At 36.4% G+C, this 57,671-nt stretch carries 49 protein-coding genes (2 of these 49 cut by a window edge); 24 read left to right on the top strand and 25 right to left on the bottom strand.

Translation table 11 applies throughout. From position 1 onward, the window contains the following. The 3 genes from C8D70_RS10335 to C8D70_RS10325 all read left to right on the top strand — a co-directional run. Positions 1–1,069, top strand: partial view of an ABC1 kinase family protein gene (locus C8D70_RS10335; RefSeq protein ID WP_110367259.1) — the 3' portion only. 581 nt of this gene lie to the left of the window's left edge; only the last 1,069 of its 1,650 coding nucleotides appear in the window; its start codon lies beyond the left edge, outside the window; the stop codon is at positions 1,067–1,069. A gap of 88 nt (positions 1,070–1,157) precedes the next feature. Then, positions 1,158–1,667 (top strand): hypothetical protein, encoded by a 510-nt coding sequence (locus C8D70_RS10330; protein WP_110367258.1) that lies wholly within the window; start codon positions 1,158–1,160, stop codon positions 1,665–1,667. A 154-nt stretch (positions 1,668–1,821) separates the two neighbouring features. Next, complete coding sequence (locus C8D70_RS10325) at positions 1,822–3,174, top strand: DEAD/DEAH box helicase (protein WP_076594266.1); 1,353 nt, start codon at positions 1,822–1,824, stop codon at positions 3,172–3,174. Between the two features lie 76 nt (positions 3,175–3,250). Here the strand turns inward: C8D70_RS10325 and C8D70_RS10320 are convergent, their stop codons facing one another. From C8D70_RS10320 to C8D70_RS10300, 5 genes are all read right to left on the bottom strand, one after another. Next, positions 3,251–3,907 (bottom strand): GDSL-type esterase/lipase family protein, encoded by a 657-nt coding sequence (locus C8D70_RS10320; protein ID WP_076594267.1) that lies wholly within the window; start codon positions 3,905–3,907, stop codon positions 3,251–3,253. Positions 3,908–3,973: 66 nt separating this feature from the next. Beyond that, complete coding sequence (locus tag C8D70_RS10315; protein WP_110367257.1) at positions 3,974–4,435, bottom strand: lipocalin family protein; 462 nt, start codon at positions 4,433–4,435, stop codon at positions 3,974–3,976. Positions 4,436–4,727: 292 nt separating this feature from the next. Then, complete coding sequence (locus C8D70_RS10310; protein ID WP_110367256.1) at positions 4,728–5,891, bottom strand: iron-containing alcohol dehydrogenase; 1,164 nt, start codon at positions 5,889–5,891, stop codon at positions 4,728–4,730. A gap of 228 nt (positions 5,892–6,119) precedes the next feature. Continuing rightward, positions 6,120–6,725, bottom strand: a complete 606-nt coding sequence (locus C8D70_RS10305) for a hypothetical protein (RefSeq protein WP_110367255.1) — start codon at positions 6,723–6,725, stop codon at positions 6,120–6,122. A 37-nt stretch (positions 6,726–6,762) separates the two neighbouring features. Then, positions 6,763–7,167, bottom strand: a complete 405-nt coding sequence (locus C8D70_RS10300; RefSeq protein WP_076594271.1) for a hypothetical protein — start codon at positions 7,165–7,167, stop codon at positions 6,763–6,765. A 110-nt stretch (positions 7,168–7,277) separates the two neighbouring features. Between C8D70_RS10300 and C8D70_RS10295 the strand changes: the two genes are divergently transcribed. Continuing rightward, a complete protein-coding gene (locus C8D70_RS10295; protein ID WP_110367254.1) occupies positions 7,278–9,812 on the top strand; it encodes a phosphoenolpyruvate carboxylase in 2,535 nt (844 codons plus the stop codon). A 209-nt stretch (positions 9,813–10,021) separates the two neighbouring features. Here the strand turns inward: C8D70_RS10295 and C8D70_RS10290 are convergent, their stop codons facing one another. Continuing rightward, a complete protein-coding gene (locus C8D70_RS10290) occupies positions 10,022–11,623 on the bottom strand; it encodes a S8/S53 family peptidase (protein WP_110367253.1) in 1,602 nt (533 codons plus the stop codon). An 89-nt stretch (positions 11,624–11,712) separates the two neighbouring features. Here C8D70_RS10290 and C8D70_RS10285 point away from each other — a divergent pair, with 89 nt between their 5' ends. The 8 genes from C8D70_RS10285 (at position 11,713) to C8D70_RS10250 (ending at position 19,304) form a co-directional block, all read left to right on the top strand. Next, complete coding sequence (locus C8D70_RS10285) at positions 11,713–12,837, top strand: DegT/DnrJ/EryC1/StrS family aminotransferase (RefSeq protein WP_110367252.1); 1,125 nt, start codon at positions 11,713–11,715, stop codon at positions 12,835–12,837. Beyond that, the gene (locus C8D70_RS10280; protein ID WP_110367251.1) at positions 12,838–13,356 is read left to right on the top strand and encodes a hypothetical protein; all 519 of its coding nucleotides are present in this window, start codon (positions 12,838–12,840) and stop codon (positions 13,354–13,356) included. Between the two features lie 9 nt (positions 13,357–13,365). Then, positions 13,366–14,388 carry a UDP-glucose 4-epimerase GalE gene (galE, locus tag C8D70_RS10275; protein WP_110367250.1) on the top strand — a complete coding sequence of 341 codons (1,023 nt, stop codon included), beginning with the start codon at positions 13,366–13,368 and terminating at the stop codon, positions 14,386–14,388. 144 nt (positions 14,389–14,532) lie between these two features. Beyond that, complete coding sequence (locus C8D70_RS10270) at positions 14,533–14,985, top strand: adenylyltransferase/cytidyltransferase family protein (protein ID WP_076594277.1); 453 nt, start codon at positions 14,533–14,535, stop codon at positions 14,983–14,985. Between the two features lie 200 nt (positions 14,986–15,185). Beyond that, positions 15,186–15,461, top strand: coding sequence for a hypothetical protein (locus C8D70_RS10265; RefSeq protein ID WP_110367249.1), 276 nt, complete (start codon positions 15,186–15,188; stop codon positions 15,459–15,461). Between the two features lie 23 nt (positions 15,462–15,484). Beyond that, positions 15,485–15,775, top strand: a complete 291-nt coding sequence (locus tag C8D70_RS10260) for a hypothetical protein (RefSeq protein WP_110367248.1) — start codon at positions 15,485–15,487, stop codon at positions 15,773–15,775. Between the two features lie 79 nt (positions 15,776–15,854). Beyond that, positions 15,855–16,634 carry a GLPGLI family protein gene (locus C8D70_RS10255; RefSeq protein WP_110367247.1) on the top strand — a complete coding sequence of 260 codons (780 nt, stop codon included), beginning with the start codon at positions 15,855–15,857 and terminating at the stop codon, positions 16,632–16,634. Positions 16,635–16,667: 33 nt separating this feature from the next. After that, positions 16,668–19,304 (top strand): TonB-dependent receptor, encoded by a 2,637-nt coding sequence (locus C8D70_RS10250; RefSeq protein WP_083688748.1) that lies wholly within the window; start codon positions 16,668–16,670, stop codon positions 19,302–19,304. A gap of 133 nt (positions 19,305–19,437) precedes the next feature. On the opposite strand, the gene C8D70_RS10245 is transcribed toward C8D70_RS10250, so the two are convergent. From C8D70_RS10245 to pnuC, 5 genes are all read right to left on the bottom strand, one after another. Continuing rightward, a complete protein-coding gene (locus C8D70_RS10245; RefSeq protein WP_076594282.1) occupies positions 19,438–22,047 on the bottom strand; it encodes a TonB-dependent receptor in 2,610 nt (869 codons plus the stop codon). 134 nt (positions 22,048–22,181) lie between these two features. After that, a complete protein-coding gene (gene mltG / locus C8D70_RS10240; protein ID WP_110367246.1) occupies positions 22,182–23,207 on the bottom strand; it encodes an endolytic transglycosylase MltG in 1,026 nt (341 codons plus the stop codon). A 33-nt stretch (positions 23,208–23,240) separates the two neighbouring features. Further along, positions 23,241–24,008 carry a diaminopimelate epimerase gene (gene dapF / locus C8D70_RS10235; RefSeq protein WP_076594284.1) on the bottom strand — a complete coding sequence of 256 codons (768 nt, stop codon included), beginning with the start codon at positions 24,006–24,008 and terminating at the stop codon, positions 23,241–23,243. 88 nt (positions 24,009–24,096) lie between these two features. Then, a complete protein-coding gene (locus C8D70_RS10230) occupies positions 24,097–24,753 on the bottom strand; it encodes a hypothetical protein (protein ID WP_076594285.1) in 657 nt (218 codons plus the stop codon). Between the two features lie 4 nt (positions 24,754–24,757). Then, a complete protein-coding gene (gene pnuC, locus C8D70_RS10225) occupies positions 24,758–25,429 on the bottom strand; it encodes a nicotinamide riboside transporter PnuC (RefSeq protein WP_110367245.1) in 672 nt (223 codons plus the stop codon). A 164-nt stretch (positions 25,430–25,593) separates the two neighbouring features. Between pnuC and C8D70_RS10220 the strand changes: the two genes are divergently transcribed. The 4 genes from C8D70_RS10220 to hemN all read left to right on the top strand — a co-directional run bounded on the left by C8D70_RS10220 (position 25,594) and on the right by hemN (position 30,541). After that, a complete protein-coding gene (locus tag C8D70_RS10220) occupies positions 25,594–27,111 on the top strand; it encodes an amino acid permease (protein WP_110367244.1) in 1,518 nt (505 codons plus the stop codon). Positions 27,112–27,156: 45 nt separating this feature from the next. Further along, positions 27,157–28,170 (top strand): WD40/YVTN/BNR-like repeat-containing protein, encoded by a 1,014-nt coding sequence (locus C8D70_RS10215; RefSeq protein WP_110367243.1) that lies wholly within the window; start codon positions 27,157–27,159, stop codon positions 28,168–28,170. A 132-nt stretch (positions 28,171–28,302) separates the two neighbouring features. Further along, on the top strand, positions 28,303–28,944 hold the full coding sequence (locus C8D70_RS10210) for a hypothetical protein (RefSeq protein ID WP_146212875.1): 642 nt from the start codon (positions 28,303–28,305) through the stop codon (positions 28,942–28,944). 238 nt (positions 28,945–29,182) lie between these two features. Further along, positions 29,183–30,541: an oxygen-independent coproporphyrinogen III oxidase gene (gene hemN, locus C8D70_RS10205; RefSeq protein ID WP_110367241.1), complete on the top strand. Its 1,359-nt coding sequence runs from the start codon at positions 29,183–29,185 to the stop codon at positions 30,539–30,541. Between the two features lie 97 nt (positions 30,542–30,638). On the opposite strand, the gene C8D70_RS10200 is transcribed toward hemN, so the two are convergent. Continuing rightward, a complete protein-coding gene (locus C8D70_RS10200; protein ID WP_110367240.1) occupies positions 30,639–32,006 on the bottom strand; it encodes a PQQ-dependent sugar dehydrogenase in 1,368 nt (455 codons plus the stop codon). A 216-nt stretch (positions 32,007–32,222) separates the two neighbouring features. Between C8D70_RS10200 and secD the strand changes: the two genes are divergently transcribed. From secD to C8D70_RS10185, 3 genes are all read left to right on the top strand, one after another. Continuing rightward, positions 32,223–35,132, top strand: coding sequence for a protein translocase subunit SecD (gene secD / locus C8D70_RS10195; protein ID WP_110367239.1), 2,910 nt, complete (start codon positions 32,223–32,225; stop codon positions 35,130–35,132). A gap of 175 nt (positions 35,133–35,307) precedes the next feature. Further along, entirely contained in the window at positions 35,308–36,567 is a 1,260-nt protein-coding gene (locus tag C8D70_RS10190; RefSeq protein WP_110367238.1) for a TCR/Tet family MFS transporter, read from the top strand. A gap of 106 nt (positions 36,568–36,673) precedes the next feature. Further along, a complete protein-coding gene (locus C8D70_RS10185; RefSeq protein WP_110367237.1) occupies positions 36,674–37,477 on the top strand; it encodes an arylamine N-acetyltransferase family protein in 804 nt (267 codons plus the stop codon). A gap of 72 nt (positions 37,478–37,549) precedes the next feature. Here C8D70_RS10185 and C8D70_RS10180 read toward each other — a convergent pair whose 3' ends face one another. Beyond that, entirely contained in the window at positions 37,550–38,497 is a 948-nt protein-coding gene (locus C8D70_RS10180; protein ID WP_110367236.1) for a hypothetical protein, read from the bottom strand. A gap of 303 nt (positions 38,498–38,800) precedes the next feature. On the opposite strand from C8D70_RS10180, the gene C8D70_RS10175 reads away from it, so the two are divergent. The 4 genes from C8D70_RS10175 (at position 38,801) to C8D70_RS10160 (ending at position 41,042) form a co-directional block, all read left to right on the top strand. Next, complete coding sequence (locus C8D70_RS10175; RefSeq protein ID WP_034696279.1) at positions 38,801–39,142, top strand: twin-arginine translocase TatA/TatE family subunit; 342 nt, start codon at positions 38,801–38,803, stop codon at positions 39,140–39,142. Positions 39,143–39,144: 2 nt separating this feature from the next. Next, positions 39,145–39,711 (top strand): phosphatase PAP2 family protein, encoded by a 567-nt coding sequence (locus C8D70_RS10170; protein WP_076594296.1) that lies wholly within the window; start codon positions 39,145–39,147, stop codon positions 39,709–39,711. After that, positions 39,708–40,520, top strand: a complete 813-nt coding sequence (locus tag C8D70_RS10165; RefSeq protein ID WP_110367235.1) for a tetratricopeptide repeat protein — start codon at positions 39,708–39,710, stop codon at positions 40,518–40,520. Before C8D70_RS10170 ends, C8D70_RS10165 begins: the two co-directional genes overlap by 4 nt. Before the next feature lie 69 nt (positions 40,521–40,589). After that, the gene (locus tag C8D70_RS10160) at positions 40,590–41,042 is read left to right on the top strand and encodes a tRNA (cytidine(34)-2'-O)-methyltransferase (protein ID WP_076594298.1); all 453 of its coding nucleotides are present in this window, start codon (positions 40,590–40,592) and stop codon (positions 41,040–41,042) included. Between the two features lie 146 nt (positions 41,043–41,188). On the opposite strand, the gene C8D70_RS10155 is transcribed toward C8D70_RS10160, so the two are convergent. After that, a complete protein-coding gene (locus C8D70_RS10155) occupies positions 41,189–41,662 on the bottom strand; it encodes a 23S rRNA (pseudouridine(1915)-N(3))-methyltransferase RlmH (RefSeq protein WP_110367234.1) in 474 nt (157 codons plus the stop codon). Positions 41,663–42,082: 420 nt separating this feature from the next. Between C8D70_RS10155 and C8D70_RS10150 the strand changes: the two genes are divergently transcribed. After that, positions 42,083–43,096, top strand: coding sequence for a YihY/virulence factor BrkB family protein (locus tag C8D70_RS10150; protein WP_110367233.1), 1,014 nt, complete (start codon positions 42,083–42,085; stop codon positions 43,094–43,096). Here C8D70_RS10150 and nhaA read toward each other — a convergent pair. From nhaA to C8D70_RS10095, 11 genes are all read right to left on the bottom strand, one after another. Then, positions 43,093–44,271, bottom strand: a complete 1,179-nt coding sequence (gene nhaA / locus C8D70_RS10145; protein ID WP_076594301.1) for a Na+/H+ antiporter NhaA — start codon at positions 44,269–44,271, stop codon at positions 43,093–43,095. The genes C8D70_RS10150 and nhaA overlap by 4 nt on opposite strands. Positions 44,272–44,273: 2 nt before the next feature. After that, positions 44,274–46,484, bottom strand: a complete 2,211-nt coding sequence (locus C8D70_RS10140) for a RelA/SpoT family protein (protein WP_110367232.1) — start codon at positions 46,482–46,484, stop codon at positions 44,274–44,276. 110 nt (positions 46,485–46,594) lie between these two features. Beyond that, the gene (locus C8D70_RS10135) at positions 46,595–46,960 is read right to left on the bottom strand and encodes a hypothetical protein (RefSeq protein ID WP_076594303.1); all 366 of its coding nucleotides are present in this window, start codon (positions 46,958–46,960) and stop codon (positions 46,595–46,597) included. A gap of 214 nt (positions 46,961–47,174) precedes the next feature. Continuing rightward, positions 47,175–49,082 (bottom strand): acetate--CoA ligase, encoded by a 1,908-nt coding sequence (acs, locus tag C8D70_RS10130; protein ID WP_076594304.1) that lies wholly within the window; start codon positions 49,080–49,082, stop codon positions 47,175–47,177. A 61-nt stretch (positions 49,083–49,143) separates the two neighbouring features. Next, a complete protein-coding gene (locus C8D70_RS10125; protein WP_110367231.1) occupies positions 49,144–51,030 on the bottom strand; it encodes an AMP-binding protein in 1,887 nt (628 codons plus the stop codon). Between the two features lie 99 nt (positions 51,031–51,129). Next, a complete protein-coding gene (locus C8D70_RS10120) occupies positions 51,130–51,489 on the bottom strand; it encodes a response regulator transcription factor (protein WP_110367230.1) in 360 nt (119 codons plus the stop codon). A gap of 9 nt (positions 51,490–51,498) precedes the next feature. After that, positions 51,499–54,201, bottom strand: coding sequence for a sensor histidine kinase (locus C8D70_RS10115; protein ID WP_181416123.1), 2,703 nt, complete (start codon positions 54,199–54,201; stop codon positions 51,499–51,501). After that, positions 54,194–54,388 carry a hypothetical protein gene (locus tag C8D70_RS10110; RefSeq protein ID WP_062670711.1) on the bottom strand — a complete coding sequence of 65 codons (195 nt, stop codon included), beginning with the start codon at positions 54,386–54,388 and terminating at the stop codon, positions 54,194–54,196. Before C8D70_RS10110 ends, C8D70_RS10115 begins: the two co-directional genes overlap by 8 nt. Positions 54,389–54,451: 63 nt before the next feature. Further along, positions 54,452–54,679, bottom strand: coding sequence for a DUF6814 family protein (locus C8D70_RS10105; protein WP_034696261.1), 228 nt, complete (start codon positions 54,677–54,679; stop codon positions 54,452–54,454). Between the two features lie 43 nt (positions 54,680–54,722). Further along, positions 54,723–56,303, bottom strand: coding sequence for an MFS transporter (locus tag C8D70_RS10100; RefSeq protein WP_110367228.1), 1,581 nt, complete (start codon positions 56,301–56,303; stop codon positions 54,723–54,725). Positions 56,304–56,567: 264 nt separating this feature from the next. Continuing rightward, positions 56,568–57,671, bottom strand: the 3' portion of a protein-coding gene (locus C8D70_RS10095; protein WP_110367227.1) for a porin. Its footprint extends 276 nt past the window's final position; only the last 1,104 of its 1,380 coding nucleotides appear in the window; its start codon lies beyond the right edge, outside the window; its stop codon occupies positions 56,568–56,570.

Raw genomic sequence — 57,671 nt, 5'->3', positions numbered from 1 at the left:
AAGGTCTTTGCTGGAAGAAGTTTCCCTGATCAACGAAAAGAACAATATCCTGCAGTTCCGTGTGAATTTTAAGAACAATAAAGAAACTTATGTTCCTAAAGTATACGAAGAGTTTTCCAACAACAATATTCTCTGTATGGAATTTATTGATGGGATCAAAGTAACCGATACATCTGCCCTGGTGGAAAATGATATCGATCCTGTAAAGGTTTCAGAAACAGGATTAAGACTTTTTGTATCACAGATTTTAGACTATGGATTTTTTCATGCTGATCCTCATGCCGGAAATATTTTAGTGAGAAAAGACGGTAAAATTGTTTTCATTGATTTTGGAGCAATTGGGAAAATTCTGCCTAATGATAAAGAAATTCTTGAAAATCTTATCATAAGCTTCGTCGCCAAAAACTCTCATAAAATAGTCCGTTCTCTCAAAAAAATGGCCATAAGCTATGAAATACCTGATGAAAGGCGTTTTGAAAATGATGTGGAAGAAATTCTGAATTTTGTTCACAGTTCATCATTACAGGATATCAATGTACAGCTAATCATCAACAAGATGAAGGATATTCTAAAAGATAACAGGCTCTATATGCCGGATTATTTTTATCTTTTATTCAAAGGAATCAGCCTGATAGAAGGGGTGGGAAGGAGTATTAATCCAGATCTTGATATTGTTAAAAGTCTTCATCCTTACACCAAAAAGATTTTCACCAGGAAAATAAGTCCTAAGAACCTGTTAAAGACAGGGATGGACAGGATGATGAATTTCACGGATAATGTAGATGAAATACCCAAAGAACTTCGTTCCGTTCTTCAAAAACTGGATGATAATAAATTCACCGTTTCCAGCGAAATCAAAAATATAGAGAAGACCAACCAGCTCATCAAATCCAGTGTGGTGAATCTTATACTAGCCATGGTTTTAGGGGCAAATATCATAGCCACTGCTATCGTTTTTTCTTCGGAATCAGGACCCAGAATAGGGGAACTTTCGGTAGTAGCAGTTTTAGGCTTTATCTTTTCAATCCTTTTGGTCGTAATCATCCTGCTGAGGGTAACCAGAAAATAAACGTAATTTAAAAACCAATTATCCACCCAAAAATCCCTTCTCTTACTCAACACTCTGTTAGACCTGCAACCCGTAATTTCAGCCAACAATGAAAACGCTTATTATACCAGTAATCGCCTTATTCAGTTCTTATAGTTTCGCTCAGCAAACAAATGAAGAGAAACTTCAGGGAGATTTTGATGGCAGCGGAACAAAAGAATACGCTTACACAAAAGTCAGCGAATGTGGTGAGGAATGTGAAGGAAAGTGTGAAACCACCATTTATTTCAGTGATAAAAACATAAAGCCTATAAAGATCATACCCGCAAACCAGGGAAGTCTGTATAATCTGGGAGATCTTAATGGCGATGGGAAAGATGAGATTGGCTTTTATCCGAATTGGTGTACCAGCTGCTGGCATCCGTTTTATGTGTATACTTTGGATAAAACTGACTGGAAGCCATTATTGCCTCCTATCTCAACCCATTGTAATCAGTGGGAAGAAGAGCAATTTCCTATCAGAAAAGATCCGAAAAAGAAAGGGTATGTTATCGTTACTTCCAGCAAATGGATAGATGATGATATTAAAATAATCAGTGAAAGTGTAAAGGTAAATTAGCATGTTAACTTCTTGCTGGTGGTTCTTTGTTGCTGAAAATATCAATGCATTTGGCAGCGATTTTCTATATTCAGATAGCTACTCCCTAAAACCTGCTGTCTAATATCTGCCACCTCTAATTTTCAACTTCTAATTAAATACCTATCTTTGCAAAATGGAAAAACTCACTTTTGCGGATTTTGACCTTCCGGTTAAAATTCTCGATGTTTTAGCGGATCTGGAATTATTTGAACCTACTCCAATTCAGGAGAAGAGCTTAAAGCCTATACTTTCGGGAAGAGATGTAATGGGAATTGCGCAGACAGGAACCGGGAAAACATTAGCTTATCTTTTACCCGTTCTGAAAACCTGGAAATACAGCAAGACAGGAAACCCAACTGTTTTGGTGCTTGTTCCTACAAGAGAACTGGTGGTGCAGGTAACAGAAATTCTTGAAAAACTGACAGAAAATATCACTGCAAGAGTAATCGGAATATACGGAGGAAAGAATATCAATACCCAAAAACTATTGTTCAACGATGGCTGCGATATTCTGGTAGGAACACCGGGAAGAGTAATGGATCTTTCTATAGACAACGCTATTTCTCTGAAAGAAGTTCAGAAGCTGATCATTGATGAGTTTGATGAGATGCTTAACCTGGGTTTCAGACCACAGCTTACTCACATTTTTGAAATGATGAAAGAGAAGAGACAGAATATTCTTTTCTCTGCAACCATGACGGAAGCGGTAGATGAAATGCTGGATGTGTATTTTGCCAGTCCAATTGAAATTTCGTTGGCTAAATCCGGAACGCCACTGGAGAAAATAGAGCAGATTGGTTACAAAGTTGAAAACTTTAATACTAAAATCAATTTACTTGAACATTTACTGAAGACTAATACTGATATGTCCAAAGTATTGATTTTTAATAATAATAAGAGACATGCCGATTTGCTCTTTACTAAAATTGATGAGCTTTTCCCTGAACAGTTTGATGTGATCCACTCGAATAAATCACAAAACTACAGACTAAAAGCAATGAAAAGGTTTGAAAATGAAGAGATCAGAGGTTTGATTACGACGGATGTAATGGCAAGAGGTCTTGATATTTCAAATATTACTCATGTAATCAATTTTGAAACGCCCGATATTCCGGAACAATATATCCACAGAATCGGTAGAACGGGTAGAGCAGATAAAGAAGGAACAGCTTTGGTTTTTGTAACGAAAAAAGAAGAACCTTTACTTCTGGATATTGAGCTTTTGATGGATAAGGCATTGAAATTTAATGAATTTCCTGAGGAAGTTAAGATCAATCCTAAAAAGATCGCCGCTGAAGAAGAGCAGATCGTTATGAAAAATCCTGCACAGGTAAAACTGAATGATGGCGGTGGAGCATTCCATGAGAAAAAGGCTAAAAATACCAAAGAAAACTGGGGTGGACCTTCCAAAAGAAAAGCACCTAAGAAATTTGGAGCCAACAGGGCTCAGCAGAAAGCAAAATCTAAATCGAAAAGAAAGAAATAAAATAAAAACGATTCCTGATACGGGAATCGTTTTTTATTTTAAAGCAAGTCCTCATCCTGAAAATCCAGCTTATTTTTTATTTCAGATAAGGAGTGATCACCTTAGCCCAGATGTTATATCCTTCCGGCTTAAAGTGAAGCATATCTTCCACAAAAATATCTTTTCTTACGTTTCCGTCAGCATCTTCCATTGCTTTTGTAACATCAATGAATTCAGCATTGGGTTCTTTTTTCATAAAGGCAGCGATCTTTTTGTTGGCTATTTTTATTTGAGGCCAGATCACTTCTCTGCTTGGCGAATATTTGATCGAGATATAATCTATTTCAATATCAGGAAATCTCTCACGTATTTTTCTGTAAAAGCTTTTGAATCGGTTAACGACCACTTTGGCTTTTAGCTGGTGATTATCTGCAAAATCATTTTCGCCACAGTAAATAATGATCTGTTTGGGCTGATAAGGAGCTAAAAGGTCATTCGCAAAATCATTAAGATCCGTAAGTCTTGATCCTCCAAACCCTCTGTTGATAATAGTTTTACCCGGGAAATAATCTGCTACATCCGTCCATTTTGTGAATGATGAGCTTCCCAGAAAAAGGATAGCATCCTTTTGAGGCGGATTTTGCTGGTCAAGCTTTTTAAACTCCTGGATGTCTTGCCAGAACATGGGTTTTTTCTCCTGAGAAAAGGCAATAGCAAAGTACAGCAATAGAAATGCTGATAGAATCTTCTTCATTATATTCAGTTTTAAATTTAACTATAAAAGTAATAAAAAAACTCCCGATTAGCGGGAGTTTATAATTTATCTTTCGTAGGTAATATAAGGAATGTCGGGAATTTTATCTCCGTCCATATCAAATAGTCCTGATTGCTGAGCCATTTTTAAATTTTTGCTTGTCAATACATCTATTCTGTAATTTACCGTACCTTCATCACTAAGTTTAATTCCAATAACTTTTGAGTCAGCATCATAAGTGTATCTTCCCTCACTTTTCTGATCCATTTGACAGTCTGCACCTGTTCCTGTATACGCTGTATAGCTCACATAATAATCTGTTCTGAAGAAAAGAGTATTTTTGGTTGCACATCCGGTGTTTGGATACATTTGAAGCACTGTTTTATTATCTTTTCCGGAAATAATTTCTCTTTTAACTTCCTTCCAGTCTCCCTTCATGATCTCCATATCGTAAGCTTCAAGATTGTCATCTTTACAAGAAGTAAGCGCCAGGGCAGAAAAGGCAAATAAAAGTAGCTGTTTTTTCATTTTCACAAATTTAAGAATATGCTAAAATATAAATAAATTTGAAATATCTGTAATGAAATAACGGATTTTTAAACAAATGTTTGTAAATTAAATAATTTTGAGAATGAAATCAGTATTTTCAAGCAGATAAGTTGCTTTAAAAAATAAAAAATTGATTTAAAGACAAAAGATATTGTCCCTCTATCTAACATCAAAAGAAGCGGACAAAAGCCCGCTTCCTATACAATTAAAAGCCACTCCGGCTTCAGTCAGAATGTAAAATACTAAACCTTAAACCTTAAACTTTAAATTCCTAGTAGCTCATTTCTACAATCTTATACGCGTCCTGCGGAGTCAGTTTTTTATATTCTCCAAGGCCAAGCCAGTTTCTATCCGTAAAAGCTTTTTCAACTTTTTCAGCAGTTCCTTTAAAGTCCTCCGTATATTCGGAAAGTCTGGTTTTGATGTGAAGACTGTGGAAGAATTCTTCCAGTTTTTTAATTCCCAGTTCAGCTTTCTCTTCTACAGTTCCTTCTTTGATTCCCCAGACTCTTTCAGCGTACTGAGCCAGTTTTCCTTTTTTATCTTCGAAATTATAACGGTAATGGGATGGAGCAATAATTGCCAGGGTTCTTGCATGATCAATACCGAAATATGCTGTCAGCTCGTGGCCCATCGCATGTACTGCCCAGTCTGTAATCACTCCTTTCTGGATCAGTCCGTTCAAAGCCATTGTACAGCACCACATAAAGTTTCCGGCAGCATCGTAGTTGAAATCATCAGCCAGTACTTTAGGAGCGGTTTCCTGTAGACTGATCAGAATGCTTTCAGCAATTCTTTCCTGAAGGTCAGCAGAAGAAGGAGCCGTCATATATTGCTCTAAAACGTGAGTATAGGCGTCCGTAATTCCGTTCACGATTTGATTTTTCGGAATAGATCTGATCACTTCCGGATCCAGTACAGAAAACTGCGGGAAAAGCCCGGGTCCTCCTGAAGATAATTTCTCATTGGTTTCTCTTCTGGAAATAACGTAACCTGAATTCATTTCCGAACCTGTTGCAGGCAGTGTTAAAATACTTCCGAAAGGCATTCCCTGTCCTTCAAATGTTCTTACCGACTTTCTCAGGATCTCCCACGGTTCACCATCATAATTGGCTGCTGCAGAAAGAAATTTTGTGCCGTCAATTACAGATCCGCCCCCTACAGCAAGAAGGTAAGTGATGTTTTTTTCTTTCATAAAGCTTAGGGCATTGATCAGAATTTCATATTCAGGATTGGCAGGAACTCCACCAAATTCATATAAATCATGGTCTTTCAACGCCTCTTTTACCTGATCGTAAACACCATTGTTTTTGATGCTTCCACCGCCGTAAATCATTAATATTCTCGCGTCTTTGGGGATTTCTTTGGAGATTTTAGCGATTTCGCCTTTTCCAAAAAGTATTTTTGTAGGATTTTTAAACTCGAAATTAAGCATTATTCTAAATTTATTTTAAGTCAAATTTACGGAATGAAAAAAGAAAAGTGAGTTAATAAAATTTTAAAATTGCTATCATTCAGTTTTATGAAAGCTATTGAGGCAAGCAGCCCTTTTGTTTTTAGATGATAACTTTTCAAATCCAAAATAGATGAGTTCTAAGAATAAAGTATCTTCCCTTAATTCCCTTTATCAGCCTAAAAAGCTTACTATTTTCCAAAAAAGCGGTTACAGAGAAGTACAGTTTTCATCTTTCGCATATACTCCATTCCTTTTCGCTTCCAGCTTTCCGGTTCTTCTGTTGATTCTAACTAAAAAAGATTCTTTCACAGACGGACAGCCCTTAGACTGCATAAGATACATAGAAACATGATGGTTGTCTATTTTATAAGCTCCGGTAAAACGGTTGCTTGTATCTACCGAATAACCATACGTTTTGGCCAGTAAAATCGCTTCAGGAAGATTATCAACAGTTCCTATAAAATCTCTCAGCTGCTGTTCACTGGAAAAATAAACAGACTTTTCATTTTTACACGCAAGAATGTATGAAAAACAATTGTTCCCGATGCATTTCTGGAAAAAACCTCTTTCAGGAACAGGTTCATTGATCGTCATAAAATCAGGAGCCTGGCTTTCATAGATAACTGCTTTTTCATAATCCATATCATTGCTGAGAACGCGCCAGTAAGCATAATCTTTATCAGGAACTATGAAAGGATAGAGGTATTCTGCGGTATCAAGGATATCAGGAATTTTTTTATAATCATCGGGAACCTTGATCTGGCTGTAAAGCAGATTAGAGAGAATCAGGGAAAATGCGATGATTACTTTCATAGAGAATGTGTTGTCTGTACAAATTTAAGAAAGAGAATTATTCCAATACAATTTTATAATATCCTTTTTCAGCAGTTACATCAATATCTATACCTGTAAACGTTAATTTATTGATTTGATAGCCATCACACCCTCCGTTAAATTCCGATGATTGGATAGAAAAATCCAGGTCTTTAATATTAGAAAAGAATTTATACTTTTTTGTTCCATTATAGGCACCTACGTTTTCTAAAAGGATTCTATTATCGGATGTTTTGGATAATTGCACACTGGCATTATTTTCATCCTGAATAGAATAAGTTGTTAATGTTCCATTGGTGATAAGATTTTCATTATTGGAATTGACGAACTCAAAAATGATGGGTAATGGTGCATTGTAACAATCTTTTTCACAAGAGATGAATAGAAGGGTAATGAGTAAGAAAGTCAATATTTTTTTCATGGATTACAGATGATGTATAGAGTAAATTTACTATTATTTTTTTGCATTTTGCCCTCAATTTTTGTCATTTGTCAATTAAATTAATTTCAAAATCGCTTACATTTGTTACTATGATACATGACCAACGCGCAGAAAAATTCAGGCAGATTGTGGAAAATAAGTTCCAGATCTACAATTCATTATTTATGAGCCTGCCTTATGATAAAATGACGAACATCGGAATGCTCCTTCCGTTTCTCTATGAAGAAAGCAGAACCGGCTATGAAGCAGGAAAAACTCCTGAAAATATCGTCGAAGAATTTTTTAAAAACCATACCGATCTTCAGAACGAAGAGCAGAAACTTGAACTGCTTTTCAAGATCATCCAGTATATAGAAAGACAGGTTGTTTTGTTCGATAGTATTGAGGATGCTGCATTTCCCAACCTTCATTCTGAAAGTGATAACGGTACGGTAACCAATCTCTTTGAACGTTCTTTTCAGGATCATAAAATTGAAAAAGTACGCGAGAAATTGAAAGATTTCAGCGTTAAGGTTGTATTTACTGCGCATCCTACTCAGTTTTATCCAAGTTCGGTACAGAGAATTATTCAGGATTTGAGAGGGGCTATTACCCATGATTCGGTGACTCAGATTGATACGCTTCTGCAGCAGCTGGGGAAAACTCCTTTTGTCAACAAAGAAAAACCGACTCCAATAGATGAGGCGCTGAGTATTATTTCTTATCTGAGATATGTATATTATGATACCATTGGCGAACTGTTTACGAAGATCAAAAAGACTTTCGGGAACGGTCATTTTCACCTTCATGAAGATATTATCCAGCTTGGTTTCTGGCCGGGAGGTGACAGAGACGGAAATCCTTTTGTAACAGCAGAGGTAACGAAAAGAGTAGCGGAAGAACTTCGTTCTGCTATTCTGAAATCATACTACAGCCACTTAAAATTTATCAGAAGAAGATTGAGTTTCAGAGGCGTTTCCGAAGTGTTAACCCAATTAAGCGAAGAGCTGTATGCTGCCATTTTTGATGGAAAAGACATTAAAGCAGAAGATATTTTAAAGAAAGCAGCCGAAGCAGAAAAAATACTGATCAACGAACATAACTCTTTGTTTTTAGATCTTTTGATTAATTTCAGAGACCGTGTGATGATCTTCGGTACTCACTTTGCAACCTTGGATATCCGTCAGGACAGCAGAATTCACCAGAAAGTTATTGATGAGGTGTATGCAAAAGTATATGGAAATGAAGAGGCTGATTACGAGAAGAAATTCAATAAGCTGATTCAGATTTCTGAAAAAATAAATGCAGATGATTTCGAAGACATTGTAAAAGATACTTTGTTAACGGTTTCTCAGGTTTCAGAAATTCAGGATCTGAATGGATTACGAGGCATGAACCGCTATATTATTTCCAATTCTGATGCCGTAAAAGACGTGATGAACGTATATGCCTTCTTTAAAATCTGCGGTTATAAAGATGAAGAGATCAATATGGATATTGTTCCGCTTTTTGAAACCATGGAAGGGCTTGCCAATGCAGAAAATGTAATGAATGAGCTGTATCATAATCCAGTCTACAAAAAGCATCTTGAGAAAAGAGGAAACCAGCAGACGATTATGCTTGGATTCTCAGATGGAACCAAAGACGGAGGATATTTAAAAGCCAACTGGGAAATCTATAAAGCCAAAGAAGTACTCACAAAACTTTCGGAACAGAATAATATTAAAGTTGTTTTCTTTGATGGCAGGGGAGGCCCGCCGGCAAGAGGAGGTGGAAAAACCCACGATTTCTATGCTTCCCAGGGAAAAACGATTGCCAATAATAAGATTGAATTAACCATTCAGGGGCAGACGATTACCAGTATTTTCGGAAACAAGGAGCAGGCAAAATACAACTTTGAACAGCTTCTGACAGCAGGTGTTGAAAATGATGTATTTAAAAATTCAAAAAAAGAACTTACAGAAAAGGAAAGAGCTTTGATTATAGAGCTTGCAGATATCAGCTATAAAAAATATTCGGATCTGAAAGCGCATCCCATGTTTGTGCCTTACCTTCAGGAAATGAGTACGCTTGAATATTACGGAAAAACGAATATCGGAAGCCGCCCTTCAAAAAGAGGAAACGGAAGCGAGCTTAAATTTGAAGATCTGAGAGCCATCCCGTTTGTAGGCTCATGGTCACAATTAAAACAGAATGTCCCGGGATTTTTCGGTTTTGGATATGCGATGCAAAAGATGAAAGAGCAGGGCAGATTTGAAGAGGTAAGAGAACTGTACAAAGGTTCGGATTTCTTTAAAACTTTAGTTTTGAACTCCATGATGAGTATGAACAAGTCTTACTTCCCATTGACTTATTATATTAAAAATAACCCGAAATTTGGAGCATTCTGGAATATTCTTTTCGATGAATACGAGCTTTCCAGAGATATTATGTTGGAGCTGACAGGATTTAAAATGCTTCAGGAAGAAGATCCTTTATCCAGAAAATCTGTGAAGATCCGTGAGAAGATTGTGCTTCCGCTGTTAAGTATCCAGCAGTATGCTTTGATGAAAATTCAGAAAGGAGAAGGGAACAAAGAAGCTTACGAAAAGCTGGTGACGCGTTCATTATTCGGAAATATTAATGCCAGTAGGAATTCTGCATAAGTTATTACGAAAGTAATAGGATATCAATAGGAATGGGTTATAATCCTGAGCGTAGTCGAAGGATGCCCATTCTTTTTTTATTAACCAATCCTCCGGCTTCAGCCAAAACATAGGATATGCAGTTTGAGAAAAAATAGTTTTCACACATTCAACAGATCAAATAGAATATAGAATCTGTTCAATCTGTTGGATGTGCAGGAGACAAATAATTATTCCTTTAAGAATTTTTCGTAGAAAACCTTATCCTTCGTCTGAATTTTCAGATAATAAGTCCCTTTGGGGAAATCTTCCACTTTTATTGATTTTTGATTACTACTTTTTCTGATTAATCTTCCCAGATTATCATATATTTCCAGGGACTGAACTTCTTGTTCTGATGCTACATTAAGAATGTTTTTTGCAGGATTCGGAAAGATAGAATACGTTTCTTTTTTTACAATTTCAGATGTATTCAGAACAAGATTGTATAAGCTTCCGAAATTAAGGATTCCAAATCCCATCTGATCGGAATGTGCAGGGTAAAGTGATGCCGTCTGTCTCAGCTTTGTTCTCATCTGTTCCCTGTTCATCGCTGGAAACGCCTGGATAAGACATGCAACACCGCCGGCAGCAATAGGAGTCGCAATTGAAGTTCCATTCACAATTAAGGTAGCATTATCATAAACGGTTGTCGTACCGGTTCCCTGAGTACTTCCGTCCGGCTTTACCACTCCGAGAGCATTAGGCCCGAAAGAAGAAAACCCTGAAGCATTTCCGGCAGAATCTACAGATCCGATAGAAAATACTTTAGCATTATCAGCGGGTGTCATAAGGTAATGCCACGGCTGTTGTCCCGAGTTACCGGCAGCGGCAAGAACAAAAATACCTTTTTCAGCAGCAATGCCTGCTCCGCGGGCAATAAAGGAGGTATTGCCATCCATATTGGCATACGTATAATTGTAACGGCTTTCGTCAAAAATATTGTAACCCAATGATGAAGTAATGATTTCAACTCCTTTTCTGTCTGCTTCCTCAGCCGCCTCAATCCAGTATAGCTCTTCTTCGGGAATCTCTACGGTAGCATTTTCACTGCGGTAAAGGTAAAAATCAGCATCAGGTGCAGCTCCTGCAAAAACGTCTTGAAGATATCCGCCAATAACACCTAACACAACGGAACCATGAGTACTGAGAGCCGTATTATAAATATCTGCGGTTTTGGTAACAAAATCATAAGAAGCTTTGATATGATTATTCGTCCATAATCTTGTAAAGGCAGCTCCTGTATTCACAGTTGGGAATCCTGCATCAATTACCGCTATGGAAACTCCTGTTCCCGTATAACCTGCCAGATGAAGCGGCCGGATATTCACCTGGTCTATTTGTCCTGCCCCTGATCCATAATTGAAGTTGGTAAGTGTTTTATTGATACTGGCATCGTCTTTCCATTTTCCTGATGATGTTTTCACGGTAGTAGAAGTGTTTCTGGCAAAACTTTCAACAGAGGAAACATAAGATTGGGCCTGTAATAACGTTTTTTGCGCCGGAGTGGCATTTACAGCTGCTCCATTAAGCCATTTTGAGTAATCCTTAACAACAAATCCCAAATTTTGAAGATTCTGAAGGTAAGACTGTTCAATAGGAGCATCCTGATCATTAAGCGGTATTCCCAGCATTGTACGTCTGTTGAGTGATTTCTGGCTGAGCTCTGACAGCGGATTGGCATAAAAAGCAGCTTTATTAGGCTTATCCGTAAAGTAAACAAAAACAAGCTCCGTTTGTGCAGAAACGGTTAGGTAACCTGTTAGGAAACAAAAGAGTAAAAGTTTTTTCATAAAATTTATTTGTATAAAGATAAAAACAAAATCAATAAAATTTTTGATAGGATTTTAAATTCCTTATTTTTACAGAAATATTTTAGTATATGAAAAAAATTCAGATGGTTGATTTGCAAAGTCAGTATTACAAAATAAAGAATGATGTAGACAATGCAGTTTTGAATGTAATGGATTCTGCGGCATTTATTAACGGTCCTGAAGTAAAGTCTTTCCAGAATGAATTGGAGTCTTATCTAGACGTAAAACATGTGATTCCGTGTGCCAATGGTACAGATGCATTACAGATTGCCCTGATGGGGTTGGATCTGAAAGAAGGAGACGAAATTATCACGGCTGATTTTACTTTTGCTGCAACAGTGGAGGTAATTCATCTGCTTAAATTAAAGTCTGTACTGGTAGATGTAGATTATGATACATTCACAATTTCTACTGAACAGATTAAAAAAGCAATTACGCCCAGAACAAAAGCGATTATTCCGGTACATATTTTCGGACAGTGTGCCAATATGGAAGAAATTTTAAAAATTGCTGAAGAGCACAATTTATATGTTATTGAAGATAATGCCCAGGCAATCGGTTCAGAATATACATTTTCCGATGGAACGGTAAAACAGGCAGGAACAATGTCTACTGTGGGAACCACTTCTTTCTTCCCTTCAAAAAACCTGGGATGCTACGGAGACGGAGGGGCTATTTTTACCAATAATGATGAATTAGCTCACCGTTTAAGAGGAATTGTAAACCACGGAATGTACGAGAGATATTACCATGATGAGGTGGGGGTAAACTCACGTTTGGACAGTATTCAGGCAGCGGTTTTAAGAAAGAAACTTCCTCATTTGGATTCTTATAACGAAGCAAGAAGAAGAGCTGCAGATTTTTATGATGAAGCATTTGGAGGAAATCCAAACATCCTGACTCCCAAAAGAGCCGAGAACTCTACTCATGTATTCCACCAGTATACATTAAGAATTCTGAATGGAAAACGTAATGAGCTTCAGAAGTTTTTATCGGAAAAAGATATTCCTGCAATGATTTACTATCCTGTGGCGTTGAGAAAACAAAAAGCATACTTCCAGGAAAGTGATGCTGCAGATTTTGTGAATACTGATAAGCTTTTGGATCAGGTAATTTCTTTACCGATGCATACAGAATTAGACGAAGAGCAGCTGAAATATATTACGGATGCAGTCCTTGAGTTTATGAAATAAATGAATAAGGCTTTTTTTTCATTAGCATTTATTATCAGCGAGCTTATTTTTGCTCAAAGTGGAAATAGGTTTGCTATTAATGATCTGTTAATTAAGTTTCCTAAAGAGGTTGAACTTCGCAATCTGAATAAGGTTTCCGGACAATATCTTTTTGTGGATAAAGAAAAAAATAATATTCAGGTTTCAGTAAGAAATGCATCTAAAATGGATTTTTATAATCCTGAACTGAATAAAGCACAGCTTTTGGAGGCTTTTTACAAATGGGATTTTGATTACTGGAAAAGCAATTCTGTGGGAGCTGAAGTTAAGGAAATTTCTAAAGATCCAGATAAACATGAGATTCTTTGGGAAGTGACTGTTAAGGAAGGAAAAACAATATTTTTATTCGGGATAATAGAAAACAAACTTATTTCTGTTTCAATAAACAATAATAATATTTCGGACGAGGAAAATATAAATTTTGTAACGAAAGTTTATAGACAAATCTCAAGGTATAATGATAAGAAACACAAAGATTAAAAAATAAAAATGGCAATACTTGTTACCGGCGGCCTTGGATATATTGGTTCTCACACTGTTGTAGAACTTCTTAATAACGGCTTTGAAGTGGTTATTATAGACGATTTATCCAATACGGAAAGGTTTATTTTAAAAAACATTGAGGAAATTACTGGTAAGAAACCTGTTTTTTATCCTTTCGATTTAAGAAGAAAAGAACTTCTTACTCAGGTTTTTGATGCGCACCACATTGATGGTTGTATCAATTTTGCTGCCTCTAAAGCGGTAGGAGAAAGCCAGATCATTCCTGTAGACTATTATGAGAATAATTTGTTTTCTTTGATTAATATTCTTCAGGAATTTAAAACAAGAAAGATCTCCAATTTTATTTTCAGCTCATCGTGTACCGTGTACGGACAGGCAGATGTAATGCCGATAGATGAAAATACTCCGTTGAAAACGCCTGAAAGTGTATACGGGAAAACAAAACAAATGGGAGAACAGATCCTGATTGATTTTGCAAAAGCCTATCACAGTAAAATATCGCTATTAAGGTATTTTAATCCAATCGGGGCACATCCATCCGGAAAGCTGGGAGAATTGCCTATAGGAATTCCTAATAATTTAGTACCTTATGTGATGCAAACAGCATCAGGAATAAGAGAAAAATTAAATATTTGGGGAGATGATTACCCTACAGAGGACGGAACTGCCGTTCGTGATTATATCTATGTTGTTGACCTTGCAAAAGCACACGTTGCAGCACTAAAGAAACTCATTGATGATCCTTCATCGGATGCTGTGATAGATATCTACAATCTGGGAACAGGAAAGGGTTCATCTGTACTGGAAGTGGTAAAAGCATTTGAAAAAGCCAATAATGTAGAAGTGCCTTATCAGATATGTGCCAGAAGAGAGGGAGATATTACTATTGCGTATGCTAATCCAGATAAAGCCGGAAAAGAGCTCCACTGGAAGTCTGAAACCTCGCTTGAAGAAGCTCTAAGAACAGTTTGGGAATGGCAGAAATATCTGAAAACCAGAAATTCATAGACTTAAGTGTTGAGAAATACTGACGTCACATGAAATAATAATTTAAACGATCATAAAACAAATTACAAACATCTTCCTTGAAAATTAAGTGTTTTATCTTTTTAAGAAACATGTATTTCAGCGAAGCTTTAATTTAACATTAATATGAAGACACAGAGAATAGGTATTACATTTTCGTCATTTGACTTATTGCATGCAGGTCACATCAAAATGCTTGAAGAAGCTAAAACCGTGTGTGACTATTTAATTGTTGGACTTCAAATCGATCCGTCTCACGATCGTCCAAACAAAAATAAGCCAAGCCAGACTATTGTTGAAAGATATATTCAACTGAAAGCAGTGAATGCTGTGGATGAGATTATTCCTTATTACACAGAAGAAGACCTTTTGGATATTCTTAAATCATTTGTGATTGATGTAAGAATTATTGGAGATGATTATATGGACAGAGACTTTACAGGTAAAAAATACTGTGAGGAAAAAGGAATTGAGATCTTTTACAACAAAAGAGACCATCGGTTTTCCACCAGTGACCTGAGAAGGAGAATCTACGAAGCTGAAAAAGAAAAAGATGCCAAAGCAGAACCTGTAAAATAGAAAAAAATAAAATCTTTATTCAATGTAATGAAGATTTTTTTTATTCATATTGGTCTTTTAAAACGCTGAAAATCAGAATTAAATACTATTAGATTGTTAGTGCGTGATACTTAACATAATAAAAAAAAAGGTATTTTACTTTTTTATTTGATAATTTTTTACTCTTTTTGAGCGTTAATTAATTAAAAACTAAAAAAACCATGAAAAAAACAATTTTAACCATGTTATGTATGACATTGGGGACAGGTTTAGCTTTTGCAGGTACTAATCAACCAGCCAAAAAAGTAAAAAAAACAAATAAAAAAGCTACTTGTACTGTAAGTTGTAGCGTTACCGTTAGCAATAGCAACGGATCAAGTATAACTTACACTATGTCAGCAGGAAATCTTTTCACTAGTTGTGGAGCAGCCCAACAGAAATGTAGCACGAAAATGAAAGCTACTTTTGGTATGGAACCAACTGGATATGAACTTTAATTAAAATCTAATATTGTACATATATGAAAAAGATTATTTTAGCTACTATGATTATGATTACTGGATTAGCTAGCGCTAAAAATACTCCTAAAGAACCGGCTTCATCTCCTAAAAAGATTACAAATTCAATTTCGGCAAAAGAAAAAGCTTCTCTTTGTACTGTATCATGTTCTACATCTGTTCAGATAGGAATGAATACTCTTACTATAACATCTTCTGCCGGAAGTATTTTTACAAGCTGCGAAACTGCTTCTCAGAATTGCACAAAAAAATTAATGAGAAAGGTTTTGGATCTTTCAATGGCTACTGAATAAAAATTAATAAGCCAATTTTTGGTATGTAACATAACAAGTTGTTTTTATTTCAAAACAACTTGTTTTTAATTTAAAAGGAATGAACAAAAATAAATTATTTATTTTGGTATTTGTACTTTGCTTTAGTATACTTAGTTCTCAGACATTTACAGGAATATATATATTCAAAATTAATTCAAAAGTGCCTACCCAGACATATAATAGTATTCTTAGCTCCCAAAATAAAACCTGGTTTGTAGAAACAAAGCAAGAGTTGTTAATTGATACTTCAGAAACGAAAAAAACATCTAGTGAGAGTGGATTAACTGTGGAACATATTTCTGATGATTATAAAAATATTATAATGCCTTCTCCTCCAGAATATTATAAAGATTCACAAACGGATAATATGCTTTCCCGAAATTTTTATTTAACAAAAGCATGTTATATTAAAGAAAATCTGGATCAGTTTACATGGAAGATATCAGATGAGATAGTAATTTATAATGGGAAAAAATATAACGAGGCAACAACAGAATTTCGGGGAAAAACCTGGATTGTTTATTTTGATCCTAAAGTTTCATTCAATATTGCTCCATGGAAGTTTTATGGATTGCCTGGTGTAGTAGTATATGCAAAAACTACGGATAATTTATATACTTTTGAACTAAAGGAATATAAAATAGTAGAGAAAAATACATCTATTAATAACCCATTTGAAAAAGAAAAATTAATAACTTGGGATCAGTATAAAGAAAATTATAAAGAATATCTGAAGAGGTTGATAAAAAAATGGAGTGCAGACAGTGAAGATGGGAATGGAGGATCTATTAAAATGGATAATACAATAGAAGATTTAGGTTTTACTGAAATAAAATAAAATTGTATGATTATACATTTTTTTGAGAAAATAATGAATAAAGGAACACCGGGCATGTTCCTTGTTTTTTTATTGTTTTCTCAATGCTTTTTTTCTCAGACTATTTCTGGTATTGTTACTTCTGAGGCGGGGGATAAAATATCTTTTGTCAATATTCTCATTAAAGAAAATGCAGATGATGAAAGAATAAATCAATTCACTCAAACTAAAAACGGAGTATATAATCTTGTTCTCAATAAGAAGTATAAAAAGATTTATATAGTTGCAAATGCTGCTAATTTTGAAACATCAGTTCAGGAAGTAGAATTAGATAATAAAGAAAAAATTTCTCTTGATTTTGTTTTAAAGAACGAAAAAATAAAGACAATACAGGAAGTCATCATTAATCAAAAAAAAGAATCATTTGAGATAAAAGAAGATACTGTGGTATACGACGTTTCCAGATACAAGGATCCGTCTGACAAAAAGGTTCAGGATGTATTAAAAAAAATGCCTGGAATCACGGTAAATGAAAAAACCGGAGAAATAAAATATAAAGGGAAGTCAGTAGAAACTGTAAAGCTGGAAGGAGATGATTTGTTTGGAACTAATTATACTGTTGGAACAAAAAATATTAATGTTGACATTGTTGAGAAAGTTGAGGCAATAGAAAATTATTCTGAAAACCCTTTATTAAAGGGAATAGAATCTTCTGATAAAGTTGCCTTAAATTTAAAAATCAAAAAAGGAAAGATTGATTTTTCTGGAAATATAGATTGGGCAAGTGGATTTGATTCTGATGTAAAACAGGTGAGTTCTATCAACTCAACTTTATTACAGGTTGCAAAAGGGTATAAGTCTTTTTTAAATCTTTCTTATAATAATATCGGAGTTAATCAATCTCCCTACGATTATTTTTCCAATAACCTTTCTATAGATCAACAGAAAAACTCAGATTATTCTGCGGCAAAAATCATTAATGATAATTCATTTTCAAGTTTTCTAGAAGATACAAGAGCTAACCGCAATAATGCTTTTTTTAGCAGTTATAATTTGATATTTAGGGCATTTAAGAAGAATAGTACAAGGATAAACCTTTCATATTTGAAAGATAAACTCATGCAGGATATCTATAATGAGAGTCATATTATAGATGATAATTTAAATCTTTCAGATACCTATAATACAATAAAGAAACCTGAATTATTTAGGATAGAAATTGATAGTAAAACAAATACAACCAAAAAATCTCTTTTAGAATATAAATTATCAGCATCTAATGAGAGTAACCAACAATATAGCTCGGTTCTACAAAATGGTGACAGGAATTTTGAAACCAATTTATTAACCAAAAACACTTTTTTAAAACAAAACTTACAATTTACATATAAGCTAAATGATAAGTCTGCTTTTCAATTCAGTACTACTTATGCTTGGAATGATATTCCTCAAAATATGTTCTCATTTCCTTATTTAAATATTGATAATGATACATCATTTAATACCCAATTGAGTAATTTTAAAAAATCAGTATTGGATTTTCAGTTAACTTATTTGGCTAAATATAAAAATATCAAGTATTTCTTTTCCTTTGGGAATAACAATGAAACCAATACCTTTAATTCGGAAGTAATGGGTTTAAACAATTCGAAAAAAAATAATTATAGCAATTTATTGAATAATAAAAAAGCTTCCACATATCTTTCAGGGCAAGCTAATTTCAATATATCAAGATTATATATACAGCCTTCTTTTAATTTATACTATCAGAGACAAAGTTTAAACAATATAAACCTTGAAAATAAAACTGTTGTATTTGAACCTAAACTTTATTTGAAATATAAAATTAATGATGTAGCTTTCATAAATAGCATTGTAGATTATCGGCAGAAGCCTTTTTCAGAAGATAAGCTATTTATAAATCCTGTCTTTATTAGTAATAGAAATATAATAAGTAATGTACCTTCTTTAAGCTTTCAAAAGACTTTTAACGGCAGGGTAAGTTATGTTATCAATGATTTGTATAAGCAATTAAATTTTAACTTTGGATTGTATTATACAAGTGATAAAGGGAATTATTTTTCAGATATAACAATTTCACCTTATATCACTCACTATACCTATTTTTATTCTCCTAAAGTAAGATCTACTTATGGTGCTGACTTTATGTATGATAAATATTTTTCATTCCTGGATAGTGTATTAAAGCTAAGTTCAAATCTCACATTTTCAAATTATGAAAACATCCTAAATAATTCTGAAACCAGAAAAATAAACAATGTTACTCAGACATATGATTTTTCTTGGAAAACAGTTTTTGATTTTAAAATTAATTTTGAGAATAAATTTACTTACAATATAAACAGTACTCAGGTAGAAAATCAAGAAAAAAATACTTTGAGGTCATTTAATAATAGTTTTAGGATTATTGCCAGGCCGTTTAGTAAATTTTCAATCATCGCAAGTTTTGATTATTTCCGCCCCAATACCAAATCCCAAGCAAATTATTTCTTTATTGATAATACAATAAAATATATTGTAAATAGGAATTGGGAATTATCCTTTTTTATGAAAAATATACTGAATAAAAAAATGATAACCGAAGTAGATATTAATGATTACTCTGTAAATACAACCAATGTAAATATTATCCCAAGATATTTTTTGATGAATATAACGTATAATTTTTGATACATCTGAGTCGTCATATCTATTTTGACATTCATGTGGATTATAATAACAATTATTCAATAAAAAAAACCTTTATCAAATTTGATAAAGGTTTTTTTTATTGAATAGGCTTATTTCCTGATTTTTTGCTGTCTTACATAGGGCCGCCTTGCTGGTCATCACCTGTTGCGTTGGAATTGATGTCCTTTTTCTTTTTAGGTTGTTCAATTTTTTCTCCCTGCTTAAATCTGTAAGTTAACGAAATAGCAAACTGTCTTGGCTGCCACTGCATATAGTTTCTTCGTGTATAATCCTCATTGAAACTAAATACTTCTCTGCTTCTTGTATTGAATATATCCTGAATATTGAAGGAAATTGTTCCGTCTCCTTTCCAGATAGTCTTGGATGCACCGAGATTCAGGGCATACATATCTTCTGTATTTTGGCTGGCTGTTTTCTGTGCCCCTCTATAGAATCCCTGTAATTGTACACTTAGCGTTTTGTCAAGCTTGAATGTTGTATTAAGACGGGCTCTGGTAGAAAAACCGTCTCCTGTGAAATTCATGCTGCGGGTTTGCTGCAGCTTATTTTTATCAATAGCATCATAATAAGCAATTCCTGTAGTTTTATATCCGAACATGTCCAGACTTCCCATGATTTTCAACCATGCAAATGGATCATAAGTAAAGTTCAGGTCCAAACCATAACGGTCATCATTTCCTAAGTTGATTGGCTTTGTATAAAATACACCAAGGCTTTCATCAGGTCTGTAGACCAACATTTTGGTATCATCCGTTGCGTGTCTGTAGTATAGGGTAGGATTAACCGTGAATTTTTTTCTGGTAATATTATATCCTACTTCAAATGAATCTACATATGAGGGATTCAGGTCTATGTTTCCTTCAAAAATATTCTGGCTGTTGCTGTAATTCGGGAAGGGAACCATAAAGAAGGACCTTGGTCTGTCTATTCTGCGGGAATAATTAAGCAAAATCTGATTATTTTTAGATACATCATAGCTTAAGAATACACTCGGAAATAGATTATTATAATTTTTGGTCTTATCTAACGGCTTATCATTAGGATTTTGATTGATATAATTAATGCTGACATTGGACAGCTCATCTCTTAAACCGAGCTGATAAGCAAATTTTTCTCCTATTTTACTCTTAAATTGTAGATAAAAAGCATTGAAGACTTCTTTATAATCTGTATTGTTATTATAACTTGGAATAAAAGGATTGTTGGAAGTACTGCTTACAAAATTATTGTAAGTATTATCATTAACATCCAATCTATATCCTGCTTCAAGCTTGGATTTTTCTCCTATTGGCAGCTCATAATCAGCTTTACCGATTATTGTTTTAGTTAACGAATATCTTCTTGTAATATCCTGCACATCAGGACGAAGGTCGTAAGTTTCAAGAATATCCGCATTATTGTTACTTCTGTTCCTTTGCAGACTTAATGATACGGATAAATTTTGTCCGTTATCATCAAATTTATGATCTAATCCCAAATCTCCCTGGAAAGCAAGGTTATTGAAGATACTTTTAGAATCTCTTCTTCCATAGGGATTTAATAAACTCCATTTTCCTGCTGTAGTGCCCGGATCCGGTGAATCTCTGAAAAACCTGTAAAAACTGTCGTAGGTATCAAGAAGTTCATTTCCGTCTCCTTCAAATGTTCTCACCAATCCTGTGAAATTAATGGAAGTCTTATCAGATAAATCATATACAAAACCCGCACTCACATTATAATTTTTATTATACGTTTTATTCTCGGAGTTTTGCAATTGATGAACAAGAACATCATTAGGCTGCTGGAAAGCAATCACATCGGGAAATGTGAGATTGTGATAGGTTGTTTCCGAATTATTCTTCGTTTTGTTTTCTGTGTAACCACCACCGCCATTCAGGAACCATGTCCAGTTGTTTTTTCTCCAGCTCAGGTTCGTATTGAGAGAAGTTCTTGGAAAATATCCCAATGATCCAACCACACTACCATTAAATCCTACCTTTTTATTTTTTTTTAGGATGATATTCAGAATACCGGATGTACCACTTGCTTCAAATTTAGAAGAAGGGTTGGTAATAACTTCAATTCTTTCAATCTGATCCGCCGGAATACTCTGCAGTGCATTCGCTCCGTCATCTATCCCAAGAAGGGCAGAAGGCTTTCCATTGATAAGAAACTTTACATTGGTACTTCCTCTCATAGAAACTGTTCCGTCTGTATCCACGGAAACTGAAGGAACATTAGTTAAAACATCCTGAAGATTTCCTCCTTTGCTCACAATATCCTGCGAAGGATCATATGTTTTCTTATCAAGCTCTACTTTATAAGGTTTCGCTGCAGAAGCAGTAATTACAACACCCTGAATTTCTTTTGTTTTGCCATCAGCAGTAGACGAAGGCTCTGCTTCAATAGATAAAGCTCCGATATTACCTGCTTTTGCAATATTTTTGCTGACTACACTTTTTTTGTAATCAATAGCTTCTACTGTAATTTCATAATCTCCGGGCATAAGCTGAAGGGTATATTGCCCTTTTTCATCTGTCAGTACAGCATCACTTAAAGTCTTGTTGGCCTTATTGCTGAAAGTTACGGAAGCATAAGGAACCGGTTGATTTTTTTTGTTGACAATGATCCCTGAAACTCCAGCTTTCTCCTGTGCAAAAGCCAGTGCTGCCGCTGAAAGTACTAAGGTAAGTCCTAAAGTTTTTCTGGTGAAAATATTGACAATTTCTGTCTTATTCTTCATAGGTTATTTTTTTGTATAAGATCGTGAAAGAATAACCCTTAATATTTTGAGTGTCCATACTAGGCTGATCATCAAAATATTATGGTCGTTTATTGTTTTTCTAACTGTATAAATTTTTTAGGTGCTTTCTAAGCCTATTTTATATTTTTTGAGTTGAGCCAATCCTGATAGGCCTTTGCATTCACCGCATGTTCTTCAGCACTTGCAGTAAACTTATGGTATCCGAATCTTGCCGGATCAGCACACATAAATATAAAATTGTTGTTTTCAGCATTTAAAACAGCATCTATTGAATTCTTATCCACTACACAGATGGGCCCCGGAGGAATACCTGCATTGGCATAAGTATTATAAGGTGATGGTGTAGACAAATGCTTATAAAATACCCTTTTTATAGGTTCTTTAAAATTTGTCTGCTTATTGATCGCATAAATAACCGTAGGATCAGACTGAAGCTTCATTCCTTTTCTGTAACGGTTTAAATATAATCCTGCAATCGTTTTCATTTCATCTTTTTTTCCTCCGGATTCTTTATAAACAATAGAAGCCAGTGCATAAATCTGATCTCTTGTAAGACCAGACTGCTGTTCTTTACTTTTTCTTTCACTCGTCCAGAAATCATTATACTGATTTTCAAACTTTGAGAAAAACTCTCTCGGGCTTACTGTCCAGAAAAAATTATAGGTATCAATGAAAAAGTATTTTTTTAAATCTTCAACATTTTTATAGCCTTTCTCCTGTGCAACAGCATCCAGATCATTGACAAAATGCAAAGAATCAATTTCCGTTTTTTTAGTCACCTTACCAATCATCTGGTACATATCTCCAAAATCACCGATTCGGTAAGAGTTGGCTGTCTGGTTACCAGCTTTGATCATATTGACAAGGTTTTTGTTGCCTGTTCCGATCTGGATATGGTAACGCCCTGCTTTAAAATTCGTATCAAGACCTTTTTCCTTGGCGACAGCTTCAAAAGACTCTCTGTCTTTAATATAAGGAGCAATAGAATCTAGGATTTGTTTAAAGCCCGCTCTGTGAGGAATCAGAACGTAACCATCCTTTTCTACGTTATTTCCTAAATATTTATTATAAAATCTCAAACCAAAAAATCCTGCCACTACAAAAGCCAGCAGAATGACAATGAGAATTGCTTTTTTCATTCTTATTAAATGTTGATTAAAAGTTTTTTGTTTTTAAAGAAGATCTGTTTTACCTCTAAAAACTTGCTTTGCAGGACCTTCTAACCAGATATTCTGGAATGCATCCCCGCTTTTTTCAGCATATACTTTAAGGTTTCCGCCTAAAGTTTTAACTTTTACAGAGGTTAGATTATGTTTTTGCAGAAAAGTTAAAGCGGAAGCTGTAACTCCTGTCCCGCAGCTGTAAGTTTCGTCCTCAACGCCTCGTTCATAGGTTCTTACAAAAATTTCATTATCTGAAATTTTTTCTACAAAGTTCACATTGATTCCTTTTTCTTTATATTTTTCAGAATTTCTGATGCCATATCCTTCGTCATAGACGTGATACTCTTTCAGGTTGTCTACATATTTTACATAGTGTGGAGATCCGGTGTTCAGAACAAAATCATTTCCGTCATGGGAAACAGTATCTACATTGATCATTTTTAATTTAATGATTCCGTTATGGATTTCAGCTTCATGTTCACCGTCGGTAGCAATGAACTTACATTTGTCTTCAAAAATGTCAAGGAAAAAAGCAAAAGCAACAAGACATCTTCCTCCGTTTCCACACATCGTACTTTCCCCGCCATCAGAATTGTAGTATACCATCTTGAAATCATATTCAGGATCGTTTTCCAATAGAATAAGACCGTCAGCACCTATTCCGAAGCGTCTGTCACATAGCTTTTCAATACTATCTTTATCTTTAGTAAATTGGAGATCACGGTTGTCTACCATTACAAAATCATTTCCTGTTCCCTGATATTTATAAAATTCCATATTTTTTTGTTAATGAAGAAGCAAAATTACTATATTTAAAATGAAAAACGAACAGTGTTAACTGTTCGTTTCCTTATTTATAATCGTTTTATCTAAAGCCGCCTCCGCCGCTCTGCTGTCTGCTTGAACTCGTGCTTTGGCTGCCCGAGCTATTTCTGAATCCCCCGCCGGAAGATTCTGACCTGCTGCTTTCAGAATTTCTGAAACCGCTGTTATTCTGGTTATTCTGATTACTGCTGTTTTGATTTCTGAATCCACTGTTACCGTTGGAATTTCTGAAACCGCTGTTGTTTTGATTTCCCTGATTATTCTGATAACCATTGTTCTGGTTTCTGAATCCGCTGTTGCTGTTGGAGTTTCTGTTATTGTTGAATCCTCCGTTATTATTGTATGAACCGTTGCTGTTCGTTGTACGCGTATTCTGGAATCCGTTCTGAGGTCTTGAAGATGAAGTAGACCTTCTTTCTACGTATACCTTTCTTCTGGAGTTATTGTAGCTATCATAGTAATAAGGAATACCATTATCATAGTAATAATTAACATTGCTTCTGTAATAATAGCCGTCATTACCCCAATATCCACCGCTTCCGTAATATCCTGAAGGCGCATAGTAATATCCGTTGTTATAATACGGATCTCCATACCCATAGCTTCCGTTGCTTCCGTATCCGTCAGTATAAGCTAAACAAGAGGTTAAACTGGTAATAGCAAAAATACTGAATGCTATTTTAAATAAATTTTTCATGACTTTATTGTACTTTTTTTTCTTTAAAACTTTTTTTCCAACTGACGTATCCCAAGATCGCCATTATAGTAAATACCAAATATTGAACCGAAGTGATTCCAAGCCCCTTAAAAATCATCATAGGGATACAAATAAGATCCCCGATAATCCAGAAAATCCAGCTTTCAATGCGTTGTTTAGCCATCAACCACATTCCTGCCAAAAATATGGAGGTAGTGAAAACATCCATCCAGTTTGCCCAGTCCAGATGATATAATCCCAAACTGACTCCTTCCATCGAAAATTGATTATCGATATAAGGTTTGTAATAATAAATTAGGGTAACAAGTGCCAGACTCAGCACAAAAAGAATACTTGCATGTATCCATTCTTTTCGGGTAGCCCATGTAACTTCTACATGAATATGATCTTCAGAATTTCTTGCCCATAGAACCCATCCATAAATACTCATGACAGTATAATAGACGTTAATCATACAGTCTCCCAGCAGCCCGGCATTGAAAAGAAGATATACATAGATCAGCGTTGAAATAATGCCGGTAGGGTACACCCATATGTTTTTCTTTATGGAAAAAAATACGCTCAGTATTCCGAAAATTGCACCTGATGCTTCCAACATAATTTGTAAAGAATCATAGCTTTCATAAGGCTTTACAAAAAGATCATATAAATTCATGCAATCAAAAATAAGCAAAAATATGGACTTTTTAAAATGGATTATATAATGTGTTGTTCAGGTTTTCAAACCTTTAATGTAAAATAAATGAGGAAAGTTTAACGATTAACGTGAGAGTTTCTAAATTTTTTATATTTTCGTAAATCCTTAATAAATAAAAAAACATGTCGAAAATTTGGGTAAAAAAGCCACTAAGTGCCTATGAGGCAGATATGAAGAAAAGTGAGCTGAAAAAAGTCCTTGGAAAATGGAGTTTAACAGCAATTGGAGTGGGTGCTATCATTGGTGGTGGAATCTTTGTTCTTACCGGAACAGGAGCCTATTATCATGCAGGACCAGCTCTTGCTATTTCCTTTATCATAGCAGGGATTGCCTGCGTTTTTGCTGCATTATGCTATGCAGAGTTTGCATCCATTATTCCTGTAGAGGGTTCAGCTTATGCCTATGCATACGGAACGGTAGGAGAAATTTTTGCATGGGCAATGGGATGGTGTCTCATCCTCGAGTATGCCATGGCGAGTATGGCCGTTTCCGTAAGTTGGTCCGGATACTTTAACAAATTTTTAAAGATTTTTAATATTCATTTACCTGCCTATCTTACATCAGATCCGGCAAGTTATACCGGAGATGGTTTTTCTATGAACCTTCCTGCATTTATTCTTGTTCTTTTAATTACTGCATTATTGGTAAAGGGAACTAAAGAAGCTGCAGGAGCGAATAACCTGATCGTTTTAATGAAAACTTCAGCTGTTATCTTTGTAATTATTGCAGGAATATATATTATTTTCTCTAATACCGATCTTTACAACGCTGTAGACGGTGTTAAAAACTGGAAACCTTTTATTCCGGATCAGATTCAGATTAAAAATTCTGAAGGAGATATGGTTTCTGCCTACGGTATTAAAGGAATTATTTCCGGAGCAGCAGCGATTTTCTTTGCTTATATTGGTTTTGATGCTGTTTCTACGCAGGCTGGGGAAGCGATTAATCCTAAGAAAGATGTACCTTTCGCAATTATTGCTTCATTATTGGTTTGTACAGCTTTATATATTTGTGTATCTCTTGTATTAACAGGGATGATGCATTATACAGACTTTAACCCGGAAGGGAAATATCCTGATGCTATTAAAGCTCCTGTAGCATATGCTTTTGAAATTGCCGGAAAACACTGGGCCAGTAATATCGTAACAATTGCTGCTACTGTAGGGTTAATTTCCGTAGTAATGGTAATGATGATGGGACAATCCAGAATCTTTATCGGGATGGCAAAAGACGGATTGATTCCTAAATTCTTCGGTGATCTTCATCCAAAAACAAAAACACCCTATAAAGGAATTATTTTGTTAGGAATTGTAGTAGCTTTGATCGCAGCATTTACCCCTATTTCAACATTGGCAGATATGACAAGTTTCGGAACCCTGTTTGCATTTACACTGGTTTGTATTGCAGTTTGGGTGATGAGAAAGAAAGAGCCTAATTTGATCAGACCTTTCAAAGTTCCGGCTTATAAAATAGTTGTGGCATTGGGAGTATTTATCAATATTTATTTGATCTTTAACTTAAGTGCTCATGCTTTGGAGCTTTCGGCTGTGTGGTTATTCCTGGGTGGTTTAGTATATTTCCTTTATGGGAAATCAAACAGTAAACTGAACAATCCTGAAAAATATCAGAACCAGGATTAATAATATAAACCGCTTCGGCGGTTTTTTTTGTCACAATATTATAATATGAAAAAGATTTTTTCCATTTTATTTCTGTCCACCGGACTTACAGCGTTTTCCCAGCAGGTAGAAAGCCTTGAAACGATTCTTAATGATAAGATCAGCATCAGAGCCATTGAAGTATATGACAACAAAGTGTGGTATAGTGGTACGGATTCCAAATTCGGGTTTGTAGATCTTAAAGACTATAAAAATCAGAGGCAGATAAAACTCTCAGAAAATAAGCTTCAGTTCAGAACATTAGCACAGAACAAAACGTCTTTTTATGCTATTAATATTGAAAGTCCGGCTCATTTTTTTAAAATTGATAAAAAAGATCTGAAGTCACAGATTGTTTTTAAAGATACAGCAAAAACAGCTTTTTATGATGCTTTACATTTCGTTAATGATAAGTTAGCCTATACTTTTAGTGATGCAGATAAAGATCAGATGTTGAAGCTGGCTGTGTACAAAGAAGGGAAATGGAGTATGTTTAAGAATAATGTAAAATTAAATGAGGGCGAAGCTGCTTTTGCTGCAAGTAATACCAATATTTCATCCTCTAAAAAATATTTATGGATTGCAACAGGAGGAAAAGCTTCAAGAATATTAAGAATGAATCTGAAGGATGAAAATATCGAAGTTTTCAATACTCCAATTATACAGGGAGAATCTTCACAGGGGATATATTCTATTGACTTTTACAATGATCATTTTGGAATTGCTGCAGGAGGAGATTATACAAAACAGGATGCTAATATCAACAATGTTGCTACCACTAATGATGGGGGGAGAACCTGGCAGATTCAGGCGTCAGGACAAAATGCGGGATACACCACCTGTGTGAAAATTAAGCCGGGATCAAAAGGAAAAGAGATTATTGCGGTGGGAGACAAGCATATCAGTTACTCTTCAGATTTTGGGAAGACATGGAAAAAGATTTCCGATGAGAAAGGCTTCTTTGTGTGTCAATGGTTAGATGGTAACAATGTTGTAATTGCAGGAAATAACAGAATTGCCGTCATAAAATTGAAATTTTAATTTTCCTCTCTTGAAATTTCAGATAAAACAGGCTGTTGGGATATCTTACAGAAATAAATGTTATTTTTGTATATTGAAATTTACCGGAGAAGTTTCGGTAACACCGAGAACAAAAAAAGATTAATTAATATGATGATGAAGGTAAAAAATAAACAATGGGCTATATGCCTTGGAATGTCAGCAGTAATGTTAGCTGCCTGTAAAAAAGATGAAAAAAAGCTGCCGGAAAACACAGCTCCTGTAATTTCTTCTTCTGAAGGAAAAGTTGTGGATTCTGCGAAGACGGGGACTATAGAATCCGGATATAATCCCGACACCACAGACAATGCCACTGCTGAAAAACTGAAGCTTTATCTCCAGGATTATTTGAAAAACGATCTGCCGTCCCTTGAAACTTCCGACCGCCAGTTTTCTTTTTATACTGTAGACCTCAATAATGATAAAAAAAATGAATATTTCATTTCACTTTCAGGAAGAGCATTTTGTGGAAGTGGAGGCTGTACATTTTTATTACTAAGCAGTGATATGAAGCTGATCAACAGGTTTACGGTAATGAGACCGCCGGTTTTCAGAAGTGCAGCAATTACTTCAGGATGGAATGATCTTATTTTAAAGAGTGGAAACGGAAAGTTCATACATTTGAAATGGGATGCGAAAGCTGGTAAATATCCTTCCAATCCATCAATGGTTAAAGAAACAGATATGGCACCGTCCGGTCATGACTTCATTATGTGGGATGATAATTTTTCAAAAGCGAAAATATTTACATTTTAATGGGCAATGCACCATAAAAGCATATGATTGACATATTCCTCTCATAAACAATTTTTAAATAGTTAATATAGAATTTATCATTATATTGAAGAAAATCAGTATTCATCGTATTTAGATTCATTATAAAATAGAACCTAATATAATTCATAGGCTAAAATTCATAACTAATGGTTAATTTTGTAAGGTGAAATTTTAATTATGTTAAATTTCATATCCTTATAAAATTTTAATTTTCAAAATGAACTCTTTAATAGATAAGTATAATATTCCCGGGCCGCGTTACACGTCTTATCCTACCGTTCCATATTGGGATGAATCAACATTTTCACCGGAAAAATGGAAGGAAACTGTAATCAGGTCTTTTCATGAGAGCAATGCAGAGGAGGGGATTTCTATTTATATCCATTTGCCTTTCTGTGAGGCGTTGTGTACGTTCTGTGCGTGCCATAAGCGTATTACTAAACAGCATAGTGTTGAAATTCCTTATCTGGAAAGTGTTTTAAAGGAATGGAAACTTTATCTTGATCTTTTCAACGAAAGACCTAAGCTGAAAGAATTACACCTTGGTGGAGGTACGCCTACTTTCTTCTCTCCTGAGAATTTAAGAACATTGCTGGAAGGTATTTTTTCAACAGTAGAGATTGCGGAACATCCGGAATTTTCTTTTGAAGGGCATCCAAATAATACCACGAAGGAACATCTTCAGACGCTATATGATCTTGGTTTCAGAAGAGTGAGCTTTGGAGTTCAGGATTATGATCCTAAAGTTCAGAAAGCGATCAACAGAATCCAGCCTTTTGAAAACGTAAAAAACGTTACAGAATGGGCGAAGGAAATAGGATACAGGGGAATCAGCCATGATCTTGTTTTCGGATTGCCGCACCAGAATTGGGATGCAATGGAACATACCATCCGGAAAACAATGGAGCTGAAACCGGACAGACTTGCATTTTATTCTTATGCACACGTTCCATGGGTAAAAGGTGTCGGGCAGAGAGGTTTTGATGAAAATGACCTTCCAAGTGGAGAAGAAAAGCGCCGTTTGTATGAAGATGGTAAAAGACTGCTTCAGGATTTAGGATATATTGAGGTTGGGATGGATCACTTCTCTCTAGAGCATGATGATCTGTACCAGTCTTTGATTCATAAAAAACTTCACAGAAACTTCATGGGCTATACTTCAAGCAAAACCCAGTTGATGGTTGGTCTTGGAATGTCTGCTATTTCAGATTCCTGGTATGCGTTTGCCCAAAATGTGAAAACGGTTGAAGAATACCAGAAGATGGTTGAAGGAGGTGAAATTCCTGTTGTAAAAGGGCACGTACTGAGTGAAGAAGATCTTACGGTAAGAAGACATATTCTGAATCTGATGTGTCAGCTTGAAACCACTTTTGATATTAACAATTCTTTCCCTGAACTTGAAAATGCACTGGAAATGCTGCAAGAAATGGAAAATGACGGTTTGGTTGAGATCAACGGAACTGAAGTTAAAATTACTGAAGCCGGAAGAGCATTCACCAGGAATGTAGCGATGGTTTTTGACCTGAGAATGATGAGAAATAAACCGGAAACGAGAATTTTCTCTATGACAATATAATCAAAAGCGGTTCAGATCTGAACCGCTTTTGATTTGGTTTCGGGTTAGTTTTTATCCTTTTATAGACATAGTGTTTCGTTTGCGCCTACAAAGACTATTATTTAATAATTAATTTCTGGCTATAAGATTTTAATTCCCCTGATTTTAGATTGATAAAATATACTCCGGCAGGTATTCCTGAAATATTGATGCCTTTACTGCTAGTGATTTGATCTGTTTCCAATACTTTTCTCCCTTCTGCACTGATGATTTCCAACGTTGCTTTTTTATCCTTCACGCCATCAATGAAAATTTCTTTTGAAGCAGGGTTGGGGTAAACTTTGATACTTCCTAAAGTGTTTTCCTGAGTGCCTAAAGTGCCTGTTGAAATTTTAAATATTTTTCCGCTGTTGACGGCTGCCACATACAATCCTTTTTGATAGTCCTCTCCAAAAGTAGAAAAGTTGTTTCCGGAATAAGGAGAAGTCCATGTTATGGCATTATTGGTGTCCAGAACTCCGATTTGGGTAGAACAGTAATCCGCGAAGAAATATTTCCCCTGCAATGCAGGATATTGAGTTCCTCTGTATACATAACCGCCCGTGATGGAACATTTTCCTCCCGAATGATCATATACCGCAATAGGAAAAGTCATTGTAGCCTGTGCTGCACATCCTGTGGTATTGTAGATGTTATTTCCTTCATAGCAGCGCCAGCCATAATTTAATCCGGCAGTAGTAATGGGCATTTTGTTGATTTCCTCTATTGCTCCTTGTCCCACATCTGCAATCATAGCATTTCCTGTTGTAAGATCAAAGGAAAATTTCCATCCGTTTCTAAGACCATAAGCCCAAATTTCGTCTGAGCCATCCACACCTGCTCCTGCAAAAGGGTTATCAGGCGGAATATTGTAAGGACCGGTAGCATCTACATCTATTCTCAGCATTTTTCCCAGTAGTGAATTTTTGTTTTGAGCGTTATTATTCGGGTCACCGCCACTTCCTCCGTCTCCGGTGATGATCCAGAGTTTTCCGTCAGGAGCAAAATGAATGCTTCCTCCATTATGATTGTCGAAAGGCTTGGGAATATTCAACAGTATTTTTTCAGACGCAGGATCGGCTACATTTGGATCTGTTGAACTGACGCTGTACCTGGCAACAATAATATTGCCTGAAAGATTGTTATAATACACAAAAAAATACCCGTTCGCAGAGTATTGAGGATGAAATGCAAGACCAAGAAGGCCTCTTTCACCGCCGAAAGTAATTTTTGATCCGATATTCAGAAAGTTGGTGGTATTAATAGTCCCGTTGGGTTGAATAATTTTAATGATACCGTTCTGCTGTACAACAAAAAGGCGGCTGTCGTTGGCGTTCGTAATCTCTACAGGGCTGGTAAGTCCTGTCACAAATTCTTCCAAATTAATGCTTTGAGAATTAAGAATTAAGGAAGAAAAAATGCTGATGCAAAAAAATAGTTTTTTCATAATATTTTGAAATTTAGTGTGTTGAGGAAGTAAATGAAAATTTTATACCAATCGATTTTGAAGACTTCATGATGATAGTATGAAAAAATTGTTAAATCTTAAATAGAAATCACGATGCCAATATATCTGGAAATAAACCATTTCTGTTGTTAAAAATTCATAAAATACAAGAAAATCATTATATTTGCCGACTTAATTTAACGTAGTTATAACAAAATGCAAGGAAAAGGACTTATTACAATTGTCGCTATTGTACTAGGGTTGATTTGCTTAAACGAGCTATTACCAACATGGTACGCCAGCAAAATTGAAAAGCAGGCAACTGCTATTGCAGGAGACAATCCGGAGAAGTATCAAAAAGAAATCGCAAGACTTTCTAAGGATACTTTGAACTTAGGATTCACAAAACTTTATTACACTAAAGCCAAAGACAAGGAAATGAAACTTGGTCTTGACCTGAAAGGGGGGATCAACGTTCTTTTGGAGATCAACCAAAGAGATCTTGTGAATGATTTAACCAATTATTCTACCAATCCTGTCCTTATTGAGGCTTTAAACAAAACGGATGAAGCACAGAAGAATTCTACTAAACCTTACATCGACAACTTCTTCGAGCAGTTCGATGTAATTAACAAAGCTAAAGGTGCAAACCTTAAGTTGGCAGATCCGGAAATTTTCGGAAATACAACCCTTACTGAGGTAAAGTACAATACGCCTGATGATCAGGTAAAAAGCATTGTTAAAAGAAAAATCGATGCATCTGTAGGAACCGCTTTCGAGGTAATCAGAACGAGAATTGACAAGCTTGGAGCGATCCAGCCAAACGTTCAGAGAGTACCTGGTACTGCGAGAATTTCTGTAGAAATGCCTGGTATGAAGGACATCGATAAAGTGAAGAAAATGCTTCAGACTTCTGCAAAACTTCAGTTCTGGGAAGTACAGCAGGTTCCTGAAATTGCCCCTTATTTCCAGACTTTAACAACTATGGTTGCTACAAAAGGAGATTCTATGGGAGTTGCAAAGAATGTGAACTTCATGAGCCTTTTACAGCTTGACAAATTAAGAACAAATGGTGTTGCTAACGTAAAATTATCTGATACTGCTGTTGTAAACAAAATTTTAAACAGCAAAGTAGGGCAGTCTTTACGTCCGGCTAACATTAAATATACACAGTTCATGTGGGGTTACAAACCTGAATCTACAGATGCTGAAAGCTTAGTATTGTACGCGATCAGAGGTAACATCAACCAAAAAGCTCCGGTAGACGGTGCTGTGGAAACTGCAAACATCAGCTACGATGAACTAAGCAGAGTAGTGGTAGACATGCAGATGGACTCTAAAGGAGCTAAAGAATGGAAAACACTTACTGAGAAAAACGTTGGAAAACCGGTTGCAGTAACTCTTGATAACAGAGTGTACACAGCTCCTAACGTTGTAGGTGCTATCCCTAACGGTAGAACGCAGATCTCTGGTAACTTCTCTCAGGAGGAAGCTAAAGAACTGGTAGACGTATTAGGTGCGGGTAAATTGCCTGCAGGTGCAAAAGTAGTTCAGGCTACAGTTGTAGGTCCGTCTTTAGGACAGGAGGCTATTGATTCTGGTTTAATGTCGTTTATCATTGCATTTGCGATTATCATCGTTTATATCATTTTCTACTACGGTGGAGCTGGTGTATATGCGGTAATTGCGATGGTGATCAACTTATTCTATATTTTCGGTATCATGGATTCGGGTGACTTTACCCTTACACTTCCAGGTATCGCGGGTATTGTTCTTACGATGGCAGTAGCGGTCGATACGAACGTTATCATTTATGAAAGAACCAAAGAAGAATTATTCGCTGGGAAAAGTATTCTTGAAGCTTACAAAGATGGTTTCAAACATGCATTGAATGCGATTATTGACGGTCACACTACTACTTTCCTAACGGCAGTTGTATTGTTCTTCTTCGGAACAGGACCTATCAAAGGTTTTGCACTGACGTTGATGATCGGTATTTTAATGACATTATTTACGTCTGTACTGCTTTCAAGAGTAATGATCTTCTCAAGATTAAATAAAGGAAAAGGTCTTTCTGTCTGGACTCCGGCTACGAAGAACCTGTTCAGAAATACCTGGATCGATTTCATCGGAAAGAGAAAATATGCGTACATCGTTTCTGCTGTTCTTACAGTTATCTGTATTATTTCTATCGCAACACAAGGTTTCAAATACGGTATCGACTTTACCGGTGGTAGAAACTATGTGGTAAGATTTGATAAAGATGTAAAAGCTGAAGATGTTGAAGAAAAATTAGTAGCATTATTCAAAACTGAAGATGGTAAAAACTCTTCTGTAGAAGCTAAAACTTTCGGAAACAACAAACAATTAAAGATCTCTACAGATTATCTTATCGAAGATGAATCTTTGAAAGCTGACCAGATTATCGAGCAGAAATTATTTGAAGGCTTAAAATCAAACTTACCGGCAGGAACTACATTGAAAGATTTCAAATCTGCTGATAAAGACCACGCAGGAATTGTTTCTTCTGAGAAAGTAGGACCTTCTGTTGCTGATGATATCCAGACTCACGGTATCTATGCGGTATTAGCAGCATTAGCAATGATCTTCATCTATATCCTGGTAAGATTTAGAAAATGGCAGTTCTCTCTTGGAGCAGTTGCCGCTCTATTCCACGATGCAGTAATTATTTTAGGAGCCTATTCATTGCTTCACAAATACATGCCGTTCAACATGGAGATCAATCAGGATTTCATCGCTGCGATCCTTACAGTATTGGGTTACTCAATCAACGATACCGTAATTATCTTCGACAGAATCAGAGAATACCTGAGAGAGAAAAAATCTTTAACATTGGCAGGTCTGTTTGATGACTCTATTTCAAGTACATTGGGTAGAACATTCAACACCTCATTCACTACGATTCTTGTGATCCTTGCGATCTTCATTTTCGGTGGTGATAACTTAAGAGGATTCATGTTTGCGATGTTAATCGGTATTGGATTCGGTACTTACTCATCCATCTTTGTTGCGTCTGCAATTGCTTATGATTTCCTTAAAACAGGAAAAGAAGAAGAGGTACATGGAAAATCCACTTCTGCAAAAGAAGAGCTTGCTTCAAAGTAATACAAACTACAATAAATTAGTAAAGGCCGTTTCGAAAGAGACGGCCTTTTTTATCGGATGGTAAATAAAATGAGGACAGCTTTACTTTCTTTTTGATTTACATTCTTTACTCTTCATATTAACTCTTCATAATTTAGAATCATTATTTTTCAGATTTGATTAATTTTGCACCATCATGGAAAATTCAAAGAAAAAAGCGGCTATAGGCTTCATATTTATTACTTTACTGATCGATATTACAGGCTGGGGTATCATCATTCCTGTAGTTCCTAAATTAATTGAGGAACTTATTCATGCAGATATCAGTGAAGCTGCAAAGTATGGCGGCTGGCTTGGATTTGCCTATGCATTTACCCAATTTATATTCTCTCCGTTAGTAGGAAACCTTAGTGACAAGTATGGGAGAAGACCCATTATTCTGATTTCCCTTTTCGGATTTGCAGTAGATTATATTTTCCTTGCACTGGCTCCCACAATCTGGTGGTTGTTTTTGGGAAGGATTATTGCTGGGATTACAGGAGCAAGTGTCACCACGGCCAGTGCCTACATTGCCGATATTTCTACAGATGAAGACCGGGCTAAGAATTTTGGACTGATAGGGGCTGCCTTTGGTCTGGGATTTATCATTGGACCGGTTCTGGGCGGAGTTCTTGGACATTATGGTGCAAGAGTTCCTTTCTATGCTGCAGCAGGCTTGTGTTTGCTTAATTTCCTGTACGGATATTTCATCCTTCCTGAAAGCCTGGATAAAGATAAAAGAAGAGAATTCGACTGGAAACGTGCCAATCCTATAGGTTCATTTAAGTTTTTAGGTAAGCATCCTGAAATTTCAGGCTTGATCGCTTCGTTGATATTAATCTATATTGCAGGGCATGCCGTGCAGAGTAACTGGAGCTTTTTTACAATGTATAAGTTCAGCTGGACAGAAAGAATGGTGGGAATTTCATTGGGAGTAGTAGGTTTGTTGGTGGGTCTTGTACAGGGCGGACTCATCAGATATACAACCCCCAGATTGGGAGAGCAGAAAAGTATTTATTACGGACTGGCTTTCTATGCTGTGGGAATGCTGTTGTTTGCTTTTGCTTCAGAAGGCTGGATGATGTTTGTATTTTTGGTACCCTACTGTCTGGGAGGAATCTGCGGACCCGCTTTGCAATCGGTTATCACGAAAAGTGTTCCTTCCAATGAACAGGGGGAACTTCAGGGAGCATTAACGAGTTTAATGAGTGCTACATCCATTATCGGGCCGCCAATGATGACTAATTTGTTTTACTATTTCACGCATGATGAAGCGCCGTTCAAATTTTCCGGTGCGCCTTTCTTTTTAGCATTTATTTTAATGGCAGTCAGTGTCGTGATTACTTATGCTGCTTTTCAGAAAAGAAATAAAAATTCAGTTGATGTAACCTCTGAAAAGGATTTTCACAAGTCATAGATTTGTTCTATTGACGTACTATAGGTGATTTATAAGTTACATTTTTCCATAATTTTACACGAGTGAAATCATTTTACTCATTTTTGAAACAGCAAAAAATCAATTTATGAATACATCGGATCTGGAAATGTATTTGGAACGGATTCATTTCTCCGGAACTCCGGAATTGAGCATGGAGACATTGAGAAAGATACATCAGCTCCAACCCAAATTTATTCCGTTTGAGAACATTGATTCTTATACGGGAATTGTTCCTTCTTTGAATGTAGATGATATTTTCAGAAAATTGGTTATTGAATCCAGAGGTGGATATTGCTATGAACAAAACCTGCTTTTAAGTGAAGTTTTAAAAACATTGGGATTCCATGTAAAGCTCCAGCTGGGAAGAGTAGTGTGGGGAAGACAGGAAGACAGTATTGCCGCACAAACCCATCTCTTGCTTATTGTTAATTTTGAAGGAGAACATTATGTGGTGGATTGCGGATTTGGAACAGCTACACTTACTTCGCCTATACTTTTAAACAAAGAAGATCAGCAGCAAACACCCAACGGAATATTTAAAATTTCTCATAAAAAAGAAACGTATACACTTTGGATGTGGAAAGAGCAGTGGCTTCCGGTGTACAGGTTTATTCCCGAACATGTAGAACCCATTGATCTCGATATTTCCAACTGGTATCTGTCTACCCATCCGGACTCTCATTTTAAGAACAGGCTGATTCTTTCAAAAGTAGATGAAAATGCCCGCTATACCTATACGGATCATGTATTGAATATACGATCCGCTGATGGTGAAAAAGAAGCTGTAACGATAGAAAATGATATACAGCTCTACGAAATATTAATGAATACATTCGGACTTAAAGAAAATGCAATAGAAGCATTAAAGTCAAAAATCAGAATCTGGTAAGACTTATAAAATATAATAAACGGGAAGCTCAGCGAGCTTCCCGTTTTGATTAAAATCTGATTTTTATGAAAATTATGGATAAAGGGATTTTGTCCCGTTACTTACAATATTACTGCCTAATCCGGAGAATGATACAGAGAAATTAGTAGAATTAAAGCTCAAAGAACCTGTAGGAGTACAAAGTCCCAGTGCATAACGGCACTGCCCGTAAGCGCCTGTTTTTTTGGTAATCTTACTTTCGCTTTTTGCTTTTCCTAAACTGATATATCCCCAGTCACTTACATCTGCATTGGACACCGTAGACCCTGAATAATAAATGGTAATCTGATATCCGGCTTCACCTCGCTTAGATCCCCAAAGCCAGTTAGCTGTCCACCATTGTTTATACCATGTAGAAACCACTTTTGAAGCCTGATTGTTAGATGCTTCTGAATTTCCACGGGTATCCATCATCACAAGACCTCCGAAGATATTGTCCCAGATGATTCCTGAATCACCATAAAAACATAGTGTGGTAAATTTCCCGCTTTTGCCGTTCCATGTTACTTCCATAACCTGGGTACCTGGTTTTACTTCTTCGGTGATGGCTTCTTTTAATCCTTGTTGGGCGATTGTTAAATCCTCACCATGATACAAATCTCCAATTTTTCCGATTTTTACAGAGGATGGATCCATAATATTTCCGGAAGCAATGAACTGATCTTTATCCGTAATCAGTTTTTTAGACAGTTCTACCCCTTGTTGGGTTGAAATTTTCCCCAATACAGCCACTCCCACAATCTGTAAATCATTTTTTAAATAAGTTTCAAGATTTTTGGTGGATTCATTCAGTTGAAGCTGTACTGCTTCAGGAACAAGTTGAGAAGAAGAAGGAGTAATCTCTTTTTTCAGCTCATCTATGGCTGTCTTAGCCTGAACCGTTTCCTGCTGATTCATTTCATTGTTTTCATTCTGGCAGCTTTGAAGTGCCATTACCGAAAGCACGGCGAAAACTTTAAAAGTAGTCACTAGTTTTTTCATAATTAATATTTGTTTGGTTGTGTATCATAAATATACATAATTGTTGTGTAATTCTCATTATTTTGAATTAAATATTTATTAACTAATAGGTAGTAGGTGAAAGGTAGCAGGAATTAGGGCTGAGTTTGAGAGTTTAAGGTTCAAAGTTTAAGGTTATGAGTAACCCGAAACTTGCAACACCCCAAAAAACAGCAACAAATTAAACTCGTACCTGAAATCCCCAGAACTTTATAAAATCTTAAAATTTGTTTAAATTTTTAGTTTACAGTCCATAAATGCAATAATCTTTTGTAATTTTACAACATGGAATTAAGCATTGGAGAAATGGCACTCATTGCCATTGCAATCGTTGTATTATTCGGTCCGGATAAACTGCCTCAGATTGCGCGTGACTTAGGTGCAGGCGTTAGAAAGATGCGTGGGGCAGTGGAAGACATTAAAACCGAAATCATGAAAGAAACAGATAATCCTGTTTCTGAAATCAAGCGTGAGATTGAGAAGGTAAAAGATGCTGCAAAGGATTTCAACCCGATGAATGATATCCAGAAAGATATTCTGACGGAACCTTCTTCAGTGGCTTCCAATGAGCCTCCAAAACCGAAACCTGCAGATGATGAGACTTACGAAGGACCTGTAAGCAGATAATCATGGAGGAAATCATTCAGGAAGATAAGAAGGTATTTCTTTACCTTAATAATTTGGGGGATTCATCTTTCGATCAGTTCTGGATGCTGATTTCCAGTACCTGGATCTGGGTGCCTCTTTATATTATATTTCTTTATTTTTTATACAAAAACCACAAACTAAGATCATTAGTTTTTATCCTTATATTTCTGGCTATTGGAGCAACGGTTTCTGATCAGTTAGCCAGTGTCTTCAAATATGGTGTGGCGAGGTTAAGACCTTGTCATGATCCTACTCTGGAACATCATATGAGAATTGTGAAATGCGGTGGACAGTTTGGGTTTTATTCTGCTCATGCTTCCAATACATTCTTTTTGGCATCCTTTTTAAGTATTTTGTTAAAAAATAAGCTTAAATGGTTTCCATATGCTATATTTGTATGGGCTATAGTGGTTTCCTACAGCCGTATATATTTAGGAGTGCATTTCCCGATAGATATTTTGGTGGGGGCGTTTGTTGGATCTTTATTGGGAGTGATATTTGGTGCACTCGCCAAAAAAGTCATCAACAAACAAACTATAAATTCATGAAAAAAACTTTACTGGTAGTAACTTCCCTCTGTTTCTCAATTAACTTCTATGCCCAGGATAAAAAACTGGCTGAAGAATGCTTCCAAAAAGCTGATTATAAATGTGCAGAAGAGCAATATTTAAAACTGGCAGAAAAAGAACAGATCCAAAAATTTCAATCAGAATATTACGATTATCTGGGTACAGCTCAGAGAAGGCTTGGAAAGACCACTCAGGCTTTTAAATCCTATGAATCTGCTTTGAAAGCCAATCCCTTGTCTGTTTCTGTTTATGCCAATCTTTCATCACTTTACAGTCAGAAAGGAAATAAGGTAAAAGCGCTGGAATATATAGAAAAAGGACTTCAGGTGAATGCTGAAACTCCGGATCTGTATCTTACCCGTTCCAAAATTTACGACAGTCAGGGAAAAAAGGATCTTGCCATCAAAGATCTTAATCAGATTCTGACTTTTGCTCCTGATAATCTTTTTGCGAAGACAGGGCTGGCCAATCTGAAAAAAAATAATGGTGACCTGGACGGAGCTTTAAAAGATTATAATCAACTTCTTTCCGAAAAACCGGAATCATTGCTTTATAATGGTCGTGCAGATGTTTATTTTAAAATGAAAAAATACAAGGAAGCGCTTACGGATGCCAATAAAGCAATTTCCATAGACCCGAAATTTGCACAATCTTATGTGAGCAAAGCAATGATCCTGTTCGATACTTCCAAAATTAAGGAAGCCTGCGAAAATCTTGATAAGGCTGTAGCTTTAGGCTATGAAAAAGCAGTGCTGACAGATGTTTATGCTAGATGTGTAAAGAAATAAATTACAAAATTCCAATCCAGATCATATAAATAAATCCATACTAAAAAACGAATAAAGAGATAGAGAGAGATGTTGAATATTGTTCTTGTAGAACCTGAAATACCCAATAATACCGGAAATATCGGAAGATTATGTGTAGGAACCGAAAGCAGATTACACCTGATTCATCCCTTTGGATTTGTAATTAATGATAAAAACCTGAAGCGTTCCGGATTGGATTACTGGGTGCATCTTGATGTTTCTGAATATGCAGATGTGGAAGAATGGGCTAAAAATATTCCTGATCGGTCCCGTGTGTTTTTAATGAGTTCACATGCTGAAAAATCATATCTTGAAACTGAGTTTCAGGACGGAGATTGGTTAGTTTTCGGAAAGGAGAGTGTGGGATTGAGTAAAGAGGTTTTAGACCGTTTTGAAAATCATTTAACCATTCCTATGTCGAAACTTATCAGGAGCTTTAATATTGCCAATTCCGTTGCTTTTGTAGTGGGTGAAGCAAAGAGGCAGATCAGCCTGAAATAAAAAAGAGTTTGTCTCAAAAATGTCATTCTGAATACAGACTGAAAGTCTGCGAACGTAGTTCAGAAATGTAATGAAGAATCCCATACTTTTGGTTATAATGAGATTCTTCCTTTGTCAGAATGACATTCTTGAGAGCCTCTTTTGTTTTAATCGTTATGATAAGGTTTTCCCTGCAGAATCTGGTCGGCACGGTAAAGCTGTTCTACAATAAACAGGCGGATCATCTGATGGGTAAACGTCATTTTGGATAAAGACATTTTCTCATTGGCTCTGCTGTAGACCTCTTCAGAAAAACCATAAGCTCCTCCAATCAGAATATGTACTTTTTTTACAGAAGAATTCATCCAGGTATCAATTTTCTGGGAAAATTCGCGGCTGGTAAACTGTTTTCCCCTTTCATCAAGAATCACAACCAGGTCGTTTTTATCAATATGGTTTACAAATAACTTGGCTTCTTCTTTTTTAAGAAGGTCCGGAGATAGGTTTTTGGCATTTTTTACATCCGGAATTTCTGTAATTTCAAAATTCCAGTGTTTGGGTAAACGGTTGAGATAATAATTGATTAAAGAGGCTATTTCTTTATCATCTGTTTTACCGATACAAAGTAAACTGATTCGCATTGTAAGAAGTTTCAGAGGGCAAAGATAGGGCTTCATACGGCAAGTTCAAAGTTTTGAGATTTCAGGGTTATTTTGTTGGCAGTTCTTTAAAGGTAAGGGTTAATAAATTGATTCAACGATCCGTTTTAGTAATAATAGTTTCAACAGGCTCAGCCTGACAATGTCTGAAAAACTTCGGTTGGTATTCAGGTTGTCACCCTGAGCCTGTCGAAGGGTTATGAATATAAATACCTTTTTTAATGATTAATATCGAGTATTAATTCAAGGGATAAGTCTATAACCTGAATCTGATATTTTCTTAGAAATAGCTATTCCCTGATCCCTGCTACCCCTGACATCTATCATCTGCAGCCTAATTCCGTTCTATCTTTTTCCTATTTAATTTAATTCCCCTACCTTTGTATAAAGACAAACAGATCGATGAGTGTAAAGGTTCCCAGATTTATTTTAAAGATTCAAGAGTTTTTCGACAGCATTCATATTCCTGTTTTGGGAATATCACTCTGGCAGATGTTTCAGATCTATATCTCCGGGATTTTTAAAGGAAAAATAGGGAGAAAAGCAGCGGCTATTTCCTGGAGCTTTACCATAAGTCTGTTTCCTTTTATTCTTTTTTTGCTCTCTGTACTGCCTCATATGCCGCTATATGATGAGCTTCAGTTCTATATTTTTGATGTGCTGCTGCATAATGTTTTTCCATCCAATATGGAAGGAGATGTAAAAGGGTATATCGTAAGCAATATCATTCCGAATATGAAAGGAATCAGCAACCTGACCATTCTTCTGGCCCTTGTTTTTGCTACGAACGGTACATTTTCCCTGATTAATGGGTTTAATGAGAATACAGATGAAAAATTAAGTGATGTAAAGGAGTTTATCCTTTCATTCTTTATCACCATAGGCTTTATCACTATCGTTTTCTTAACCCTTTTCGGAGTGTATTACACAGAGGTGGTAATGAAGCTTTTTAAACCTGCTTACGATGTTTCATGGCTTGTAGATAACTTATCCAAAATTATCGGATTTGTTTCTTTCCCGCTTTTTTATTTTATACTTCTTACGCTATTTTACTGGTTGGGAACTGTTAAGATTACAAGATTCCGGCAGGCGGTTCCGGGAGCAATTCTGACCACGGTACTGTTTGTAGCTACTACTTATATTTTTGCCATTTATGTAAAGGATATTGCACGATATAATGTACTTTACGGCTCCATTGGCAGTATGATTCTACTGATGGTTTGGGTGAATGTAAATGTATATCTTCTTTTATTCGGGAATGAACTGAATATGGCGATCAGAAAGCTCAGAATAGAAAAACTGCTGTCTGATGAGATCCGGAAAGAAGCCTCAGGATATCATGCTCAGATTACTGAACCGGACTTTGATAATCATGAGGAACACAAAAGAAAAATGGAGAACCGGAAGAAAGATTAATTCTCCTCCAGTTCAGGATCTTCTTTTGAGCTTACACTTAGTATGGTAAATCCGGCAATTGCAGCAATAAAGGACGCAATCAGGATCGCAAACTTCGCTTCATCCTGAATCGGAATTTCTCCTTTGAAAGAAAGCAATGCAATAAAAATAGACATGGTAAACCCGATTCCGGCTAGTAATCCTACACCAAACATCTGAAGCCAGTTGCTATTTTGAGGCAGTGAGCTGAGTTTTAATTTGATGGCAATCAATGAAAATAAATTGATACCAATCAGTTTACCTAATACCAGTCCACAGATAATTCCCAATCCTAATGTGCTTGTGACTCCTGCTACCATTTCGCTGGAAAAAGTGATATTGGTATTCGTTAAAGCAAATATCGGCATGATCAGAAAACTTACCGGGATATGAAGCTGATGCTCCAGTTTTTCTAATGGTGAGATTTCTACATTGGAAGCATTCGTAGGAATTGAAAAAGCAAGCACAACACCTGCTATCGTAGCATGAATTCCGGAATGATGAAGGAAATACCATAAAAATAATCCCGGAATGATATAAAATACAGTTTTTGTTACTTTTAAAAAGTTTAACATAAAAAGTAAGGCTGTTACCCCGAAAGATAACAGGAGATAGCTCCAGTGGATTTGCTCTGTATAGAAAATCGCAATTACTAAAATAGCTCCCAGGTCGTCTACAATAGCTAATGCAGCCAAAAATATCTTAATAGAATTAGGAATCTTTTTACCTAACATCGAAATGATAGCCAGCGAAAATGCAATATCTGTTGCCATAGGAATTCCCCAGCCATTGCTGTATTCCGTTCCTGTATTGAAAATGCTGTATATTACAGCAGGAACAAGCATTCCGCCAACGGCTGCAAAAATAGGGAGGGAAGCATTTTTAAAAGATGAAAGTTCACCTTCTACAAGTTCACGTTTTATTTCAAGGCCTACCAGAAGGAAAAATACAGCCATCAGTCCGTCATTGATCCAGATGCTGATAGGATATTCCAATCCAAAAAGATGAGTGCCGGCTTTCTGGTTTAAAAAAAGCTGAAAGTCCTCTGCGGCAGATGAGTTGGCAATAAGCAATGAAATCAGTACACAGAAAATAAGAATAATTCCTGAGGACTGACTGTTGTTGAAAAAATTTTTAAAATAAAGGGATAAATTCATGTTTATGATTGTACTCGTCTCACTCTTGAAACTCCGTTAATATTTTTAAGTTTTTTAAAGGTCTCTTCCAGCTGACCTTTATTTTTGACTTCGAGGTTGATATTTCCTGTGAAAACACCATTGTTGGATTCAATAGACATACTTTTCATATCCATCCCCATACTTCCACTGATGACCGTTGTGATATCATTAATCATCCCCATTCTGTCAAGTCCTTCAATTTCAATTTTTACTCTGTTCATGAAGCTTTCCGCATTCACCCACTTGGCAGGAATGACGCGGTAATCATACTGTGCTCTCAGATTGATGGCATTCGGACAGTTGTCACTATGTACCTTTATTCCGTCTGAGATCGTAATAAATCCGAAGATTTTGTCTCCCGGAATTACTGTGCAGCACTTTGCATAGGTGTAGTTAAGTTTCTCTTCATCCTTTCCAAAGACAATCATGTCAAGGTTTTCCTCTTTAAGGTCCTCAAAATGCTGACTTTTATTAGGTGATTTTCTGAATCTTGAAAGTAAGTTATTGAATACGTTTTTGCTTTCTATATATTTTCTCAGGCTGCTTACATCCAGTTCATTACTTTGGAATTTAAGGAAGAGCTCCTGAGATGATTTTAAATTAAAGAATTTTTGAAGTTTATTAATTTCATCATCATTAAAATTGATTTTCGCATGACGAAGCTTTCTCTGCAGGATTTCTTTTCCTTCTTCTACCAGCTGGTTTTTCTGAGAGTTCAGATAACCCTTGATTTTGGATTTGGCTTTCGAAGTCACAACGAATTCCAGCCAATCCGATTTAGGTTTCTGGTTTTGGGAAGACAGGATGTCTACCTGATCTCCGTTTTGAAGAATGTAAGAAATAGGAACCAGTTTTCCGTTGATTTTAGCTCCCAGACATTTCATTCCCAGATCAGAGTGAACAGAGAAGGCAAAATCTAAAGCAGTAGCATTAGTCGGAAGGATTTTAATTTCTCCTTTTGGCGTAAAGACAAATACTTCTTTGGAATATAGGTTAAGCTTAATATTGTCCAAAAGTTCCGAAGTGGAAAGGTTCTGCTGCTGTTCAAGTACTTCACGGATCTCGGTTACCCATCTTTCAAAATTTCTGTCATCAGAACTCTGTTTGTATCCTTCTTTGTATTTATAGTGTGCAGCAACTCCTTTTTCAGCAATTTCATCCATTCTTTCGGAACGGATCTGTACTTCAATCCATTTTTTATCCGGTCCTAAAACGGTTAAATGTAAACTTTCGTATCCTGTGGAACGGGGCTGCGTAATCCAGTCACGCATTCTGGAAGGGTTACTGTGGTATACATCCGTAACGATAGAGTAGATCTTCCACGCCAGGAATTTTTCATTTTTCGCATCAGATTTATAAATAATTCTGATGGCGTAGTTATCAAATACCTCTTCAAAGGAAACCCCCTGTTTCAGCATCTTTCTGTAAATGGAAGAAATAGCTTTAGCACGGCCTTTGATTTTAAAGTTTAAGCCTTCTTCATGAAGTCTTTCGGATACTTCCTTCTTAAATTCTTCGATATATCTTTCACGGCTTTCCTTGGCCAGTTCCAATTTCTCTGTGATCTCGTTGTATACTTCGGGACTGTTATATTTTAAGGAAAGATCTTCCAGCTCAGATTTAATATTATACAATCCAAGACGGTGAGCCATGGGAGCATAGATATACACTGTTTCCGAAGCAATTTTTTTCTGCTTATCCGGAGCCATGCTTTCCAGAGTCCTCATATTATGGAGACGGTCTGCAATTTTAATCAGAATCACCCTGAAATCCTCGGATAATGTCAACAACAGTTTTCTGTAGTTTTCAGACTGCACAGAAATATTCTGGTGGTTCATGATGGAAATTTTGGTCAGTCCATTCACGATATTGGCAATCTTTTCTCCGAATATTTTTTTAAGGTCTTCGTAAGTGTAATCAGAATCTTCAATCACATCGTGCAAAAGCGCACAGGCAATAGAAGTAGCACCCAAGCCAATCTCTGTTGCTACAATTTTAGCAACAGCAATAGGATGGTAGATGTAAGGTTCTCCGGATTTTCTCCTTTGATCCTTATGGGCATCCAGTGCGATATCGAATGCCTTTCGGATGAGCTTATTGTTTTCCTCATCCAATGTTCTGTATGTGTTAGAAATCAGATCCTTATATCTGGCAAGGATCTCTTTATTCTCTTGTTCTAAATCGTAGCTCATTTGTGCGTATGCCTATAATTAGACGAAAATACGAAAATTTTTAGTTTTTTCAAACATAAAAGATCCGCAGTGTACACTACGGATCTTCGGTTATTAGATTTTTATATCGATTAGAATTTCACTTCAGAATTCATACCATCGCTTGATGTTTTGATTTTAATTTCCGGGCTGTTATGAATTTCAGCTCTGTTTCTTGCATCAATATACCTTTTAATCGTATCATAATTGGTTTCATTAATGTTCATATTTTCGAACAGATACGATTTCAATGCTGCATTCTGAATAAATGCGCTCCGTGCAAGGTCAATCTGATTGATATCATTTACAGTAACACTTGCCAGATATTGGGAATTACCGGAACCATCATTAAGGTATATCATGTAATCTGAGTTTTCAAATCCTGAATTTTCCAGATCACTTTCCAGTTTTTTGTAGTCGCTGTGATAATCAAATACTCCAGCTAATATATGTGACATAGTTAATTGGTTTTAAGTTACCCTTAAAGTTACTAATAATTTTCTGATTATCACTGCATTTTAGCCAATAAAATTTGTTAATAAATATTCTGTTTTTAATAGATAAGGGTGATGTTTAAGAATGATTATTTGCTTTATTCTTTTTATTGTTCTATAAATAAAAAGCCCCGAAAATGACTTTCAGGGCTTCTATTGGTTAAAAAATTGATTAGATTTAAATTCTTTCGTTTTTAATCTCCTCTACAATTTCAGGATTTAAAAGCGTACTGATATCTCCGAAATTACTGAAGTCACCCTCTGCAATTTTTCTTAATATTCTACGCATGATCTTTCCAGAACGTGTTTTTGGAAGTCCGGAAACAAACTGTATTTTATCCAGTTTCGCAATCGGACCTATCTGATCCGAAATCAGCTGGTTAATTTCTTTCTTCAGATTTTCTTTGTCACGGCCTTCTCCGGTTTCTTTAAGCATTACATAGCCGTACAACGCATTTCCTTTGATATCGTGAGGGTATCCTACAATTGCGGATTCTGCAACAGCCGGATGCTGGTTGATACTGTCTTCAATAGGTGCTGTCCCAAGGTTGTGCCCTGAAACAATGATCACATCATCTACGCGGCCCGTAATTCTGTAATAGCCAACTTCATCCCTCAATGCACCGTCTCCGGTAAAGTATTTCCCGGGAAATGCGGTGAAATAGGTTTCTTTATACCTTTGGTGGTCGCCCCAGATGGTTCTCGCGATTCCCGGCCATGGAAAACGGATACAAAGATTTCCGGTTACCTGGTTTCCTGTGATTTCATTTCGTTTATCATCCATCAGAACTGGCTGTACGCCTGGAAGTGGAAGAGTAGCATACGTTGGTTTGGTTGGGGTTACAAAAGGAAGTGGTGAAATCATAATTCCTCCTGTTTCTGTCTGCCACCATGTATCTACGATCGGACATTTTTTCTTTCCGACATGATCATTGAACCAGTGCCAGGCTTCATCATTGATAGGTTCTCCTACAGACCCGATCACTTTCAGAGAGCTTAAATCATGTTTGTCTACCCATTCTGTACTTTCTTTGGCTAAAGAGCGGATAGCGGTAGGAGCGGTATAAAACTGAGTGATTTTATGTTTTTCAATCACTTCCCAGAAACGATCTGGTTCAGGATACGTAGGAACTCCTTCGAAAATTACAGTGGTAGCTCCATTCAATAATGGTCCGTAAAGAATGTAGGAATGTCCGGTGATCCATCCGATATCTGCGGTACACCAGTAAATATCATTTTCTTTATAATTAAAAACATTTTTGAAGGTATAAGCGGTGTAAACCATATAGCCGGCGCAGGTATGAAGCATTCCTTTGGGCTTTCCTGTAGATCCGGAAGTATATAAAATGAAAAGCGGATCTTCAGAATCCATAATGACAGTAACGAAATCAGGAGAAGCTTTCTCATACAGATCGGCCATCCAGTAATCTCTTCCTTCTTTCATTGTAATTTCGTTGTGGGTTCTCTTTACAACAAGAACTTTCTCAACTGTCGGTGTTTTTTCAAGCGCATCATCTACAATCGTTTTCAGGTCGAGAACTTTATTTCCTCTGTAGCTTCCATCTGATGTGATGACCATTTTGGCTTCACAGTCATTGACCCTTGATGCAACTGCTGAAGCTGAAAATCCTGCAAAAATAACAGAATGTACGGCACCCAGTTTTGCACAGGCAAGCATCGTAACAGCCAGTTCAGGGATCATTGGAAGATAAATGCAGACTCTGTCTCCTTTTTCAATTCCCATATCCCTTAAAATATTGGCTGTTTTATTAACACGCGTATACAGCTCATGGTAGGAAATATGCTGAGCTTCTTCCTTGGGATCATTAGGTTCCCAGATGATTGCTGTTTTTTCTCCTCTTATGGTAAGATGTCTGTCTATACAGTTTTTGGTAATATTGAGTTTCGCATTTTTGAACCAGGTAATCTTGGCTTCATTCATGTCGTACTTAACAACCTTGCTCCATCTTTGGTACCACACGAAGTTCTGATCCGCTACCTTATCCCAGAACTTTTTAGGATTTTTGATAGACTTTTTATAGTCTTCAAAATATTGTGGTAAATCTTCTATCAGGTAATTTCTCATATCCCTTTTGTTTTTTGAAATTTGAATTTATTATATTTTAAATTTATGTTTAATTTCTGGTTTAAGCCCTGTATTCCTCAATTTTTCCCTGAATTTCATCAATAATTTTTTCATCATCAATGGTGGACGGGATCTGGAAATCTTTGCCGTCAAGCAATGTTCTTATCAACTTTCTTAGAATTTTTCCGGATCTTGTTTTGGGTAAGCGTTTGACAACCATTACATTTTTTAAAAAAGCTACTGCTCCGATTTTGTTGCGAACCATCTGAATAATGTCTTTTTCAATATCTTCTTCAGAGATCGCTGAACCGTTCTTTAAAACCACCGTGGCAAAAGGAATCTGTCCTTTTAAGTCGTCATCAATACCTACCACAGCGCATTCTGCGACATCCGGATGCGAGGAAACAATTTCCTCCATTTCGGAAGTGGAAAGCCTGTGTCCTGCCACGTTGATCACATCATCCACTCTTCCCGTAATGAAAATATAACCGTCTTCATCCTGAATAGCACCATCTCCTGAAAAATAATATCCTTTATACTGAGACAGATAGCTGCTTTCAAAACGGGCGTAGTCTTTCCATATTCCAAGCATCGCGCCGGGTGGGAGAGGAAGTTTGATCACCAGATAGCCTTCATGGTGAGGATCAAGCTCAAATCCGGTTTCATCAAATATTTTAATATCATATCCCGGAATTGGTTTCCCTGCGGATGCTCTTTTAATCTGATAATTTTCATCATGAGTCAATAATCCAAGCATTGGCCAGCCGGATTCTGTCTGCCACCAATGATCTATTGCCGGAACGCCGATATGTTCTGCAAACCAGTCCAAAGTAGCCACATCACATCTTTCCCCGGCCAGAAACTGCTTTTTGAAATGGGTTAAATCGTATTTTTTTACCAGTTCTCCATTAGGATCTTCTTTTTTTATAGCCCTGATCGCAGTAGGTGCTGTAAACATTACAGAGACTTTATATTCTGAAATAATTCTCCAGAAAGTGCCTGCGTCAGGAGTCATGATTGGTTTTCCTTCAAAAATAATAGTCGTATTTCTGTTGATTAATGGTCCGTACACAGAAAAACTATGTCCTACAGCCCATCCGAAGTCTGAAGCAGCCCAATACGTTTCTCCCGGCTCAACACCATAGACGTAAGTCATTGAGAATTGTAATGCCGTGGCATAACCTCCGGTATCACGAACGATGCCTTTAGGCTTTCCGGTAGTTCCTGAGGTATAAAGAAGGTAAAGCGGATGAGTTGATTCTACAGAAACACAGTCTGCGGGAGCTGACTTTTCTACTAATTCTTCATAATCGATTAGCCCTTCAAACATTTCATCCTTATTATCGACCAGTTTTCTGTTGTATACTATAATATTATCTACTTTATCCTGTGCCAGTTCAATTGCTTTTTCTACCAGTGGCAGATAAGGAATTCTCCTGGCGATTTCTACTCCCGCTGTAGCGGTGATCAAAACTTTAGGTTTACAGTCATCAATTCTTACAACAAGCTCATGAGGAGCAAACCCTCCGAAAACCACATTATGAATAACCCCGATTCTAGCGCATGCAAGCATAGCAAAAAGAGTCTGTGGAATCATAGGCATATAAATGACCGCGGTGTCTCCTTTTTTTAATCCCAAAGAGGCCAATCCGCCCGCCAGTTTTGCAATTTCCTCCTTTGCCTGGTTGAAAGTATAGGTTTTCTTTTGATGGGTTACGGGAGAATCATAAACGATGGCAGCCTGATCTCCAAATCCGTCTTCAATGTGTTTGTCAATACATAAGTAACACATATTGAGCTTTCCGTCTGAAAACCACTGTGGGTAATCGTTTTCACCATGGGAAAGAATTTGTTGGGGAAATTCAAACCATTTGATTTCTTCTGCCTGTTTTTTCCAGAAGTCTTCTTTGTTTTCTATACTTTGTTTAAATAATGTATCTGTTTCCATGTCAATAGTTGTATGTTTCGTTTAATATCCTTGTCAAGGTTTTAAACCTTGACAAGGATAAGTAGTTGTGTTATTGCGAGCCGAAGGCGAAGCAATCTCTTAAAACATTTCCTCAATCTGCTGCATCAGTTTCTTAATAGAGTATGGTTTTGTGACATAGGCATCCGCACCCATTTCCAGTCCTTTTTCTATATCTCTGGGATTATTTTTTGCACTCAGAAAGATCACTTTGGTGTCTTTCAGTTTTTCGTCCTGTTTAATAAGATCTAAAGTGCTGTAACCATCTAGGTTGGGCATCATAATATCGAGAAGAATCACGTCCGGTACCATTGTTTTCAGGAATTCAAGGACTTCTGTTCCGTCACGGGCAATATAGACGTCATATCCGTTTTTCTTAAAGCTGTATTCTAACGACATTAATATTTTGTGTTCGTCATCCGCAATGATTATCTTTTTCATAAGAAGGTTTTAATGGTGTTCAACTTCATTGGTAATTTCTTTTTTCGTTTTTTCGGGAATGCTGATGGTGAAAGTTACGCCCAGTCCGCTGTTTTCTGCTTTTATTCTTCCTCCGTGTGCCTCTACAATTTTTTTGGAAATGGCCAGTCCCAGTCCGCTTCCGGTAGGCTTTAAAATATTCTGATTTTTTGATTGATAAAACTTGTCAAAAATCATTTCCAGATCCTCTTCCGGAATATGCTTTCCGGTATTGAAAATGGAGATGGTCAGCTGATCCTCTTTTTTTAATAATTTGGTCTGAATTGTTCCTTGTTCTTCTGTGAATTTTAAGGCATTCCCCCAGATATTCTGAAACAGTTGTATCATTCTCGCTTCATCATATTCAAATATAAACTGATTCAGAAGATTAACTTCACTTAAATGAATGTTTTTCTGCTGTATAAGATGAAGAAGGGGATTTAAGGCTTTTTTATATGTTTCAACAATATTGTTTTCCTGGATATGTAAAGAGATTTCACCATGCTGTAATTTGTCCAGATAAAGAATATCATTGATGATTTCACTTAATCTGTCGGATTCTGTGATGATGTTGTTCAGAAATTCCTGTTTGATGTCAAAAGGAATATCATCATCATCGGCTAAAATTTCTCCTGCAGAGCGGATGGCTGTGATGGGTGTTCTCAGTTCATGGGCAACAGAGTCCAGAAAGTCGTCTTTTTGACGGTCTTTGATGATCAGGCTTTCATTGGCTGTTCTCAGATCATCAGAAAGTTTCTGCAGTTCTTCAGACTGTTCGGTAAGCTTTTTATTTAAGCTGATATTTTCCTGTGATTCTTCAAGGATATTCAAAACTTCTTTCAACGATATTTTATCTTCCTTGGTTACCCCTTCTATCAATATTTTTGCGGAGGCAGTACCAATTCTTCCGGCCAAAAGATTTTCTGAGAATTTGATAAACCTTGAATCAGCAGTTTCCGTTTTGGAATCAATATTATATTTTAAATTGAAAATTCTTAGTGCCTGTTCCGTTTTATTTTTGCCTAAGAAACGTTCCAGAATGTTCTGGATATCCGAAATATAAGCCGTTCCGCGCCAGATGAAAGCATTTTCGTGATTCTGAATATACTTGTCTATATCTACATACAGCTCTGCAAAGTTTCTTTCGCGGTAATTTCCTTTGGAGCTTACAGATACGATTGTAAATAAGCTTGTGTTCACCAGCATCGACCAGAAAAAGATCTGTGGAATCCTTCCCAAAAAAGGAATGGTGAAAAAACCAAAAGCATTATACATTTCCCTGAGTACTCCTTTGAATTCCTGATTGTACGAAAAATAATACTGGGGAATAATCAGCCCGAAATAACAGATGGCTAATCCGGCTAAAAGTCCTGCAACAGCACCTTTATAACTTCCTCTTCTCCAGAATAAAGCTCCGAAAAATGCAGGTGCCAATTGTGCAATCACTACAAATGAGATTAATCCTACCGAATCCAGTGATGTTTTCAGGATGAAATATTTATAGAAGGCAAAAGCCATGATGATCAGTGCAAAAATGCTGAACTTTCTGATATTGGTAATGCTTCTGGTATTTTTTTCTTCATTTTCAGATTTTAATTTTCCCAGTAATCCGTATGGAATGATGAGATTATTGGAAAGCATGATGGATAGAGTAATAGCAGAAATAATAATCATGGAAATACATGAGCTCAATCCGCCAAGAAAAACAAACACGGTAATTAAAGTATTGTCAAAATGCTGTGGAATCAGAATAGAGTAGAACTCAGGGTTTACTTTCTGTCCGTCAAAAATTAATCTTCCTCCCCAGGCAATCGGGAAAATAAATATAGTGAAGATTAAAAGATAAAGCGGGAAAAACCAAATGGCTGTTCTGATATGTTTTTCCTGTCTGTTCTCAACAATGGCGGTGTGGAACTGTCTTGGCAAAATGCAGATTGCTGTGGCAGAAATCATACAAAGAACCATCCAGTTCATCGCACCTTCAATGCCATTGAAGGTGTTTTTTTCTTTAAAATCCTCAAACTTACTGGCTTTCTCATAGATATCTGAGAATCCGTCAAAGACATAATAAATGACAAAAAATCCGAGAATAATAATAAAAAACAGTTTTAAAAAGCTTTCCAGAGCAATTGCCGAGATAATTCCAAGCCGCTTTTCAGAAGCATCTACATATCGTGTTCCGTAATAAGAAGAAAATAAGGCGATTAAAACCACAACGAAAGTTGCGTTATCAGTCAGGATATCCTTCGACATCGGAGTTTCTGTCACTAAGTGAAAGGTTTCAGAAATAGCTTTAATCTGCAGCCCGATATAAGGAACGATCGCCAGAAGACAGACTATAGTGATGATAGCACTCAGGCTTCTGCTGTTGCCGTATCTTAATGAAATGAAATCGGCAAGGCTGCTTATTTTATTGACTCTGGAAATCCTTACAATCCGGGTATTGATGTAAATCCATGCCGGAATTATCATAATAGGACCAATATAAATCGGAAGATAGTTTAGTCCGCTTGTAGCTGCCACGCCAATACTTCCATAATACGTCCAGGCAGTACAATATACAGCAAGGGACAGAGCATAGATATATGGATTATTGATCCATAATTTACTTCTTTTCTTCTCTGCTAAATGAGCAACTAAGAAAAGGAGAGCCAGATAAAACAGAACGACAAAAAATAATGCGAAACTATTCATCATGTCTTTTTACAATTACAAAAGAAATCACAATGGAAATCATCCAGACCACGAAAAGGTAAATAAGGATCATTGGATAGCCCAAAACTTCCCTGTCACTGTTGAAAAGAAGTGAAATAGGAATGCTGAAAGCAATCATGAGCCCTACGCTCAGTATGATAAGTTTTTGTTCGTGTCTTTTTTTCATAAATGATTTTGATAAAAGATAATTGATGAATGACTGCATTCATCAATTATCTGTTTTTTGCTTTTAAATTTTATCGTCGGAATATTCTCCTTTTAATGCATAATATCCGAAAATAGCCATTCCGCCTGAGATAATCGGCATAAGTACAAAGAGAATGATGATCCCAAAAACCAGATCTTCCTGTTTTCCGGATGCGATTTTAGGGATTCCCAATACCGTAATTCCGAAATAGCCTACAATCACCGCAATAGCGATCCAGAGAATGCCTAATATTTTTTTTAGTCCGTTCATTTTAGTAGTTTTAAAATTAATAAAAATTTGAGTGATTCAGTGCTTAATCGTGAAGATTGTTGTTCTTATTTTTAAGATAAAATAATCCGATAATCAAACATACTCCTGCAACTCCAATCGGGTACCAGAGTCCTTCCAGATACCATGTCTCGTGGCCCGCTTCTTTTCCTGTAGTCACCAGATAAGTAGCCACTGCCGGAAGAAGTCCTCCAAATACTCCGTTTCCGATGTGATAAGGTAATGACATTGAGGTATAACGGATTCTCACAGGGAACATTTCAACAAGGAAAGCAGCGATAGGCCCGTAAACCATTGTCACAAAGATCACTTGAATGAATACAAGGAATACCAGATACCATTTGGTGTCGTCACTTAATTGTAAACTTTGAGAAACTTTGGCTTCTTCAGGTTTTCCGTCTTTCATAACAACTCCTGAGGGAGACCAGTGAACGATGCTGTCTTTTTTAATTAAAGTTCCATCTGTATAAAGAGTTTCTTTGTGAAAAGTTACTAAACTGTCTGTTGCGATATCGTTGTGGATCTTTGCCGTTCTTTTTTCTGTAATTCCATTCGCAGCAACTGTTTTATTTTCAAGGTTTACACTTTTAAACATGCTGTCGTAAATAGGTCTGTAAGCTAAAATAGCGATCAGCATTCCGGTCATCATTACAGCTTTTCTTCCGATTTTATCAGAAAGCCACCCGAAGAATACAAAGAAAGGAGTTCCTAAAAACAAAGCGGTAGCCATGAGTGAATCTACCTGTGCAGATTCTACATTCATAACTTTTTGAAGGAAACTCATTGCATAGAACTGACCTGTATACCAGATCACCCCTTGTCCCATGGCAGCCCCGAATAAAGCCAATAGAACAAACTTGAAATTGTATTTATTTCCGAAACTTTCTTTTAAAGGGTTTTTGGAAGTTTTACCTTCACTTTTAGCCTTAGCAAAAAGAGGAGATTCTTTCATATTCTTTCTGATAATGTAGGATACAGCCACCATTAAAATGGAAATCCAGAAAGGAACTCTCCATCCCCAGGTATCAAATTCTTCTGCCGAAAGAGTTGTTTTGGTGATCAGAATAACGATTAATGAAATGAAAAGTCCGGCTGTTGCTGTAGTCTGGATCCATGAGGTCCAGTAACCTCTTCGGTGAGGTTGGGCATATTCTGCTACATACGTAGCCGCACCTCCGTATTCACCTCCTAAAGCAAGCCCCTGAAGTAATCTTAAAATTAAAACTAAAACCGGTGCCAGAAATCCAATAGTTTCATAGCTTGGAATACATCCGATCAGGAAAGTGGAAAATCCCATAATCAGTAATGTAACCAGGAAAGTATATTTTCTTCCGATAAGATCTCCCAGTCTTCCGAAAAATAATGCTCCGAAAGGTCTTACCACAAATCCGGCGGCAAAAGTAGCCAGGGTGGATAAAAATGCTGCGGTAGGATTATCCGCAGGGAAAAATTTGGTCGCTAAAACAACGGCTAAACTCCCGAAGATGTAAAAGTCGTACCATTCTATTAATGTTCCGAGTGATGAGGCAGTGATCACGCTCCAGATGGTGCGGTTTTTCTGCCTGTCGGTCATATTTTCGTAGCTTTCGTGATGATTTTCGCTCATATTGATTAGTTTTTGATGTTAGTAGAATAGGATGTTAATTTGATTTTTTAACCATTAAGGGCTTTAAATAATTAAGTTTAATGCTTTGGGACTATTTCAAAAGTGTCATTCTGAATGAAATGAAATGTAATGAAGAATCTCATGTGTGACTGGTTGTTAGTAAGATTCTTCCTTCGTCAGAATGACAAGAGTCAAATTATTTGAATTTTGGGAATGTATCCCTAATTCATCTTACAATCTTTATTATTCTTAATGGTTTAAGTCTTACAAATAGATTTGAAACTGTACGATAAATTCTCCTTTTGAAGAAGGGCTTTCCGTAGGGTTCGTATAAACCGGTCTTGTTGAATATTGTGTTGTTATTTTAGCATGATGCCCATCTATAAACCAGTTGGCTCCGACATCAAACTGGGATGAAGATTTATCAAAAGCCTCAAAACTTTTGTGCGTATAAGAAGCGAAAGGCTGTATTCTGATTTTTGGCTTTTCTGCCTGGCTTGGTAATAGCAAACCAGCCTGTGCGTAGATAATATTACCTGTCCCGATGGTTGGCTGTAGATTTCCCGGTCCCGCAATGGCTTTATTGCCGATGAAATTAGGATCTGATGCTCCGATGTTCATCGTTCCCAGATTTCTTACATAATTCGGTCCGAAATTGTAATTATAATATCCGGCATAGGCAGAAACGGCCATTTTGTTTTTTGCTTCGCCCAAAGGAATATCCGCAAAAGCATCTACTGCAAAAAGAGTGATATCATGCTTTTCAATGTTTGAATTGACAGAAGTTCTTGTTCCGTCAGCCTGATGATAAAAGCCGGCACCTACATTGAAAACCTTTTTCGTTCCAAGGTAAGATCCTACTTTAAAAGGAAGGGTATTGGACTCTTCATCCAGAAATTGATACTCAACATATCCCGCTTTTGAGAAACTGGGATTTCCGTTATTGTCCACTGCCACGGCTTTTGCAGGATCTGTTACATTCACAGGAATAAGATCTGTAGCGAAGGGTTTATTTAAGCTGAAACGATATTCCAGTTTTCCATACTTTCCTTTAGCAAACATTCCGAGCTGTCTTGCAAACTGATCTGAGTTATCGATTAAAGGCCATGAAAAAACAGGAGAATCTAATGTAAGGAAATTAAGCGTGGATGCCATAGTCATTCGGGAAAGTCCCATGTAATAATGAAGCCCTGCCCCTAAAGATAAACTGAATTTTCCTGCTTCTCCAGGTAAAATAACTGCATATTCATTCCAGGCATCATGAAAAAATAGCTGCGTTTTCTTTCCGTTGCCATAACCTCCTGTGCCTGAAGTACCTGAAGCACCGCCATTAATAAAAGTCTGATTATTAATACCGAAATGGAGTAG

The organism is Chryseobacterium sp. CBTAP 102 (genome assembly GCF_003201365.1).
In the GTDB taxonomy this organism is placed as follows: Bacteria; Bacteroidota; Bacteroidia; order Flavobacteriales; family Weeksellaceae; genus Chryseobacterium; species Chryseobacterium candidae.
Note: the sequence above shows the minus strand (reverse complement) of the source record. Positions and strands in the feature narration are given on the sequence as shown.

Coding starts and splice junctions, on each gene's coding strand:
- C8D70_RS10160 (WP_076594298.1), top strand. CDS start 40,590: ATGTTGAATATTGTTCTTGTAGAACCTGAAATACCCAATAATACCGGA.
- C8D70_RS10210 (WP_146212875.1), top strand. CDS start 28,303: ATGATGAAGGTAAAAAATAAACAATGGGCTATATGCCTTGGAATGTCA.
- C8D70_RS10150 (WP_110367233.1), top strand. CDS start 42,083: ATGAGTGTAAAGGTTCCCAGATTTATTTTAAAGATTCAAGAGTTTTTC.
- C8D70_RS10155 (WP_110367234.1), bottom strand. CDS start 41,662: ATGCGAATCAGTTTACTTTGTATCGGTAAAACAGATGATAAAGAAATA.
- C8D70_RS10135 (WP_076594303.1), bottom strand. CDS start 46,960: ATGTCACATATATTAGCTGGAGTATTTGATTATCACAGCGACTACAAA.
- C8D70_RS10180 (WP_110367236.1), bottom strand. CDS start 38,497: ATGAAAAAACTAGTGACTACTTTTAAAGTTTTCGCCGTGCTTTCGGTA.
- pnuC (WP_110367245.1), bottom strand. CDS start 25,429: ATGAATTTATATGATCTTTTTGTAAAGCCTTATGAAAGCTATGATTCT.
- C8D70_RS10255 (WP_110367247.1), top strand. CDS start 15,855: ATGAACAAAAATAAATTATTTATTTTGGTATTTGTACTTTGCTTTAGT.
- C8D70_RS10125 (WP_110367231.1), bottom strand. CDS start 51,030: ATGGAAACAGATACATTATTTAAACAAAGTATAGAAAACAAAGAAGAC.
- C8D70_RS10215 (WP_110367243.1), top strand. CDS start 27,157: ATGAAAAAGATTTTTTCCATTTTATTTCTGTCCACCGGACTTACAGCG.
- C8D70_RS10300 (WP_076594271.1), bottom strand. CDS start 7,167: ATGAAAAAAATATTGACTTTCTTACTCATTACCCTTCTATTCATCTCT.
- C8D70_RS10325 (WP_076594266.1), top strand. CDS start 1,822: ATGGAAAAACTCACTTTTGCGGATTTTGACCTTCCGGTTAAAATTCTC.
- C8D70_RS10320 (WP_076594267.1), bottom strand. CDS start 3,907: ATGAAGAAGATTCTATCAGCATTTCTATTGCTGTACTTTGCTATTGCC.
- acs (WP_076594304.1), bottom strand. CDS start 49,082: ATGAGAAATTACCTGATAGAAGATTTACCACAATATTTTGAAGACTAT.
- C8D70_RS10245 (WP_076594282.1), bottom strand. CDS start 22,047: ATGAAGAATAAGACAGAAATTGTCAATATTTTCACCAGAAAAACTTTA.
- C8D70_RS10295 (WP_110367254.1), top strand. CDS start 7,278: ATGATACATGACCAACGCGCAGAAAAATTCAGGCAGATTGTGGAAAAT.
- C8D70_RS10175 (WP_034696279.1), top strand. CDS start 38,801: ATGGAATTAAGCATTGGAGAAATGGCACTCATTGCCATTGCAATCGTT.
- C8D70_RS10100 (WP_110367228.1), bottom strand. CDS start 56,303: ATGAGCGAAAATCATCACGAAAGCTACGAAAATATGACCGACAGGCAG.
- galE (WP_110367250.1), top strand. CDS start 13,366: ATGGCAATACTTGTTACCGGCGGCCTTGGATATATTGGTTCTCACACT.
- C8D70_RS10265 (WP_110367249.1), top strand. CDS start 15,186: ATGAAAAAAACAATTTTAACCATGTTATGTATGACATTGGGGACAGGT.
- C8D70_RS10305 (WP_110367255.1), bottom strand. CDS start 6,725: ATGAAAGTAATCATCGCATTTTCCCTGATTCTCTCTAATCTGCTTTAC.
- C8D70_RS10315 (WP_110367257.1), bottom strand. CDS start 4,435: ATGAAAAAACAGCTACTTTTATTTGCCTTTTCTGCCCTGGCGCTTACT.
- C8D70_RS10200 (WP_110367240.1), bottom strand. CDS start 32,006: ATGAAAAAACTATTTTTTTGCATCAGCATTTTTTCTTCCTTAATTCTT.
- C8D70_RS10140 (WP_110367232.1), bottom strand. CDS start 46,484: ATGAGCTACGATTTAGAACAAGAGAATAAAGAGATCCTTGCCAGATAT.
- dapF (WP_076594284.1), bottom strand. CDS start 24,008: ATGGAATTTTATAAATATCAGGGAACAGGAAATGATTTTGTAATGGTA.
- C8D70_RS10330 (WP_110367258.1), top strand. CDS start 1,158: ATGAAAACGCTTATTATACCAGTAATCGCCTTATTCAGTTCTTATAGT.
- C8D70_RS10170 (WP_076594296.1), top strand. CDS start 39,145: ATGGAGGAAATCATTCAGGAAGATAAGAAGGTATTTCTTTACCTTAAT.
- C8D70_RS10115 (WP_181416123.1), bottom strand. CDS start 54,201: ATGAATAGTTTCGCATTATTTTTTGTCGTTCTGTTTTATCTGGCTCTC.
- C8D70_RS10280 (WP_110367251.1), top strand. CDS start 12,838: ATGAATAAGGCTTTTTTTTCATTAGCATTTATTATCAGCGAGCTTATT.
- C8D70_RS10185 (WP_110367237.1), top strand. CDS start 36,674: ATGAATACATCGGATCTGGAAATGTATTTGGAACGGATTCATTTCTCC.
- C8D70_RS10270 (WP_076594277.1), top strand. CDS start 14,533: ATGAAGACACAGAGAATAGGTATTACATTTTCGTCATTTGACTTATTG.
- C8D70_RS10230 (WP_076594285.1), bottom strand. CDS start 24,753: ATGAAAAATTTATTTAAAATAGCATTCAGTATTTTTGCTATTACCAGT.
- hemN (WP_110367241.1), top strand. CDS start 29,183: ATGAACTCTTTAATAGATAAGTATAATATTCCCGGGCCGCGTTACACG.
- secD (WP_110367239.1), top strand. CDS start 32,223: ATGCAAGGAAAAGGACTTATTACAATTGTCGCTATTGTACTAGGGTTG.
- C8D70_RS10220 (WP_110367244.1), top strand. CDS start 25,594: ATGTCGAAAATTTGGGTAAAAAAGCCACTAAGTGCCTATGAGGCAGAT.
- C8D70_RS10120 (WP_110367230.1), bottom strand. CDS start 51,489: ATGAAAAAGATAATCATTGCGGATGACGAACACAAAATATTAATGTCG.
- C8D70_RS10310 (WP_110367256.1), bottom strand. CDS start 5,891: ATGCTTAATTTCGAGTTTAAAAATCCTACAAAAATACTTTTTGGAAAA.
- C8D70_RS10260 (WP_110367248.1), top strand. CDS start 15,485: ATGAAAAAGATTATTTTAGCTACTATGATTATGATTACTGGATTAGCT.
- C8D70_RS10110 (WP_062670711.1), bottom strand. CDS start 54,388: ATGAAAAAAAGACACGAACAAAAACTTATCATACTGAGCGTAGGGCTC.
- nhaA (WP_076594301.1), bottom strand. CDS start 44,271: ATGAATTTATCCCTTTATTTTAAAAATTTTTTCAACAACAGTCAGTCC.
- C8D70_RS10290 (WP_110367253.1), bottom strand. CDS start 11,623: ATGAAAAAACTTTTACTCTTTTGTTTCCTAACAGGTTACCTAACCGTT.
- C8D70_RS10165 (WP_110367235.1), top strand. CDS start 39,708: ATGAAAAAAACTTTACTGGTAGTAACTTCCCTCTGTTTCTCAATTAAC.
- C8D70_RS10105 (WP_034696261.1), bottom strand. CDS start 54,679: ATGAACGGACTAAAAAAAATATTAGGCATTCTCTGGATCGCTATTGCG.
- C8D70_RS10285 (WP_110367252.1), top strand. CDS start 11,713: ATGAAAAAAATTCAGATGGTTGATTTGCAAAGTCAGTATTACAAAATA.
- C8D70_RS10190 (WP_110367238.1), top strand. CDS start 35,308: ATGGAAAATTCAAAGAAAAAAGCGGCTATAGGCTTCATATTTATTACT.
- mltG (WP_110367246.1), bottom strand. CDS start 23,207: ATGAAAAAAGCAATTCTCATTGTCATTCTGCTGGCTTTTGTAGTGGCA.
- C8D70_RS10250 (WP_083688748.1), top strand. CDS start 16,668: ATGAATAAAGGAACACCGGGCATGTTCCTTGTTTTTTTATTGTTTTCT.